General features: G+C 65.5%; 53 protein-coding genes, 3 tRNA genes and 1 pseudogene. 30 read left to right on the top strand and 27 right to left on the bottom strand.

Annotation, left to right across the window (positions count from 1 at the left end):
• Positions 1–8: 8 nt before the first annotated feature.
• The 11 genes from F1599_RS03070 to F1599_RS25735 all read left to right on the top strand — a co-directional run bounded on the left by F1599_RS03070 (position 9) and on the right by F1599_RS25735 (position 10,283).
• Positions 9–908, top strand: a complete 900-nt coding sequence (locus F1599_RS03070; RefSeq protein ID WP_104566654.1) for a tyrosine-type recombinase/integrase — start codon at positions 9–11, stop codon at positions 906–908.
• Complete coding sequence (locus tag F1599_RS03065) at positions 905–1,216, top strand: hypothetical protein (RefSeq protein ID WP_123876282.1); 312 nt, start codon at positions 905–907, stop codon at positions 1,214–1,216. The genes F1599_RS03070 and F1599_RS03065 overlap by 4 nt, the downstream gene beginning before the upstream one ends.
• A 27-nt stretch (positions 1,217–1,243) precedes the next feature.
• Positions 1,244–2,290 carry a hypothetical protein gene (locus tag F1599_RS26105; protein ID WP_197742969.1) on the top strand — a complete coding sequence of 349 codons (1,047 nt, stop codon included), beginning with the start codon at positions 1,244–1,246 and terminating at the stop codon, positions 2,288–2,290.
• 140 nt (positions 2,291–2,430) lie between these two features.
• Complete coding sequence (locus F1599_RS26415; protein ID WP_255407782.1) at positions 2,431–2,565, top strand: hypothetical protein; 135 nt, start codon at positions 2,431–2,433, stop codon at positions 2,563–2,565.
• Between the two features lie 245 nt (positions 2,566–2,810).
• Complete coding sequence (phnC, locus tag F1599_RS03055; RefSeq protein WP_020200553.1) at positions 2,811–3,629, top strand: phosphonate ABC transporter ATP-binding protein; 819 nt, start codon at positions 2,811–2,813, stop codon at positions 3,627–3,629.
• Between the two features lie 2 nt (positions 3,630–3,631).
• A complete protein-coding gene (gene phnD, locus F1599_RS03050) occupies positions 3,632–4,492 on the top strand; it encodes a phosphate/phosphite/phosphonate ABC transporter substrate-binding protein (protein ID WP_046983516.1) in 861 nt (286 codons plus the stop codon).
• 12 nt (positions 4,493–4,504) lie between these two features.
• Positions 4,505–5,302, top strand: a complete 798-nt coding sequence (gene phnE / locus F1599_RS03045; RefSeq protein ID WP_009238668.1) for a phosphonate ABC transporter, permease protein PhnE — start codon at positions 4,505–4,507, stop codon at positions 5,300–5,302.
• 24 nt (positions 5,303–5,326) lie between these two features.
• The gene (locus F1599_RS03040) at positions 5,327–6,337 is read left to right on the top strand and encodes a phosphonate dehydrogenase (protein WP_009238667.1); all 1,011 of its coding nucleotides are present in this window, start codon (positions 5,327–5,329) and stop codon (positions 6,335–6,337) included.
• Positions 6,334–7,218, top strand: coding sequence for a LysR family transcriptional regulator (locus F1599_RS03035; RefSeq protein WP_080324167.1), 885 nt, complete (start codon positions 6,334–6,336; stop codon positions 7,216–7,218). The genes F1599_RS03040 and F1599_RS03035 overlap by 4 nt, the downstream gene beginning before the upstream one ends.
• 204 nt (positions 7,219–7,422) lie before the next feature.
• Positions 7,423–8,214 (top strand): glycosyltransferase, encoded by a 792-nt coding sequence (locus F1599_RS03030; RefSeq protein ID WP_045785179.1) that lies wholly within the window; start codon positions 7,423–7,425, stop codon positions 8,212–8,214.
• Positions 8,215–8,327: 113 nt separating this feature from the next.
• A complete protein-coding gene (locus tag F1599_RS25735) occupies positions 8,328–10,283 on the top strand; it encodes a glycosyltransferase family A protein (RefSeq protein WP_157773973.1) in 1,956 nt (651 codons plus the stop codon).
• A 15-nt stretch (positions 10,284–10,298) separates the two neighbouring features.
• Here F1599_RS25735 and F1599_RS26575 read toward each other — a convergent pair.
• From F1599_RS26575 to F1599_RS03010, 3 genes and pseudogenes are all read right to left on the bottom strand, one after another.
• Positions 10,299–10,397: pseudogene (locus F1599_RS26575) on the bottom strand (DNA-binding protein); the annotation flags it as partial.
• Positions 10,398–10,877: 480 nt separating this feature from the next.
• Positions 10,878–12,257 carry an 8-oxoguanine deaminase gene (locus F1599_RS03015; RefSeq protein ID WP_149318918.1) on the bottom strand — a complete coding sequence of 460 codons (1,380 nt, stop codon included), beginning with the start codon at positions 12,255–12,257 and terminating at the stop codon, positions 10,878–10,880.
• 131 nt (positions 12,258–12,388) lie between these two features.
• A complete protein-coding gene (locus tag F1599_RS03010) occupies positions 12,389–13,303 on the bottom strand; it encodes a LysR family transcriptional regulator (RefSeq protein WP_149318919.1) in 915 nt (304 codons plus the stop codon).
• A gap of 168 nt (positions 13,304–13,471) precedes the next feature.
• On the opposite strand from F1599_RS03010, the gene F1599_RS03005 reads away from it, so the two are divergent.
• The 5 genes from F1599_RS03005 (at position 13,472) to F1599_RS02985 (ending at position 23,207) form a co-directional block, all read left to right on the top strand.
• Positions 13,472–13,547: transfer RNA gene (locus F1599_RS03005), tRNA-Lys, on the top strand.
• Between the two features lie 241 nt (positions 13,548–13,788).
• Positions 13,789–14,778, top strand: a complete 990-nt coding sequence (locus F1599_RS03000; RefSeq protein WP_370639505.1) for a Bug family tripartite tricarboxylate transporter substrate binding protein — start codon at positions 13,789–13,791, stop codon at positions 14,776–14,778.
• Between the two features lie 347 nt (positions 14,779–15,125).
• Positions 15,126–19,985 (top strand): NAD-glutamate dehydrogenase, encoded by a 4,860-nt coding sequence (locus F1599_RS02995; RefSeq protein WP_150082184.1) that lies wholly within the window; start codon positions 15,126–15,128, stop codon positions 19,983–19,985.
• Positions 19,986–20,376: 391 nt separating this feature from the next.
• Positions 20,377–22,221, top strand: a complete 1,845-nt coding sequence (locus F1599_RS02990) for an FAD-dependent oxidoreductase (RefSeq protein ID WP_150082183.1) — start codon at positions 20,377–20,379, stop codon at positions 22,219–22,221.
• Positions 22,218–23,207 carry an aldo/keto reductase gene (locus F1599_RS02985; RefSeq protein ID WP_150082182.1) on the top strand — a complete coding sequence of 330 codons (990 nt, stop codon included), beginning with the start codon at positions 22,218–22,220 and terminating at the stop codon, positions 23,205–23,207. Before F1599_RS02990 ends, F1599_RS02985 begins: the two co-directional genes overlap by 4 nt.
• Positions 23,208–23,351: 144 nt before the next feature.
• Here F1599_RS02985 and F1599_RS02980 read toward each other — a convergent pair whose 3' ends face one another.
• Positions 23,352–23,630: a hypothetical protein gene (locus tag F1599_RS02980; RefSeq protein ID WP_149319204.1), complete on the bottom strand. Its 279-nt coding sequence runs from the start codon at positions 23,628–23,630 to the stop codon at positions 23,352–23,354.
• Positions 23,631–23,743: 113 nt separating this feature from the next.
• On the opposite strand from F1599_RS02980, the gene F1599_RS02975 reads away from it, so the two are divergent.
• From F1599_RS02975 to F1599_RS02940, 8 genes are all read left to right on the top strand, one after another.
• Positions 23,744–24,124 (top strand): YkvA family protein, encoded by a 381-nt coding sequence (locus F1599_RS02975; RefSeq protein WP_187829257.1) that lies wholly within the window; start codon positions 23,744–23,746, stop codon positions 24,122–24,124.
• 141 nt (positions 24,125–24,265) lie between these two features.
• Complete coding sequence (locus F1599_RS02970) at positions 24,266–24,490, top strand: DUF2188 domain-containing protein (RefSeq protein WP_149319205.1); 225 nt, start codon at positions 24,266–24,268, stop codon at positions 24,488–24,490.
• 34 nt (positions 24,491–24,524) lie between these two features.
• Positions 24,525–24,776 (top strand): DUF2188 domain-containing protein, encoded by a 252-nt coding sequence (locus F1599_RS02965; protein WP_187829258.1) that lies wholly within the window; start codon positions 24,525–24,527, stop codon positions 24,774–24,776.
• Positions 24,777–24,840: 64 nt separating this feature from the next.
• The gene (locus tag F1599_RS02960) at positions 24,841–25,137 is read left to right on the top strand and encodes a DUF2188 domain-containing protein (RefSeq protein WP_150082181.1); all 297 of its coding nucleotides are present in this window, start codon (positions 24,841–24,843) and stop codon (positions 25,135–25,137) included.
• Positions 25,138–25,324: 187 nt separating this feature from the next.
• Entirely contained in the window at positions 25,325–25,888 is a 564-nt protein-coding gene (locus F1599_RS02955) for a sugar O-acetyltransferase (RefSeq protein WP_150082180.1), read from the top strand.
• Between the two features lie 34 nt (positions 25,889–25,922).
• Positions 25,923–26,474, top strand: a complete 552-nt coding sequence (locus F1599_RS02950; RefSeq protein WP_150082179.1) for a GNAT family N-acetyltransferase — start codon at positions 25,923–25,925, stop codon at positions 26,472–26,474.
• A 58-nt stretch (positions 26,475–26,532) separates the two neighbouring features.
• Positions 26,533–26,967, top strand: coding sequence for a DUF930 domain-containing protein (locus F1599_RS02945; RefSeq protein ID WP_150082178.1), 435 nt, complete (start codon positions 26,533–26,535; stop codon positions 26,965–26,967).
• A gap of 552 nt (positions 26,968–27,519) precedes the next feature.
• The gene (locus tag F1599_RS02940; RefSeq protein WP_149319210.1) at positions 27,520–27,753 is read left to right on the top strand and encodes a hypothetical protein; all 234 of its coding nucleotides are present in this window, start codon (positions 27,520–27,522) and stop codon (positions 27,751–27,753) included.
• Positions 27,754–28,232: 479 nt separating this feature from the next.
• On the opposite strand, the gene F1599_RS02935 is transcribed toward F1599_RS02940, so the two are convergent.
• A complete protein-coding gene (locus tag F1599_RS02935) occupies positions 28,233–28,463 on the bottom strand; it encodes a hypothetical protein (protein ID WP_149319211.1) in 231 nt (76 codons plus the stop codon).
• Between the two features lie 371 nt (positions 28,464–28,834).
• On the opposite strand from F1599_RS02935, the gene F1599_RS02930 reads away from it, so the two are divergent.
• Positions 28,835–29,059 (top strand): DUF2188 domain-containing protein, encoded by a 225-nt coding sequence (locus F1599_RS02930; protein ID WP_149319419.1) that lies wholly within the window; start codon positions 28,835–28,837, stop codon positions 29,057–29,059.
• 87 nt (positions 29,060–29,146) lie between these two features.
• Here the strand turns inward: F1599_RS02930 and F1599_RS02925 are convergent.
• The 13 genes from F1599_RS02925 to F1599_RS02865 all read right to left on the bottom strand — a co-directional run bounded on the left by F1599_RS02925 (position 29,147) and on the right by F1599_RS02865 (position 41,414).
• A tRNA-Pro gene (locus F1599_RS02925) sits at positions 29,147–29,223 on the bottom strand.
• 58 nt (positions 29,224–29,281) lie between these two features.
• Complete coding sequence (locus F1599_RS02920; RefSeq protein ID WP_150082177.1) at positions 29,282–29,725, bottom strand: MerR family transcriptional regulator; 444 nt, start codon at positions 29,723–29,725, stop codon at positions 29,282–29,284.
• 148 nt (positions 29,726–29,873) lie between these two features.
• On the bottom strand, positions 29,874–30,290 hold the full coding sequence (locus tag F1599_RS02915; protein ID WP_149319226.1) for an integration host factor subunit alpha: 417 nt from the start codon (positions 30,288–30,290) through the stop codon (positions 29,874–29,876).
• A 61-nt stretch (positions 30,291–30,351) separates the two neighbouring features.
• Positions 30,352–32,799, bottom strand: coding sequence for a phenylalanine--tRNA ligase subunit beta (gene pheT / locus F1599_RS02910; RefSeq protein ID WP_150082176.1), 2,448 nt, complete (start codon positions 32,797–32,799; stop codon positions 30,352–30,354).
• Positions 32,800–32,920: 121 nt separating this feature from the next.
• Positions 32,921–33,958, bottom strand: coding sequence for a phenylalanine--tRNA ligase subunit alpha (pheS, locus tag F1599_RS02905; RefSeq protein ID WP_190286290.1), 1,038 nt, complete (start codon positions 33,956–33,958; stop codon positions 32,921–32,923).
• A 177-nt stretch (positions 33,959–34,135) separates the two neighbouring features.
• Entirely contained in the window at positions 34,136–34,492 is a 357-nt protein-coding gene (gene rplT / locus F1599_RS02900; protein ID WP_006575465.1) for a 50S ribosomal protein L20, read from the bottom strand.
• A gap of 28 nt (positions 34,493–34,520) precedes the next feature.
• Positions 34,521–34,718 carry a 50S ribosomal protein L35 gene (gene rpmI, locus F1599_RS02895; RefSeq protein WP_006575466.1) on the bottom strand — a complete coding sequence of 66 codons (198 nt, stop codon included), beginning with the start codon at positions 34,716–34,718 and terminating at the stop codon, positions 34,521–34,523.
• A 162-nt stretch (positions 34,719–34,880) separates the two neighbouring features.
• Positions 34,881–35,402 carry a translation initiation factor IF-3 gene (gene infC, locus F1599_RS02890; protein WP_149319229.1) on the bottom strand — a complete coding sequence of 174 codons (522 nt, stop codon included), beginning with the start codon at positions 35,400–35,402 and terminating at the stop codon, positions 34,881–34,883.
• Between the two features lie 41 nt (positions 35,403–35,443).
• The gene (thrS, locus tag F1599_RS02885; protein ID WP_150082174.1) at positions 35,444–37,351 is read right to left on the bottom strand and encodes a threonine--tRNA ligase; all 1,908 of its coding nucleotides are present in this window, start codon (positions 37,349–37,351) and stop codon (positions 35,444–35,446) included.
• Positions 37,352–37,678: 327 nt separating this feature from the next.
• Positions 37,679–37,755: transfer RNA gene (locus F1599_RS02880), tRNA-Val, on the bottom strand.
• A 21-nt stretch (positions 37,756–37,776) separates the two neighbouring features.
• The gene (locus tag F1599_RS02875; RefSeq protein ID WP_150082173.1) at positions 37,777–40,005 is read right to left on the bottom strand and encodes a RelA/SpoT family protein; all 2,229 of its coding nucleotides are present in this window, start codon (positions 40,003–40,005) and stop codon (positions 37,777–37,779) included.
• A gap of 99 nt (positions 40,006–40,104) precedes the next feature.
• The gene (locus F1599_RS02870; RefSeq protein ID WP_149319232.1) at positions 40,105–40,467 is read right to left on the bottom strand and encodes a RidA family protein; all 363 of its coding nucleotides are present in this window, start codon (positions 40,465–40,467) and stop codon (positions 40,105–40,107) included.
• A 56-nt stretch (positions 40,468–40,523) separates the two neighbouring features.
• Positions 40,524–41,414: an alpha/beta fold hydrolase gene (locus F1599_RS02865; RefSeq protein WP_150082172.1), complete on the bottom strand. Its 891-nt coding sequence runs from the start codon at positions 41,412–41,414 to the stop codon at positions 40,524–40,526.
• A gap of 205 nt (positions 41,415–41,619) precedes the next feature.
• Between F1599_RS02865 and F1599_RS02860 the strand changes: the two genes are divergently transcribed.
• Positions 41,620–42,396: a 3-hydroxybutyrate dehydrogenase gene (locus tag F1599_RS02860; protein WP_149319234.1), complete on the top strand. Its 777-nt coding sequence runs from the start codon at positions 41,620–41,622 to the stop codon at positions 42,394–42,396.
• A 22-nt stretch (positions 42,397–42,418) separates the two neighbouring features.
• On the top strand, positions 42,419–42,940 hold the full coding sequence (locus F1599_RS02855; protein WP_150082171.1) for a DUF411 domain-containing protein: 522 nt from the start codon (positions 42,419–42,421) through the stop codon (positions 42,938–42,940).
• Positions 42,941–42,962: 22 nt separating this feature from the next.
• Here the strand turns inward: F1599_RS02855 and F1599_RS02850 are convergent, their stop codons facing one another.
• From F1599_RS02850 to F1599_RS02835, 3 genes are all read right to left on the bottom strand, one after another.
• Positions 42,963–45,020 carry a hypothetical protein gene (locus tag F1599_RS02850; protein WP_190286288.1) on the bottom strand — a complete coding sequence of 686 codons (2,058 nt, stop codon included), beginning with the start codon at positions 45,018–45,020 and terminating at the stop codon, positions 42,963–42,965.
• A gap of 454 nt (positions 45,021–45,474) precedes the next feature.
• On the bottom strand, positions 45,475–46,113 hold the full coding sequence (locus F1599_RS02840; protein ID WP_149319238.1) for a CoA transferase subunit B: 639 nt from the start codon (positions 46,111–46,113) through the stop codon (positions 45,475–45,477).
• 18 nt (positions 46,114–46,131) lie between these two features.
• The gene (locus tag F1599_RS02835) at positions 46,132–46,833 is read right to left on the bottom strand and encodes a CoA transferase subunit A (protein ID WP_149319239.1); all 702 of its coding nucleotides are present in this window, start codon (positions 46,831–46,833) and stop codon (positions 46,132–46,134) included.
• A 173-nt stretch (positions 46,834–47,006) separates the two neighbouring features.
• On the opposite strand from F1599_RS02835, the gene F1599_RS02830 reads away from it, so the two are divergent.
• Positions 47,007–47,552 (top strand): PAS and helix-turn-helix domain-containing protein, encoded by a 546-nt coding sequence (locus F1599_RS02830; protein ID WP_006575476.1) that lies wholly within the window; start codon positions 47,007–47,009, stop codon positions 47,550–47,552.
• A 57-nt stretch (positions 47,553–47,609) separates the two neighbouring features.
• On the opposite strand, the gene F1599_RS02825 is transcribed toward F1599_RS02830, so the two are convergent.
• The 5 genes from F1599_RS02825 to F1599_RS02805 form a co-directional block, all read right to left on the bottom strand.
• Entirely contained in the window at positions 47,610–48,023 is a 414-nt protein-coding gene (locus F1599_RS02825) for an acyl-CoA thioesterase (protein WP_149319240.1), read from the bottom strand.
• 126 nt (positions 48,024–48,149) lie between these two features.
• Positions 48,150–49,178: a DctP family TRAP transporter solute-binding subunit gene (locus F1599_RS02820; RefSeq protein WP_149319241.1), complete on the bottom strand. Its 1,029-nt coding sequence runs from the start codon at positions 49,176–49,178 to the stop codon at positions 48,150–48,152.
• An 88-nt stretch (positions 49,179–49,266) separates the two neighbouring features.
• Positions 49,267–50,571: a TRAP transporter large permease gene (locus F1599_RS02815; RefSeq protein ID WP_190286287.1), complete on the bottom strand. Its 1,305-nt coding sequence runs from the start codon at positions 50,569–50,571 to the stop codon at positions 49,267–49,269.
• Positions 50,568–51,173, bottom strand: a complete 606-nt coding sequence (locus F1599_RS02810; RefSeq protein WP_149319242.1) for a TRAP transporter small permease — start codon at positions 51,171–51,173, stop codon at positions 50,568–50,570. The genes F1599_RS02815 and F1599_RS02810 overlap by 4 nt, the downstream gene beginning before the upstream one ends.
• A gap of 408 nt (positions 51,174–51,581) precedes the next feature.
• Positions 51,582–52,367: an SDR family oxidoreductase gene (locus F1599_RS02805; RefSeq protein ID WP_006578585.1), complete on the bottom strand. Its 786-nt coding sequence runs from the start codon at positions 52,365–52,367 to the stop codon at positions 51,582–51,584.
• A gap of 420 nt (positions 52,368–52,787) precedes the next feature.
• Between F1599_RS02805 and F1599_RS02800 the strand changes: the two genes are divergently transcribed.
• Positions 52,788–54,476 (top strand): electron transfer flavoprotein-ubiquinone oxidoreductase, encoded by a 1,689-nt coding sequence (locus F1599_RS02800; protein WP_149319244.1) that lies wholly within the window; start codon positions 52,788–52,790, stop codon positions 54,474–54,476.
• Between the two features lie 159 nt (positions 54,477–54,635).
• Here F1599_RS02800 and F1599_RS02795 read toward each other — a convergent pair whose 3' ends face one another.
• The gene (locus F1599_RS02795; RefSeq protein WP_150082188.1) at positions 54,636–55,511 is read right to left on the bottom strand and encodes a flagellar brake protein; all 876 of its coding nucleotides are present in this window, start codon (positions 55,509–55,511) and stop codon (positions 54,636–54,638) included.
• A gap of 500 nt (positions 55,512–56,011) precedes the next feature.
• On the opposite strand from F1599_RS02795, the gene F1599_RS02790 reads away from it, so the two are divergent.
• A partial coding sequence (locus tag F1599_RS02790) for a FadR/GntR family transcriptional regulator (protein ID WP_150082168.1) occupies positions 56,012–56,334 on the top strand: 323 nt, incomplete at its 3' end.

Here is a 56,334-nt window from a genome sequence, read left to right as displayed (position 1 = left end):
GCCACAAGATGGCTTTGGAGAAGATCAAGGGCGACCGCGAGATCAAAGCACTCAAGCCCGGAGCGAGTCGACTCAGTGATGGAGGCGGCTTGTACCTGGTGCCATTCGCCTGGGGAAGCACGCATGTGTGGCGAATTGACTACACTTTTGAAGGCAAGCGCAAAACGCTGAGCTTGGGCACCTATCCCAAGGTCGGACTCGAAGACGCACGCCACAAAGCCCGTGAAGTTTGGTCATGTCTTGCTCAGGGTGGAGATCCCATGCAGGCACGGCACGCGGCCAAGCAAGAGCGCAAGGCGCTCAAGGAGGCAGCCCGCAGGAGCAAGGCCGGCGAGCCCCCCATCGGCAGCTTCGAAGAAGTAGCGCGCCGATGGTTTTCGGTGAAAAAGCGCCAATGGATGGATTCCTACAGTTCCAAGATCATCCGGCGCCTCGAGTTGCATGCCTTCCCCCGCTTTGGGCACATGCTGCTTGAAGACATCACACCCAAGACGGTGCTCGAGGCCTGCCGTGCTGTGGAGCGTAACGACACCCTGGAGACCGCACATCGGCTGCGCGAGCACTGTGCGCGGGTGTTCCGCTTCGCCATTGCGGAAGGCAGGGATCTGCGCGACCCATGTCAGGACATCCGTGACGCGCTGCAACAGCCCGTTGTGAAGCACCACGCAGCCATCGTCAAACCTGAGCCTCTGGGAGCTTTGCTGAGGTCGATCGATGGCTACACGGGCACATTCGTCGTGAAATGCGCTCTGAAATTGGCCCCCATGCTGATGCTGCGCCCAGGAGAGTTGAGACAAGCACGCTGGGAAGAGTTTGACCTCGACAACGGTCTGCTTTACGTGCCCTCTTCACGGTTGAAGAGAACAAAGCGTGAGAAGGCCAACGGCCACCGGATCATTCCGGCGTGATGCCGATGATTTACATGGCCGTGGAGGAATGTGGACCCATCATCGTGCCACTGGATGCGGTAGCCCTGTCTGCCATGCGAAGGATGTACTGGGTCGAGGACGATCAGACCGTCATCACCTGGCTGGATCACATCAAGCGACTTCTGCTGGCCGACGCAGGCCAGGGGTTGCTGGGCAACTTGCGCAGGACTGCGCCTTGGTTGGCTCACAACCCATTGCTCAAGATGGAGCGGCAACACAGCCGTGACATGGCCGCGCTCAAGGCGCTTTACACCAGTCTGGGCCATGACACCCAGACCACGCATTGATCAAGTGAAGGAAAGGGAAGGTTCACGATGACAACATCCATCACGTCCTACGAGAAACTCGAAGAGTTCGGGCGCGTCCCCCTGTCCGAGCACTTCTTCATGCGCGATTTCCTGCACAGCGAGATTGCCGCCTGGCACGGTTTGCGCAACATTCCTGATCACCCTGACGCGGCCATCTACGCTGGCGAGCAGCTTTGCCAACAACTGCTGGAACCGCTGCAAGCCACCTTTGGGCGCATTCATGTTCGCTCGGGTTACCGCTCGCCTGCCGTCAACGAGTTTGGCAATCAGAACAAGCTCAATTGCGCCAGCAATGCGTCCAACTACTCGGCTCATATCTGGGACTATCCGGATGCGCAAGGCAAGCGCGGTGCCACGGCTTGCATCGTGGTGCCCTGGCTGGTGGATCACATCGAGCGAGGTGGCAGTTGGACCAACATGGCCTGGTGGATCCACGATCACCTTCCCTACCACTCGCTGTACTTCTTCCCGCGCCTGGCGGCTTTCAACATCCGCTGGCATGAAGCGCCTGTCCGTCGAGTGGACAGCTACGCCGCCCCAAAGGGCTGTCTCATTCAACCCGGTACGCCGGGTGCGCCAGGCATGCATCAGGAGCACTACGTTGGGTTTCCCGACGTGGACGCGCCAATGATTGGGTCCGCCCCAGCCGTCTTCCCCACTCAAACCATCGTCCAGCCAGTCCAACACACCATGCAAACACCTGTCCCGACAAAACCTACAGCGGCTCGTCAAGGGTCAATCTTCTACCGTGCGGTGCATGCCACGACCGCTTGGCGGAAGGTGAACTCACACCACAGTCTGACGTCTGCGCTGACTGGCCCCCGAGGCGCCCGCGTGCTGTTGGCAGGCAAAGGTGCCATTGATTACGACTTGCATGGTGATGCGTTGTATGTGCTCGTGTGGGAAGCCGGTAGCCAAGAGGGGCAGGCTGTGCGACGTCATCCCACTCGAGCGGGCGAGTATCAGTTCGCCAAGGTACCCGTGGCCACACTCGAGCGCTTTGAAGCCGCAGGCCATGCGAGCCAAACTGATCTGGCATCACTTTTCGCGTGAGTTGTACAGAGGGCAACAGAGGCGCGACACCCATGCTTTGCGCATCAGTTGCATGGATGAGGCCAGGGTATGTGATCGCTCACACGCAAGGCTGGGATGGGCGCATGCTCCTCCCGGTCTTCAGTTAAGGACCCGGTGATATGAAACTCATCTCCAACATCCTCTTGTTCATCGCCTTGTACATCGCGGCCAGGATGCTTGATGCCATGCAGTACCACTTTTGGGGCTGGTCGGTCTTCTCCTTTCTTGGCTTCTGGGAGCACACGAGGAGATGACCACTATAGGCTGAGAGCTGCCCCTCGTGCTGCGCGCTTGGATCGGCGGCTATCGACCGATAGCAGGCGTCTATATTTGGCATAGATAGCACAACTTATTTCCCTCACAGGCACCCGCGACCATGTCTCAAAAATGACATCAACGAGTCATCAGGGTGTCATATCACGACATTACCATCGCTGCAATTCAGATTCGTAATCAGGTCATCATTTTTGATTACGATTTCAAATCTGCCGGAGGTGTCATGATCGAACTACAGAATGTCTCAGTCAGTTATGGTGATGCGATTGCACTGTATCCCACCACTCTCAAACTCCATCAGGGACAGTTCACCGTATTGCTCGGATCTTCCGGCGCTGGAAAATCCACGCTACTTCGCTGTATTAATTCGCTGCATGCGTCGCAGCGCGGCACCACCATTGTCGCCGGCTTAGGAAATTTGGCGAACTCGCGTGCATTGCGCATGCATCGCCGACAGACTGGCATGGTGTTTCAACAGCATCAATTGATTGGCCGACTGACGGCTTTGCAAAACGTTTCGATGGGCCGAATGGGCTACCACACGGCATTACGCAGTCTATTCCCCCTCCCGGCGAAGGATCAATCCATATGCCTGCAAAGTCTGGACCGAGTCGGCTTATTGCACAAAGCCTTAAGCCGTGTCGACGCATTGAGCGGCGGCCAGCAGCAACGCATCGGTATTGCCCGGGCTCTGGCTCAGCAACCTAAACTGGTGTTGGCTGATGAACCGGTAGCCAGCCTCGATCCTGCTACTGCAGAGCGAGTGCTAAGTCTGCTGCACCGCATTTGTAAAGAGGACGGGATTTCGGCGGTCGTCAGCCTGCATCAGGTAGACCTCGCTCAACGTTATGCCGACCGTATTATTGGCCTGTCCCATGGCCGAGTCATTTTTGATGCCGCCCCGCAGACTTTGGATCAAGCCAGTTACGACACGCTGTATGAACAAGTACCCCGTTCTTCTTTGAGCGTTCCACAAGACGCTCGAGAGGAACGGCTTATCGATACTTCATTTCCCATGCAACTTGCTACCGTAAAGGATTGATTATGAAAAAACTCGCATCCGCATTATTGTCTGTCTTGCTTGCCGCCGTCTGCAGCATTGGCCATGCATCATCCAATCCCGATCCAGAAACGCTCAAAGTTGCGCTGCTGCCGGACGAAAACGCATCGACCGTAATTAAAAACAACAAGCCGCTCGAAATCTATCTGGAAAAAGAGCTGGGAAAGAAAATTGAGCTGGTGGTTACCACTGATTACTCGTCAATGATCGAAGCCATGCGTCACGGCCGTATCGACATGGCATATTTTGGCCCCTTGTCGTATGTGCTGGCTAAGCAAAAGAGCGACATCGAGCCATTCGCAGCGATGAAGCAAAAGGGTAGCACTACCTACCAGTCCGTATTGATCGCCAATACTGGCGCCGGCATCGCCAAAATCAGTGATATCGTCAACAAGAATGTCGCTTACGGTGATAAGGCATCCACCTCCAGCCATTTGATTCCGAAGTCGATATTGGCGGAAAACGGTTTGAAAGCCGGCGAAAACTATCGCGAACACTTTGCCGGTGCGCATGACGCGGTGGCCATGGCCGTGCAAAACGGTCACGCGCAGGCTGGCGGCTTGAGTAAGCCGATTTTTGAATCCCTGGTTCAGCGCGGACTGGTCGATCCCAACAAAGTAAAAGTTCTTGCCGAATCGAAGCCATATCCGCAATACCCGTGGACCATGCGCAGCAATCTGAAGCCGGAACTGAAGGAAAAGATCCGTGCAGCCTTCTTGAATCTCAAAGATCCGGAAGTCCTGAAACCTTTCAAAGCCGATGGTTTCGGCCCGATCAGCGACAAAGACTATGACGTGGTGCGCAGCCTTGGCACACTGCTCAAGCTCGATCTGTCGAAGTTCTAAGTGAGCGACAGCATGCAAGCTGATTTTGGTTTGATTCTGGCCGAGCGCCAGCGCGTATGGAACCGCACGATACTGCAGTTTGCCGTTGTGCTGGCGATTGTGATCGGTTGCTGGTATTACGTCGGCCTATTTGATGCCGAGCGATTGAAGGATGGCATGCCAAGCCTGGTAAAAATTGCCGGCGAGATGTTCCCACCGAACTTCTCGCAGGCTGGCACCTGGGTCAAACCGGTACTGGATACCTTGGCCATGAGTATCGCCGGTACGGCAATCGCGGTATTGCTATCCATTCCCTTAGGAGTGCTCGCCGCGCGGAATACTAGCCCTCATCCACTCGTGTATCAAGCCACACGCGGCCTGTTAAACGCTTTGCGATCGATACCCGAACTGATCATGGGCATCCTGTTCGTGGCAGCCGTTGGCTTCGGCGCATTGCCGGGTGTTTTAGCCCTAGGCTTACATTCGGTTGGCATGATCGCCAAATTTTTTTCGGAATCGATCGAACATGCCGATCCGGCACCGGTAGAAGCCGCGCATGCAGCGGGCTGCACGCCATTGCAGGTGATTTTTCATGGGATCTTTCCCCAAGTGCTTCCGCAAATGGCCGATACCGCGATCTATCGATGGGAATACAACTTCCGTGCTTCGACCGTGATGGGCATGGTCGGCGCCGGTGGAATCGGGTTCGAGCTGATGGGCTCTCTGCGCATCATGCAATACCAGGATGTCTCGGCTATTTTGCTGGTTATTTTAGGCATGGTTACCCTCGTCGACGCCTTCAGCTCCTTCCTGCGTCGCAAGTTCAAATAACTCCCAAAGCTTACAAAGGTTTTTATGAAGCCCAAAGTCGTCCTCACCCACTGGGTGCACCCGGAAATCATCGAATTGTTGTCCGCTAGCGCCGATGTTATCCCCAACACCACACGGGAAACCTTGCCGCGTTCTGAGGTAATTGCGCGAGCCAAAGATGCGGATGCACTCATGGCTTTCATGCCGGACAGCATCGACAGCGCGTTTCTCGAGGAATGTCCAAAGCTGCGTGTCATCGGCGCCGCGCTTAAAGGCTATGATAACTTCGATGTCAACGCCTGCACACGCCACGGTGTATGGCTTACGATTGTGCCGGATTTGCTTACGATCCCGACCGCTGAACTGACTATCGGCCTTCTTCTCGGTTTGACAAGGCATATGCTGGAAGGCGATAGGCAAATCCGTAGCGGACACTTCCAAGGCTGGCGGCCGACACTATATGGCTCTGGTTTGACAGGAAAAACGCTTGGCATCATTGGTATGGGGGCGGTCGGCCGTGCAATCGCCCAGCGCTTGGCTGGCTTTGAAATGAATCTCTTGTATTGCGATCCGATTCCGCTCAATGCCGAACAAGAAAAGGCTTGGCACGTACAGCGCGTCACGCTCGATGAACTGCTCGAAAAATGTGATTATGTCGTGCCGATGGTTCCGATGGCCGCAGAGACACTGCATCTGATCGATGCCACCGCGTTGGCCAAGATGAAAACCGGTAGCTACCTGATCAATGCATGTCGCGGCTCGGTCGTGGATGAGAATGCGGTGATAGCAGCACTGGCGTCTGGAAAACTAGCTGGATATGCAGCCGATGTCTTCGAGATGGAAGAATGGATACGCGCTGATCGCCCGCAGGCTATCCCCAAGGCGCTGCTCGACAATACGGCACAAACGTTTTTTACGCCGCATTTGGGATCGGCGGTCAAGGAAGTTCGGCTTGAAATCGAGCGGCAGGCAGCGATGAACATCATCCAGGCACTCGCTGGTGAAAAACCGATGGGCGCGATTAATCAGCCGTATCCGGGAGTAAAGGCGGCGTGATAGATCTGGAGCGTGTGGCGACGTTCATTGCCGTCGTCAAATGCGGGGGCTTTCGCGAAGCGGCGAAGCAAACTGGATTGTCCCAGCCAACAGTAACGCAGCATATCAAGCGGCTGGAGCAGTCTTTGCAGGCCCGGCTGATTGACCGCGCAACAATGCCGCAAAGCCTGACATTGGAGGGAAAGATTTTTTTCCCCTATGCGGAACAATTGCTCCGTACTAGCCATAAGGCTACGGCAGCCCTCCACAATAAAAGCCTGGTCGTTGGTGCAAGCTCCAATATCGGCATTTATCTTTTACAACCCTATATCAAGGCGCTCCAAGATAAATTAGCAAACAAGATCGATGTGAGGATCGGCAAAAATATCGAGATTGCCGCTTTGCTGGAAACGCTTGAAGTGGATGTAGCGGTAATGGAGTGGTGGGACTCACGTCCTGGGTTCGTCTCAACAGTATGGCGGCGCGAGAGGATGGTTGTCATTGTTCGCCCCGGCCATCCTTGGGCTGCCGAGTCGACCATTCCACTTAAGTGGTTAAAATCCCAGATCTTGCTTGGAGGCGAAGCGGCTACCGGAACTGGGCGCCTACTACAACAATATGCCGGTGCCGACTCGGCAGAGTTCACAGTGGGTATGCAGTTAGGTAGCACCGAGGCGGTCAAACACGCGGTCCACGCAGGGCTAGGAATCTCGCTTGTGATGGAAAGCGCGGTCAAGCATGAACAGGCAAGCGGATGGTTACATGCAATTCCGATTGAAGAAGATGTTTACAAAGATCTTTATCTCGTACATCGCTCAGAAACTTCGTTAAGCGGTCCGGTGGCAAGCCTTGCAGATTTGATTCTCCATTCTCCGGATTTAGGCTCAATAGAATATAAATAGCAAAACGAATGTCTGCTTCTGGCCGAGAGCTGACCTTCTCTGCGCGCATCTCACTGACCGCAACCGCTGCAGAGCCGCCGGTCGCCCGGCGCCTTAAGGCTGGGTGCGTGGCGACCGGTGGCTTTCGACCCGACAGCGACGTTGACTGCGTCGGTGCCAAGCTGATCAGATAGAAGCGCGCAGAACGCGCAGAGAATATAGCCCATGACCGGGCAGCACATACCCATCGCCACACTGATCGCTTCAAAGCCCAAGAATCCAGATTTGCTGCGCCGTGCTCTGATCTCCGTCATCCAGCAGTACCGACGTCCAGACCTTTTGCTGCTCGCATTTGATCGTCGATTACCAGAGCCTGGCGCATTAGATGGTGTGATCAGTAATCCGTTTATCAATGGCGTCGTTGTCCTGCGGAACGAGCGCATGCAAGGGGCTGCTGGCACCTGGAACACCGGCTTGTCTTGGCTGCAAGAACAAGGCTTTGATGGCTACGTGGCGATACTCGATGACGACGATGAATGGGACCCCGATCACTTGAGCCAATGTGAGCGAGCAGGTGCCCGCGGTGGTGCTGACGTCGTCTTGTCTGGTCTTCGGGTGATGAAGGATGGCGTTGAGATTCCGAGAGCGCCGTTGTCTTCGGTCACAGTGGATGACTTCCTCGCCGGTAACCCCGGGTGGCAGGGCAGCAATACCTTTGTCAAGCTGGAGGCCCTGATGCGTGTCGGTGGCTTCACCGATGGTCTACCCAGCACCAATGACCGAGACTTGGCCGTGCGTTTACTCGGACTGCCTGATTTGAAAGTGGCATTCACCCACCGAATGACAGCGACCTGGCACATTGACAGCCAGGCAGATGCTTTGTCCCGCCCCGGCAGCCCTGAGAAGCGCGCAGGTCTGCTTCAGTTCCTGGCGATGCACGGTCACTTGATGTCGCCTGACGTCATGACCAGGTTCAAGGCGCGTGCCCGTGATCTGTTTGGCGTTGACATGCCATGAGCGTGAACGGGCATGAGCAGCCAGGGCTGCCAGATTGGTCAGAGCCGAGGGTACCCAAGGTACGCCTGACGCACCGAAACATTCACTTCCTCATCGCACCCGGTGACGTCGCCATGCAAGCATCGGTCATCGTGGGTCTGTCTCACCGCAACCACCCGAGTGGTTTGAACGAGGCGTTGCGGAGCGCCATGGCGCAAGACATGGCAGACGATCTGGCGTTCCTGGTGCTGGACGACAGTTCGGATGAGGGTTGGATGCAATCGCTGCATGCCGACCTCTTGTCTGACCCTCGGCTGGTAGTCGCAGCAGGGCACTTCGGTTCGCCCACCCAATCCAGGAATGGCTTGCTCGACCTGGTGGACGAGTGCTTTCCAAATGCGAAGTGGGTCGCTCGATTGGACGCCGACGATCGCTTTGCAGAACCCTCTAGCCTGCGGGCGCTGGTGCAAGCCGGCGATCAGCGTGGCACCTTGTTCGTCATTGGAAGCAATCGCCTGTCGGTCGATGGCGAGTTACTGCCCGCCGTGAACTGGGCAATGGCTGAAATCCTCCTGGATCAAAGCCGTCTCAATGGCTTCATTCAAGCGTTTTGTCGCCAGCAAGTCCCCAATGAGCTGCCGTCATGCAATTTGGTGCTTCGCACATGTTCGGGCATCAGGTACCCCAATGCCAACAGCGCCGAAGACCACTGGCTAGTTGCTGGCTTGCTGATGAATCGGCCAAACGAGGGCTGTGTGGTGACAGAGCCTGCCTACGCGGTGTACTCGCTGGATGGAGTGGTGACGCAGGCCAATCAGAAGTCAGATGCATGGGCAAAGTCCAGGCTGGCGTTGGCTCAGGCCGCGGAGGTGTGGCATCGCGCTCATATGACGTCTGACGCCTCGGTGTTGGGTTGGGGGCAAGAGGGCGTGGTCTGGCGAGATCCGTCTGGCACCTTCAAGAGTTTCTACCCGTACTCGCTGACCTATGAAGCGCTCAGTGAGATCAGGAGCCTGGCGGCATCCGTTGGGGATGCGGTCATTGCATTCGACATTTGCGATGACTCTGACCCTGGGGCACTGATTCGGCTTGACTCAGAACCTTTGCAGGAGCCGGGACGACGTTGGCCATTGGAGTTGTCTCGTCACTTCTTGCAGAAGCTTTATCGCGCAGGTGTGGTGACCAGCAATGTCAAGCGAGACAACCTGCGGATCACCGCTTCAGGCACTTTGCAGTACATCGACATTGGCCGAGACATCGTGCGTCTGACGGCTTCGCGCTTCCTAGATTGCGCCGCAAGGCTGTACGCCATTGGGGAGTTGGGATGGTCCGATCATGAATTGGCACGACGTAGGACACCTGAGCGCCAAGTGGAGGCCTTGAGTGCGCTGCCTGGCTTTGATACCTACTACGGCGAGTTGATGCGGTCATTGCACCCTGCTTGCGCGCTGGATACCGATAAAGAAGTGCCGATCCCCGAGCCGTCAGCTCACCCTGATGTGACGCTCTTGATCAAGTGCTGCCCGCAGGATGCGAGCTCTGCCCACTTGCAGGTGCAGCACCTGGTCAGTGAGTTGGGGATGCGTGCGCGTTTTGCGAAGAGGGTTCTTTTGATTGACCCTTTCGAGGGGCCTTACCTTCGGCAGTTCGCTGAGGGCGATCTGTCCGCGCTGCGTGTCGCAGCCAGTCAGTTGCATCAGTCGGGTTTTATTGACGAGGTGTGGGTTGCGCCCACCGATCCGGTTGAGAGATTCCACCTCAAGGACAACTGGTTTTCATCGAGGACCGGATACGTGATGACTGGCTCTTCCGGGCTGGCCACAACACCCTGTCTATCGGCATCAACCTTGGGCTTCATCGCGCGCCTCCGTCAGCGCGGCCTCGGCCGCTTCAAGACTGCCATACTGCGCGATGAGTGCGAAGGCCTCGCTCAAGTAATACCGCTTTGGTTCGGGGGCGGCGGGCGCGGGAGATTCGACAACGGGCTGCGAGTCGCACAAGGATGGCAACGGCGCTTCGTTGGACATGCCCTGGCGGATTGCCTGCTCATAGGTGACGATCTCATCGACTGGATAGCGGACGGCCTTTGAGAGCTTGATGTACGGCGGGCCGCGTTCTTCGCTGCGCCAGCGTTGCAGGGTCTTGATGCTGACGTTCCACCGACGTGCGAGCTCCGTTTCGGTGAAGGCGGGTTCGGTTTGCATGGCATTTCCTTTCGTCGTTCGTGCCGGGCATTACGGCGACAAACGAGAGGAAAGCCAAGTTGCATCCCCCAGATTCCCTGGCAGTTGCGGCAACTGCGAGTGCCAATCGGCCTCTCCGAACTTACAATCATGGGCATGTGCGGTTGCGCGAAATCCTTCCCCGGAATCGCGCGAGGGTCTCAAGGCTTCCGACCGGGGCTGAGAGACTGCTGATATGTGGGTTTGGTTTTCTGTTACACTCCACCACCAGCGAATATTGTAGAAAAGGCCGGGCTGCTTCGCAGCGCCGGCCTTTTTGTTTTGGCCCGAATCGTTTTGGCCCGAATCGTTTGGGCCCGAATCGTTTGGCCCCGTTTGGGCCCGCATCGGGCAGCGATTGGCAGCCCTGGACGATGGCTCCGGACGCCGCCGTCCGGCGGTACCGCCGGACGGTGAACCACACCGCAATCCCGGACGGCAGCGTGGGACATTCAACCCGATTCAACGCCGCGCCGCGGCCAGCTCCCGCGCCAGGCGGCGATGCTCCGCCAGTACCGCCGGCAGATCCGCGCTCAGCAGCACGCCGTCGCGCACCACCACCCTGCCGTTGATCACGCTGGTCGACACCGTGCCCGGCGTGCAGAACACCAGCGCGGCGACCGGATCGTGACCGGCGCCGGCATAGCCGACCGCCGACATGTCGAACGCGACGAAGTCCGCCGACATGCCCGGCGCCAGCGCGCCGATGTCGTCGCGGTTCAGCACCCGCGCCCCGCCCAGCGTGGCGATCTCCAGCGCCTCGCGCGCGCCCATCGCCGCCGGTCCATAGCCCACCCGTTGCAGCAGCATGGCCTGGCGCGCCTCGCCCAGCATGTGCGCGCCATCGTTGGAGGCGCTGCCATCGACGCCGAGGCCGACCGGCACGCCGGCATCGCGCATCGCGCGCACCGGCGCAATGCCCGAAGCCAGCCGCATGTTCGAGCAGGGACAGTGGGCGATGCCGGTGCCGGTGCGCGCGAACAGCGCGATGCCGTCGGCGTCGAGCTTGACGCAGTGCGCGTGCCAGACATCGTGGCCGACCCAGCCCAGGTCCTCGGCATACTGCGCCGGCGTCATGCCGAAGCGCTCCAGCGAATAGGCGACGTCGTTGTCGTTCTCGGCCAGATGGGTATGCAGCGAGACGCCATAGTGGCGCGCCATCGCCGCCGACTCCCGCATCAGCTCGCGCGACACCGAGAACGGCGAGCACGGCGCCAGCACCACGCGCAGCATCGCGTGGCGCGAGGCATCGTGGTACTGCTCGATCAGCCGCTGGCTGTCGCGCAGGATCGCCTCCTCCTGCTCGACCACCGCATCGGGCGGCAGCCCGCCCTTGCTGCGTCCCACGCTCATCGAGCCGCGCGCCGCATGAAAGCGCATGCCCATCTGCGCGGCGGCCTCGATCGCGTCGTCCAGCCGCGAGCCGTTGGGATACAGATAGAGATGGTCGCTGGTGGTGGTGCAGCCCGACAGCATCAGCTCGGCCATCGCGGTGCGGGTCGAGGCGGCGATCATGCGCGGCGTCAGGTTGGCCCACAGCATGTACAGCTCGCCGAGCCAGCCGAACAGTTCGGCGTCCTGCGCGGCCGGCACCGCGCGCGTCAGGCTCTGGTACATGTGATGGTGCGTGTTGACGAGGCCCGGCAGCACCACATGGCCGCGCATGTCCAGCACCTGCGCGCTGCCGTCGTCGATGCGCGCGCGCCAGGCGGCCGGCAGGTCGGCGGTCGCGCCGACCCACTGGATCGCCGGCCCTTCGGCGACCAGCGCGCCGTCGGCGATCTCGCGGCGATTCGCGTCCATCGTCACCAGGACGTCGGCGTGGGTCAGGATCAGCGTCATCTTGTGGTCTCCGGTCTCCGTGGTGGGTCAGATAGCGGGCGCCAGTCTACGGCGCGGGGCCGGACGCGCGATAGCGCCGATTTGCGCCCACGGTGTGCACATCGCGCGCACACCTGACGACCACGCCGACGCTAATGTCCCGCGCCGCCGCCGGACAGCGCCTTCAGCGCGGCCCCGATCCGCTCGGCCATCAGCGAGGCCGCCGAATCCAGCGGGCCGCGCGCCCGCGCGAACAGCGTCAGCCGCTGCAGCGGCAAGGCCGGATCGCGCAACGGCACGAACACCAGCGTGCCCGCCTCCAGTTCCTCGATGGCATCGAGCGGATTGAGCAGCGCGATGCCGGCGCCCAGCATCACGAGCCGGCGCATCAGCACGGTGGAGCCGGCCTCGACCGCCGCGCGCACCGGAATCGCCGCGCGGACGAAGGCATCGTCGAGCAGGCCGCGGATCGACATCGTCGCCACGGGCAGGATCAGCGGATAGCCGACGCATTCGGCCAGCAGCGCCGACGATTGCTCGGCCAGCGGATGGCCGGGCGCGACCACCGCGCCAATCGGCCATTCGCCGGCCGCCAGCGTGACGAAGGCCGGCGTCGGCGCCAGGTCGTAGCCGAGCCCGAGCTCGGCGTCGCCCTCGGCCAGCGCGGCGACGATCTCGGCCACCGGGAGATCCAGCACGCGCACCGCGATGCCGGGGTGGCGGCGGCGAAAGTCGTGAACCAGCGCGGGCAACAGGGAGCCCGCCAGCCCGGCGGTGGTGGCCACCGTGACGATGCCCTGCTGTCCCGCGTTGTAGGCGGCGATGCGTTCGCGCAGCGCGTCGTGCTCGCGCAGCGTCTGCCGCACGTGCGCCAGCACCATCTCGCCCAGCGGCGTCAGCCGCAACCGGCGCTGGATGCGCTCGAACAGCGGCGCGCCCAGTTCGGCTTCCAGATCGAGGATCTGCCGGTTGATGGCGGTCGGCGCGACGTGCAGCACTTCGGCCGCCTTGCGGATCGACCCGCGGCGGACCACTTCATCCAGATAGCGCAACACGCGGGCATGCATCGAACCAGGTCTCCGGAAAACGGCGGCGCGGCGGCGGGCCGCGCGGACAGCGGGGCATTGTAGCCGCGCGGACGTTGACCGCCGTCCCGGCGACCCAGCCGAGCGTCCCCGAGATCGCTTCGGTACTTGCAAACCCAAAAAGTCCACGCTAGAATAGCGGACTTCGTTGGGGCGTTAGCTCAGTTGGTAGAGCAGCGGACTCTTAATCCGTAGGTCGAGTGTTCGAGTCACTCACGCCCCACCAGCGAATTCCCGAAAGGCCGGACTGCATCGCAGCCCGGCCTTTTTGTTTGCCTGCTGTTTGCCTCTTTCCGTGCGGCTGTGACCCGACGTCTGTTACGGGTTGTTACGGATATCCCCGCCGCGCCTTTCCGGGTTGAATGCCAGTCCGGGCATATTACGAAACCAAGTTCCGCAATACGGAACCATGCCCAACCCCGACCGGCGCCCTCGCCCTTCGCGCGACGCGCCGGCCAACGCAACAGATGGAGGCATTCTTGAAATCCGCATTGACCGCCAGCGTGGCAGCCTGCCTGGCCGCATTCGGCCTGACCCACGGCGTTGCGCACGCCCAGGCCTATCCCAACAAGCCGGTGCGGCTGATCGTTCCGTTCGCCGCCGGCGGCACCACCGATATCGTCGCCCGCGCTGTTTCCGATGCGCTGGGCCGCGCGCTGGGCCAGCCCGTGGTGGTGGAGAACCGTGGCGGCGGCGGCGGCGCGATCGGCGCCGACGCGCTGGCCAAGTCGGCCCCCGACGGCTACACGATCGGCATCGCCACGGTCAGCACGATGGCGACCAATCCGGCCACCAATCCGAAGAACCCGTACGACCCGCTGAAGGACTTCGCGCCGATCACCAACCTGGTCAACGTGCCGAACGTGCTGACGGTCAACCCGAAGGTGCCGGCCAAGAACCTGAAGGAATTCATCGCGCTGCTGCGCGCCGAGCCCGGCAAGTACAGCTACGCGTCGGCCGGCAAGGGCAGCATCTCGCATCTGGACGGCGAGCTGTTCAAGCTGACCACCAAGACCGACATGGTCCACGTGCCGTACCGCGGCTCGGGTCCGGCGCTGAACGACACGCTGGCCGGCCAGGTCAGCGGTCAGTTCGACAACCTGCCGTCGTCGATGCCGCATATCCAGGCCGGCAAGCTGCGCGCGCTGGCGGTGGCGGCGCCCAAGCGCGTCGAGGGCCTGCCCGATGTGCCGACCTTCGCCGAGGAAGGCATGAAGGACAACAACAATATGGCCTGGTACGGGCTGGTCGCGCCGGCCGGCACGCCGCCCGCGATCGTCGCGCGCCTGCACGACGCCGCGGTCAAGGCCCTGCAGGACCCGGCCGCCAAGCGCCGCCTGACCGAGAGCGGCGCCTATCCGGACGGCAACACGCCGCAGCAGTTCGCCGCGCAGATCAAGCGCGAACTGGAACTGCGCAAGAAGATCGCGCAGGAGCAGAAGATCACGCTCGAGTAATTTCCGTACCTGTACGGATCGGCGGACCGCCCCAGTCGGCGGCGGTCCGCCCACGGTTGGTCTTCCCGCCGTCGCATCACGCTGGCCTCCCTCGCTGGCTTCTCCCGGATGACCTCCTCCGCTGGCCTCCCCCGGCTGACGTGACGTCCCCGGCCGGCTTCCCCCGCCATCTTCTCCGCAGCCCGCTCGCAGTGCCGGCCTGACGCCCTCCCGCCGCTCTCCCCCTTTCCCGCGACCTCTGTGTTTTTGCTCTACATTAAGAGCAGGCACCGGCACTCGCCCTGCCCGGACGCGGTGCAGCGCATCGCGCCGATGCGACCGGCGGCGGCTTTCCCTAAGGAGAGATCATGCAAGCGGACAGCGAAGAACGCGTCGAACAACGACTGGCCGACCTGGTGGAGTTCGCGCGGGCCCGGCTGCCCGAGGCCACCTTCGCCATCGCCGAACCGCTGCTGCGGCACTACTACGACGTGTCCGACGCCGAGGACCTGGCCGAACGCGATATCGCCGACCTCTACGGCGCCGCGATGGCCCACTGGCAGACCGCCCAGCGCTTCGTGCCGGGCCGCGCGCAGGTCCGCGTCTACAACCCCAATCTCGAGCAGCACGGCTGGCATTCCGACCACACCGTGATCGAGATGGTCAACGACGACATGCCCTTCCTGGTCGACTCGGTGACGATGGAGATCAACCGGCATGGCTTGACGCTGCATTCGGCCTTCCATCCGGTGTTCCGCGTCTGGCGCGGGCAGGACGGCGGCATCGCGCGCATCGCGCTCGGCGGCGACAAGGCGCCCGACCCCGAATCGCGGCTCGAATCGTTCATCCACTTCGAGGTCGATCGCTGCAGCGAACCGGCCCAGCTGGAAGCGCTGCGGGCCGGCATCACGCGCATCCTCGGCGATGTGCGCGCGGCGGTCGAGGACTGGCCCAGGATGCTGGACATCGCGCGCGCCAGCATCGCCGACCTGCAGCGGCTGCCCGGCGGCAACGAAGGCGATACGGCCGAAGCCTGCGCGCTGCTGCAGTGGATGGTCGACGACCACTTCTGTTTCCTCGGCCATCGCGACTACCAGCTGGTCGAGCAGGATGGTCGCTTCTGGCTGCGCGGCGTCGCGGGCTCGGGCGCCGGCATCCTGCGCGAGAGCCGGCGCGCGCCGACGGCCGAAGAGCTGACGCCGCTGCCGCCCGCCGCCACCAGCATCATCCAGGGCGAGGCGCCGATCTTCCTGACCAAGGCCAACTCGCGCTCGACCGTGCATCGGCCGGGCTATCTGGACTACATCGGCATCAAGCTGCTCGACGCCGAAGGCAAGCTGTTCGGCGAGCGGCGCTTTCTCGGGCTCTACACCTCGACGACCTACATGGTGTCGACCAGCGAGATCCCGCTGGTGCGCCGCAAGTGCGCCCATATCCTGGCGCGCGCAGGCTTCCTGCAGCGGGGCCATCTGTACAAGTCGCTGGTCACGATCCTCGAGCAGTATCCCCGCGACGAACTGTTCCAGGCCAGCGAGGACGAGCTGTTCGAGATCGCGCTGGGCATCCTGCGGCTGCAGGAGCATCAACGCATCCGGCTGTTCGTGCGGCGCGACCGCTTCGACCGCTTCGTCTCCTGCCTGGTGTTCGTGCCGCGCGACAAGTACAACACCGACCTGCGCCAGCGCATCCAGAAGCTGCTGATGCAGGCGTTCGGCGGCACCAGCTGCGAGTTCACGCCGCAGCTGTCCGAGTCCCCGCTGGCGCGCATTCATCTGACCGTGCGCGGCGAGCCGGGCACGATGCCGGAGGTCGATACGCGCGCGCTGGAGGAACGCATCGTCGCGGCGACACGCCGCTGGCAGGACGACCTCGCGGTGGCGCTGCTCGACAAGGCCGGCGAGGAACAGGGCAACCGGCTGCTGCGCCGCTATGGCGACTCCTTTCCGGCCGGCTATCGCGAGGACTACCCCGCGCGCACCGCGGTGCGCGATATCGAGCTGATGGAACAGGCGCGCCGGCGCGGCGGCCTGTCGATGAACCTGTACCGGCCGATCGAGGCACCGCCGCGCGCGTTCCGCTTCAAGGTCTATCGCGCCGGCGAGCCGATCGCGCTGTCGCACAGCCTGCCGATGCTCGAGCATCTGGGCGTGCGCGTGCATGAGGAGCGCCCCTACCGGATCGAGCCCGACGAGGGCGCGCCGCTGTGGATCCATGACTTCGGCCTCGAACTGGTCGGCGGCGCCGAACTGGACATGGCGCGCGCCAAGGACCTGTTCGAGGACGCCTTCGCGCGCGCCTGGGATGGCGCGATCGAGAACGACGACCTGAACCGGCTGGTGCTGCTGGCCGAGATGCCGGCACGCGAAGTCACGATCCTGCGCGCCTACGCCAAGTATCTGCGGCAGGTCGGTTCGACCTTCAGCGACGCCTATATCGAGCGCGCGCTGACCGGCAATCCGCGCATCGCGGCGCTGCTGGTGGCGCTGTTCGCCGCCCGTTTCGATCCGGCCATCGACCCAGGTTCCGAGCCGGCGCGCGAGGCGCGCTGCGCGCAGTTGCTGGAGGCGATCGGCGCCGCGCTCGACCAGGTGCCCAATCTCGACGAGGACCGCATCCTGCGGCAGTTCCTCGGCGTGATCCAGGCCACCACGCGCACCAATTGCTTCCGCCAGAGCGCCGACGGCACGCCCCGCCCGTGCCTGTCGTTCAAGCTCGATCCGGCCCGCATCGCCGGCCTGCCCGAACCGCGGCCGATGTTCGAGATCTGGGTCTACTCGCCGCGCGTCGAGGGCGTGCATCTGCGCGGCGGCCGCGTCGCGCGCGGCGGACTGCGCTGGTCCGATCGGCGCGAGGACTTCCGCACCGAGGTGCTGGGGCTGATGAAGGCGCAGATGGTCAAGAACACGGTGATCGTGCCGGTCGGCTCCAAGGGCGGCTTCGTCGTCAAGCGCCCGCCCTCGCCCACCGATCGCGATGCGTGGATGGCCGAAGGGGTGGCCTGCTATCAGACCTTCCTGCGCGGCCTGCTCGATGTCACCGACAACCTCGCCGGCGGCGCGGTGGTGCCGCCACCGCAGGTGGTGCGCCACGATGACGACGACCCCTATCTCGTGGTCGCGGCCGACAAGGGCACCGCCAGCTTCTCCGACTATGCCAATGCGATCTCCGGGGAATACGGCTTCTGGCTCGGCGATGCCTTCGCCTCGGGCGGCTCGGTCGGCTACGACCACAAGAAGATGGCGATCACCGCGCGCGGCGCCTGGGAATCGGTCAAGCGGCATTTCCGGGAGCTCGGCACCGACATCCAGTCGACCGACTTCACCGTCGTCGGCATCGGCGACATGTCGGGCGACGTGTTCGGCAACGGCATGTTGCTGTCGCCCCATATCCGGCTGCTGGCCGCGTTCGACCACCGCCATATCTTCCTGGACCCGGACCCGAACCCGGCCGTCAGCCTGGAAGAGCGGCGCCGGCTGTTCGCGCTGCCGCGCTCGAGCTGGGCCGACTACGATGCGGGCAAGATCTCGGCCGGCGGCGGCGTGCATCCGCGCAGCGCCAAGACCATCGCGCTGACGCCGCAGGTGCGCGCCGCGCTCGGCATCGACGCCACCGCGCTGACGCCGGCCGAGCTGATCCAGGCAATCCTGACCGCGCCGGTCGACCTGCTGTACAACGGAGGCATCGGCACCTACGTCAAGGCCACCGACGAGACCCACCAGCAGGTCGGCGACCGCGCCAACGACGCCGTGCGCGTCAATGGCGCGGCCCTGCGCTGCAAGGTCGTCGGCGAAGGCGGCAACCTGGGCTTCACGCAGCTTGGCCGCATCGAATACGCCCGCGCCGGCGGCCGCATCCATACCGATGCGATCGACAATTCGGCCGGCGTCGACTGCTCGGATCACGAGGTCAACATCAAGATCCTGCTCGGGCTGGTGGTCGCCGACGGCGAGATGACCGACAAGCAGCGCAACAAGCTGCTGGCCGAGATGACCGACGAAGTCGCGGCGCTGGTGCTGCACGACAACTACTACCAGACCCAGGCGCTGTCGATCGCCAACCGCCGCGCCGCCGAACTGCTCGATATCGAGGCCCGGCTGATGCGCGCGCTCGAGCGCGCGGGCCGGCTCAATCGCGCGCTCGAATTCCTGCCGCCCGACGAGGAGATCGTCGAGCGCAAGGCCGCCGGGCTCGGGCTGACCTCGCCCGAGCGCGCGGTGCTGCTTGCGTACAGCAAGATGTGGCTGTACGACGCGCTGCTCGCCTCCGACGTGCCGGAAGACCCGACGGTGGCCGGCCTGCTGTCCGACTACTTCCCGCAGCCGCTGCGCGTGCGCTACGCCGACACGATGCAGCGGCACCCGCTGCGGCGCGAGATCCTTGCCACCTATCTGACCAACACGCTGGTCAACCGCGTCGGCCCGACCTTCGTGCATCGGATGATGGAGGAGACCGACGCGCGGCCTGCCGATATCGTGCGCGCCTGCCTGACCGCCCGCGATGTGTTCGGGCTGACGGGGCTGTGGCAGGCCATCGATGCGCTCGACAACCGCGTCGCCGACGAGGTGCAGGCCGGCATGTTCGCCGGCCTCGCGCGCTTGCTCGAAGGCGCGACGCTATGGCTGCTGCGGCGCCGCCCGACCAACGGTGCGCCGGCGGGCACGCGTCCCGACTACGCCGCCGCCGCGGTCTGGCTGACGCCGCGGCTGCCGACGCTGCTGGCCGAGCACGAGGCCGCCGCGCTGACCCAGCGGCGCGAGGCGCTGACCGCGCTCGGCATCGACGACGCGCTGGCCCTGCAGGTCGCCGCCGGCGATATCGCGGTCGCCGCGCTCGATATCGCCGAGGTGGCCTCGGGCTGCGAGCGCAGCCTGGCGCAGGTCGCCGACGTGTATTTCGCGCTGGACCGGCATCTGAGCTTCGGCTGGCTGCGCGAACGCGCACAGGCGCTGCCCGCGGATACGCACTGGGATCTGCTGGCCCGCACCACCATGCTCGACGATCTGGACCGCCTCAAGCGCGCGCTGACCGTCAGCGTGCTGCAGCAGGCCGGCCCCAGCGCGCGCGAGGAAGGCGCCGACGGCCTGATCGAGCGCTGGCGCCAGGCCCGTCATGGCCCGCTGGAACGCTTCGGCCGCATGCTGGCGGACCAACGCGCCGCCGGTGCCACCGGGCTGTCGATGCTGTCGGTGGCCACGCGCGAGATCGGCATGCTCGAGCACGCGGCCTGAGGCGTCGGGCAGCGGCAGCGCCTGCAACGAGGGAATCGCACGCGGCGTCGCGCAGGCCATCGCGAATAAGATCGCAAAGACGATTACGCGGGCTTTTGCGCAGGGTATCGCGAAGACAATCGCCAAAACATTTGCGCACAAAGTCGCCGAGACAATCGCCAAGACAATCGCGAAGGCCATCGCATGCCCTTCGCACAGGCCCTCGCGCACGCACTACGCTGGCACGCGCTCTTGCGCAGCGCAACACTGCGTGTGGCAACGTACGGACGCTGGCCACCCCGGCCCATAGATTGTGCGTGTCGAACCGGCCCATGCCTCTCGCGCCCCACCCGAGCGCGCGGCAGGCCGTGCCGCGTCATCCCGCGATCGCCAGGCTGCCGGAGAACCTCCCATGGTACTGCGTCCCCCCTCGCACCAAGCGAGCTTGCGTACGACCGTCTGCGTGGTCGGCTCAGGGCCTGCCGGCATCACCTGCGCGATGGAGCTCGCGCGCCGCGGCATCGCCGTGATGCTGGTCGAAAGCGGCGGCGAAACCTTCCAGGACGAAGCGCAGGCGATGTGCGACGCCGAGCTCGCCGATGCGCGCCGCCACGCGACGATGCAGGATGCCGTGCGGCGCGCGTTCGGCGGTACGTCGTGGCTGTGGGGCGGGCGCTGCATCCCCTTCGATCCGATCGACTTCGAGCCGCGCGACTACGCGCCCGGCACCGCCTGGCCGATCCGCTACGAAGAACTGTCGCCGTACTATGCGCGCGCCTGCGAGTACACCAACTGCGGCCAACCCGCCTTCACGCTCGATCGCCTCGCCGCCGAATCGGCGAGCCGGCCCATCACCGCGCGCTTCCAGCCTGGCGACGTGATCGCCTCCGATCTGGAGCGCTGGAGCGGCGAACCCAACTTCGCGCGCCGCTATCGCGACTGGTTCGAGCGCGAGCCCAGCGTGCAGCTGCTGCTCGGCGCCACCTGTGTCGATATCGAACCCAGCGGGGACCGCGAGCATGTCGCCAGCATCGTGGTGGCCCGCGGCGCCGCACGCACGCGCATCGTAGCCGACCATTTCGTGCTGGCCTGCGGCGGGCTGGAAGCGACACGCCTGCTGCTGAACGTCAATGCGCGGCACGGCGATCGCCTCGGCAATCGCAGCGGCCTGCTGGGCCGGCACTACATGGGCCACATCTCCGGCAAGATCGCCAGCGTGCGGTTCGATTCGGAGGCGGCGCGCACCATCTACCATTTCGAGCGCGATGCGCAGGGCTTCTATGCGCGGCGGCGCTTCACCGTGCCGGCCCGCGTGCAGCGCGAGCAGCAGTTGCTGAATACCGCGATGTGGCTGGACAACCATCCCCCCGCGGACCCCGCGCACGGCAACGGCATCCTGTCGTTCGCATACCTGGCGCTGTGCACGCCGGTGATCAGCCGCTATCTGGCGCCGCCGGCGATCGCCAAGCTGGTCGCCAACGCCAGCGCGCGCAAGGACCGCGGCGCCCATGTCCGCAACGTCTGCAAGGACCTCGCCAAGATCGCGACCTTCGTGCCGCCCTTCGTCTATCGGCGCTACTTCGCGCGGCCGCGGCTGCCCGGCTTCTTCCTGCCGAGCCCGAACAATGTCTATGCGCTGCACTACCATGCCGAGCAGTTGCCCTCGCGCGAGAGCCGCGTGACGCTGGCCGAGACCGCCGACTGCCACGGCATGCGGCGGCTGCGGATCGATCTGCGCTATCAGCACGCGGACGCCGATTCGGTGGTGCGCTGCCATGCGTTGCTGGACCGGCATCTGCGCAAGACCGGTGCCGGCCGGCTCGAATACTGGATGCCGGAGGCCGAGCGCGTCGACGCGGTGCTGGCGCAGGCCGCCGACGGCTTCCACCAGATCGGCACCGCGCGCATGGCGGCGCACTGGCGCGACGGCGTGGTGGACCCCCGCTGCCGCGTGTTCGGCACCGACAATCTGTACGTCGCCAGCAGCGCGGTATTTCCGTCGTCCGGACAGGCCAATCCGACGCTGACCATCGTCGCGCTGTCGGCGCGTATCGCCGACGACATCGCGGCACAGCTCGCCAGACCGAACGCGAGCGATGCGGCAAGCGATACCGCAAACGATACCGAGAACCGAAACGACGCCCGCATGCCTAACGACATGCCGACCGACGCGACGCCCGTGGCGGATCGGAATCCCCCGTCCGTCGAACCGATCGACGAGCCCGTTGCCGTAGCGACCGCAGGAGCGCCAAGGTGAGTGAGCATTCCCAGGAATTGTCGGGCCGATTGGGTTTCGGTTGTGCTCCCATGCTGGGCCGGGTGGGCAGGAAGGAATCGCTGCGGGCGCTGGCGGTCGCGTATGACAACGGCATCCGTCATTTCGACGTCGCGCGGTCCTACGGTTTTGGGGAAGCCGAGGCGCTGCTCGGCGAGTTCCTCGCCGGCAAGCGCCAGCACGTCACCGTCACCAGCAAGTTCGGCGTGGTGCCGCCGCGCAATACGCGCGCGCTGAGCCTGGCCAAGAGCCTGGCGCGCGGCTGGATCAAGCGCATGCCCGGGGGCCGCCGCATGGTCCATGCCGCCTCGCGTGCCGCGCTGTCGCAGCGCAACTATGAGGTCGGCTATGCGCGCGCGTGCCTGGAGCAATCGCTGCGCCAGTTGCGCAGCGAGCGCATCGATTACTACCTGGTTCACGAACCGCTTTCGCCGGAGGTGCTGACCGACGAGCTGCAGCGCTTCCTGGACGAGGCCCAGCGCGACGGCAAGATCGGCCAGTGGGGCGTGACCATCGATTCGCCGGAGATCAGTGCCACACCGATGGCGCAGCAGGCGCCGGCGTGGCTGTTCGAGGCCAATCTGAACGTGCTCGACCGGCTGCATGCCGGCATGGGCGCCGGGCGGCAGCGTTTCCTGTCGCGGCCCTATGGCGGCGGGCCCGACAGCCTGGCGGCCAGCGCCGCCAGCCGGCCGGTGCGGGACGCCGTCAGCAAGCTCGGGCTGGAGGAACTGACCGAACAGGAGCTGGCGATGCATTTCGCGCTGAGCCTCGCCGGCGAGCACGGCATCGTCATCACCTCGATGTTTTCCGAGCAGCATATCCGCGAGAACCTGTCGCTGCTGGACCGGTATCGCGCGCTGGGCGAGCGCGGGCCCGCGCTGGCGCCCACCATTCTGGGCGGCGGTTCGCCGCGCCCTTGCCGCAACGGGCCCTGCACCGATATGCCGGAACACGAGCCGGCATGAGAGGGTGAATTTGCGCTTCGGCTGCGCTTGGGGTCGCTTTGGGGGCGCTTGAGCGGCGGCGCTTGGAAGTGCGCCGAGGTTGCGCCGAGGTTGCGCTGAAGTTGCGCCCGGGTTGCGCTCAGGGTCCGCAGCTCGTGACGCCTGTCACGATGCCGGCGCGAATGGATCCGTTGGCGCGGCGGGGTTGTCGGACAGATCGAATTCGTCGCGTACCTTGTCGACCACGGCGCGAATCGCGCGCTCATGGCCGCGCACATGGCCGAAGCCCTGCATATCCCAATTGCGCCCGCGCGCATCGCGCGGATGCGGTTGCGGCACGGGCACCCGCACCTTCAATCCCTCGTCGACGATCTCGTCCAGTCGCTGGATACGCCGGCTCACTTCGTCCTGCAGCGCACGTGCGGGCCGTTCGCGCTTGGCCATGATGTTCTCTCCCGTGACCTCGATCGGGCCATGCTAGCATGCGCGCTGCCGCGCCAACGTGCGCTATCCGCTCCAGCCCCCTTCTTTCTCCCGCCATCCCCGCCATCCCCGTCATGCTCGAGACCTTGCGCGCGTGGGCCGGACGACTGCGGCGCGACGTGCTGACGCTGTGGTTCGCCTGCCGCCATCCCGCGACGCCCTGGCTGACCCGCGGCCTGTGCGCGTTGATCGTCGCCTATGCGTTCAGCCCCATCGATCTGATTCCCGACTTCGTGCCGGTGCTCGGCTACCTCGACGAGATCGTCCTGCTGCCCGCGCTGATCTGGTGCGCGCTGCGCACGCTGCCTGCGCCCCTGGCCGACTCCTGCCGCGAGCAGGCCCGCCGGTGGCTCGACGAGCGGCGCGGCAGGCCCCGCAGCTACTGGGGCGCCGCGATGGTGGTGGCCCTGTGGCTGGGGGCGGCGCTGCTTGCATGGCGGTGGTGGCACGGCTGAAGCCCCGCTGTGCCACGCGCCGCCTCCGCGGCCTTTGGCGCGCGCGCCATCCCGCGTCCGCTTACTGTCGGACAGCCACCGATACCACGCGCCCCGCCCCCGCTCTAGAAAGGAAGAAAGTTCCGATCAAGAGGTGCCACCATGGCAGGACGCAATATCCATGTGACGCCGCATGGCAGCGGCTGGAATGTCAGCCGCGAAGGCGAACCCGTCGCCAGCTCGCATCACGAGACCCAGGAAGAAGCCATCGAGGTCGCCACCGACGCCGCGCGGCGCGACCGTGTCGAATTGCTGGTGCATGGGCGCGACGGGCAGATCCGCATGCGCAACAGCTTCGGCCACGATCCGGCGGCGTCCAAGGGATGACGTAGGACGAACTCGCATACTGAGCGGCATCCCGATGCACTACGATGCAAGTTCCCTCCGCTCTCGACCGAAGACCATGCCTCGCAACTTCGTATTGAAAGCCACCCATACCGGATGGGAATTGACCGTCGAAGGCCAGGCGCAATCGATCCTGCGCTACGACGGCCGCGATGACGCCCTGCAGCTCGCCATGGCCGCCGCCCGGCGGCGCGGCGTGGGCCTGCTGGTCCAGGAGGCCGACGGCGAAATCCGCCGCCTGACCGAACAGGAAAGCCTGGCGGCTTGACCCCCGGCAGCGCGGTGGCCAGGGCCGCCATGCCCCCGCCCGCTGCCGGCAATGGAACACGACCATGAACCGTACCGTCCACGTGCTGCCCGCCGACCGCGGCTGGGCGGTGACCGTCGAAGACACCGACGGCGCCACCTCGCACTACCCTTCGCAGGAAGAAGCCATCGCGGCCGGACGCGAAAAGGCCAGCAAGGACCAGGTCGAACTGGTCATTCACGGGCCGGATGGACAGGTCCAGCAGCGCACGCGCTATGACGGCGGCGATGGCCGTGGCCATGAGGGCGATGCGGGCGATGCGGGCGATGCGGGCGATGCGGGCGATGGTGGTGCCGACGGCGGTGGCGATGGCGGCGACTGACGGGCGGGCGTGCAGGCCGCAGGCGAACCTGCCTGATCGAATGCCACTCGGCCAAGTTCGCAACAACGTCCTGCTATGATCGGCCGCGCGACAACGACCCTCAGCCTACCCATGTCGAGTACCGGCACCGATAACACCGAGCACCAATCACACCGAGCACATCGACCATCGCAGCCAGAAGGAAAGAATGCTTGCCGGCGATCTCTATATCGCCGAAGACCCGGAATTGCAGGCCGCATCGCGCCGCGCGTATCGCCTGTCGCGCGAATACGAGACGCGCTATGCCGTCGACCTCGACAGCGCCCAACAGGTCCTGCATGAAATGCTCGGCGCCGTCGGTCCGGACGTCAATATCAAGCCACCGCTTTACGTCGACTACGGCAAGTACATTACGGTCGGCGCGCGTACCTTCGCCAATTACGGATTGATGGCACTGGACGTCGCGCCGATCACGATCGGCGAAGACGTGCAGATCGGGCCCAATGTGCAATTGCTGACGCCGACACACCCGGTGGATCCGGAATTGCGCCGGCAGAAATACGAAGCCGCCAAACCCATCGTGATCGGTAACAACGTCTGGCTCGGCGGCGGCGCGATCGTGCTGGCGGGCGTCACGATCGGCGAGAACAGCGTGATCGGCGCGGGTGCGGTGGTCACGCGCGATATTCCGCCGAATGTGGTCGCGGCAGGCAATCCGGCGCGCGTGATCCGCGAGATCGCGCAGCCGCCGAACGACGGCGCCGAGGCATGATGCCGTCGAACACTACTCACAGCATGCGCCAGCAATGACGCCGCTGATCCGGGCTGCGACCGGCGGCGACGCGTCATCGCTGCCGGACATCGAACGCTCCGCCGCCGAGCTGTTCAGGACCGTGCCGGCATTGGCATGGATCGCCGACGACGACGTCCTGCCGCCGGAAGTCCACCTTCGCTTCATTGCGGCGGGCACTGAATGGGTCGCGGAGGACGACACCGGCAAAGTGCGCGGCTTTATCAGCGCCGAGCGGTTCGGGCAAGCGCTGCATATCTGGGAACTCGCCGTTCATCGCGATTGCCAAGGCCAGGGCTACGGCCGCGCGCTCGTTTCGCAGGCCATTGCGCATGCACGTCGGCAACGGCTGGCGGCCGTCACGCTGACCACATTTCGCGACCTCCCGTGGAACGGGCCGTTCTACGGCCGGCTGGGATTCGACGCGATCGAAGGCGATGCCCTCGATGAACGGCTCACCGCCGTGCTCGAGCACGAACGCGAACTTGGCTTGCCGGTGCATCTGCGCTGCGCGATGCGGCTCACGCTGGATGCGACTGACGCTGGATGCGTGCCACACCGGCAATGATGCCGCCCCGCCGGCATCGCCGTAGAATCGCCGATATTCGAAACCGATGGGACTTCGTATGGCACGCTCGAACCGACTGCATCGCGCCCTGCTGGCCGCCCTCGTCGCGACGGCCGCTTACCCCGCCGCCGCCCAGGACAGCAGCCCATTGACGGACTCGCAACGACAGGCGCTCGACCGCGCCATCGGCACCTTGCGCACGCCCGCGGACCGCAATGTCGCCAGTCAATGGAGCGACGCCAGGAAAGTCGCCGAAGTCATGTGCCGCCCGCTGGCCCTGCAGGAACTGAAGCGCACCGATGCCAAGGTCGATCGCGTTTTCCTCGGCGACGACACGCCGCAAAGCCTGAGCTTGAAAGGCAATACCGTACTCGAAGGAAACGGCCAGGCACGCGGCCGCAGCGGTTGGCGCAATTTCACCTTCACCTGCCTGCTCGACGCGCAAACGGCGCGGGCCACGGCGTTCGAGGCGACGTTCGAGGGGCGGAAATAATGCTGCGGGTCCGGCGCCGCCGTGTTCGCAACGCGGCCTGTGGAAGCGAACAATAAAAAAGCCCGACGCCATGAAGGCATCGGGCAAATGCAACCGACCAGGAAATAGGCTCGGATGGGACACGGCGACCGGCGCATTGCCGCTGATTGGGGGCAGCGGCGCTGTTGCCGGCCTACGCACCTCGTCCTCGCCTCGCGATACCTTAGTAGCGGCGCGTCACACCTCACACTGAAAACGGGCTCGGTTCTGTAGACAAGCGTCGGCACTGGCAGAAGCGCAAAGCCATGAAGGCTCCATCATCGCGAAAAGGACGCGCTCAGGCCCCGCGGCGCAGCTCTTCCTTGTTGGCCCGCTGTGCTGCCATTCGTCTACCAGGGCCGCAATCCGAATTGGCTCAGAGAGCCCGAACGCGTATCGGTGCGCCCGGCGAGCGCGCCCGCTCTCCGAAGCCGAGGGCTCAGCATTCGAATGTGAAAGAAGGAAACTCGAATCCGACAGAAGCTCCTCCGACTGATGGCGTAATGGCTGCCCGGCCCTTTCCAAGGAGGAGATATGCCGTTCTGCAACGACACCCGCTATTTCACGCAAGAGGAAGACCCCGCCTACGAGCTCGTCCTCGCGCCCGGCGCGCAAGCCCCGTACTCGGGCATCTACCGATGTGAGGGCTGCGGTTCCAGCGCCATCTCAACCCGCGAACATCCCTTGCCGCCGCAGAACCACCATGTTCATGGGGCACTGCAGGGACACATTCGCTGGCGGCTGATCGCGAGAACGACGCACCCGTAACCCCGATGCCCGCTTTGGGTTGACCGTCAGGCCGGTACCGAGAACGCCCGATGAATTTCATCGGGCGTTTTGTCTTGGCGCCACGCCGAGGCGGCGTTGCGGGATGGCGGGCCCCAGGCACCGCCTTCCTCGGATGGCGCACGCCCAATGAAAAAAGCCCGATACCAATGAAGGTATCGGGCAAATGCAACCGACTAGGAAATAGGCTCGGGCGGGACGCGGCGACCGGCGCATTGCCGCTGATGGGGGCAGCGGCATTGTTGCCGGCCTACGCATCCCGCCCTTGCCTGCCGATACATTAGTTCGAGGCGGGCACCTCTCATACTGAAAACGGGCGCGGTTCTGTAGACAACGGACGAGCGCATCGCAAGCGCGAAGCCATGATCGTCCGATCCTCGCGAAGGCCTCCCGCGCCTACACAACAAAAAGCCCGCGTGGCTGCGACCACGCGGGCTTTCTTGCACTGCCTCGCCGCGCTTCTACTCGTCTTCCAGCGCCGCAATCAAGGCATCCGCGTACTGAACGGCCCGCTTCGCGGCAGCCTCGACTTCCATTTCTCCCGACATGCTGGTGACCAGTCCCTGCATTGCCATCGCGGCGAAATGCACGCGCTGACTTGTCGACGAGGCAGCGTAGTACGACATGTCGTCGAGACGTTCGACGATCTCTCTCAGATGCTTGACCAGCTCTTGCGAATGGCTTTCGTCCATACGTTCCTCCCTTCAGGGGTTGGGGAGCTGTCATGGTGCCAAGCCGATCGCGAACAAAGAAGCGGGCGGTGACGGGAATCGTCGATACTGGGGCGGAAATCGAAGGTTTGCAGTGCACGTCTTCGGGTCTGCTCCATCCATGAGGCGTGGCAGTGGCACGCCGACGCCTCCGAAGCGGTGCGCAACGACCTCGGCGGAGGACGAGCTGCAACCCTCCGACGGCCATGGACGATGACGAGCGGCGATCAATAAGCCAACAGTCGATGGCCACCTTGCCATTCGCCCGCTCGCTTCCCCGTGTCGGACGTGGCCCGATACCGGTCCCCGATGCCCTCGCGTACAACTCGAACAACATCCCAAAGGAGGCAACCATGGCAGGAAATGTCCACGTCGTGCCGGAAGCCGACGGCAAATGGGCGGTCCGGATTGAAGGCACTGACGGCACCGGCCCGACTTACGAAACCCAGCAGGAAGCCATTGCATCCGGCACCGAAGCAGCACAGCAGGCAAAGGTCGAGCTGATCATCCACGGCCGCGACGGCCAGATCCGCGAGCGAAACAGCTTCGGCAACGATCCGCGCGACATCAAGGGGTAGACATGGTCGGGACGCGGCAGGCTTGAAGGGGCTACCCCGCCAAAAGGCAAAAGCCCGCGTAATCTTCCGATTACGCGGGCTTCAATTTGGTCGGGGCGAGAGGATTTGAACCTCCGACCACCTGCACCCCATGCAGGTACGCTACCAGGCTGCGCTACGCCCCGAAAGCACAAGAGTATATCAGAAGCCCCACCGAAATGAACAGGCGGTGGAGCGCATTTTTTAGTCCTTGGCGGCGATCTGCTTCAGTTGCGCGAGCACGTGCTGGACCTCGATCAGTTCGCCGCGCAAGGCGGGAACATCCACCGTCAATACGGACGCCGCAGGTGCGATTCCCGTGCCTGCCGAGGGCAGCGGCGCGGCTTCTTCCGGCATGGCCGGTTCGGCGTGATGGCGCCCTTCGTCGAGCCGGTTGCGCGCGCCGTTGATGGTGAAGCCCTGCTCGTACAGCAGCTCGCGGATGCGGCGGATCAGCAGCACCTCGTGGTGCTGGTAGTAGCGCCGGTTGCCGCGCCGCTTGACGGGCTTGAGTTGCGTGAATTCCTGTTCCCAATAGCGCAGCACGTGCGGCTTGACGGCGCACAGTTCGCTCACTTCACCGATGGTGAAATAGCGCTTGGCGGGAATGGGCGGCAACGTGATGCGCTCGCTCGATTTATCCGACATGCAGTGGACGGACGGGTTTCAGGCCGGGCCGGCGGTGGTTGGAGGGGAATGGCGCCGATTCGGCGCGCAGCAGCAGCATACAGACTGGCCGCGGCAGCGGCAATGGACCGCGCGGGTATCGCTATCGACGGTCGGTCAGTCTGGTCGATCAGTCGCTGGGCGCCAGGCCGGCGCGTTCCTCCACCAGGCTCTTGAGCTTCTGGCTGGCGTGGAAGGTCACCACGCGGCGGGCGGTGATCGGAATGATTTCGCCGGTCTTCGGATTGCGGCCGGGGCGTTGCGGCTTGTCGCGCAACTGGAAGTTGCCGAAGCCGGACAGCTTGACGCTGTCGCCCTGCTCCAACGCTTCGCGGATCACGTCGAAGAAGGCTTCGACCATGTCCTTCGATTCACGCTTGTTGAGACCGACCTGATCGAACAGCATCTCGGCGAGCTCGGCCTTGGTCAGGGTCGGGACCTCGGTGACGCGCGGTTCCGGCGTTTCGTCCGCCTGCGTAGCCGCGTGCCGGTCGCCAGCTTCGCCCAATGCTGCTGCGGTCATCAGAGTCGCGTGTTGGTCGTTCATCTCGTCAGTCTGCCGCCCGGATGCGGGTGCCCGGGCGGCCCATTCAGGGTTCGGGCTGTGGCTAGCCGCGCAGCCGGGCGCCGAAGGCGGCGGTGGCGGCTTCGACCATGCAGCGCACGGCGCTGTCGACGGTCTCGTCCTGGAGGGTCGCCCCAGTATCTTGCAAGGTCAAGCGGAAGGCAAGGCTTTTCTCGTCCGCGCCGATGGCCGCCGAAGCGGCCTTCGGGCGGAATTCGTCGAACAGCACCAGGCTCTGCAGATAGCGGCCGAAGCCCTGCTTGTCGAGCGCGGCGCGCATCGCATCGGTCAGGTCCTGCACGCGCAACGTCTGCTTGACCACCAGCGCCAGGTCGCGCACGGCGGCCGGGAATTTCGAGATCTCGGTGTAGCCCGGCAGACCGATGTCGCGCACGGCATCCAGGTCCAGTTCGAACAGCACCGGCGCGTTGCTCAGCTCATAGGCCTGCAGCCACTGCGGATGCAATTCGCCGATGACGCCGATCGGCTTGCCCTCGAGCAGCACGGTGGCGGCGCGGCCCGGATGCAGCGCGGGATGCGAGACCGGCTCGAAGCGCGCCTGGCGCGGATGCAGCAGCGCCTCGACATCGCCCTTGATGTCGAAGAAGTCCACCGGTCGCGTCGGCACGCCCCACTGCTCCTCGAAGGCGGGGCCACAGGCGATGCCAGCCACGCGCATCGGCTGATCGTAGCCGGCCACGGTCAGGCCGCCATCGCCGGTGCCGGCATTGCGCAGGAACACGCGGCCGACCTCGAACAGGCGCACACGCGCGGCCTTGCGATTGAGGTTGTAGCGGACCTTGTCGAGCAGCCCGCCGATCAGCGTCGAGCGCATCACGGCCAGCTGGCTGGCGATCGGATTCAGCAGGCGGATCGGATTGTCGTTGGCGGCGAAATCGCGCTCCCACTTCTCCTCGACGAAGGCGAAGTTGATCACCTCCTGATAGTCGCGGGCGGCAACGGCATGGCGGACTGCATGGGTCGAACGGCGCGCCTCGCCGGTCGGACGCATCTCGCTCTCGGCCACCGGCGGCCGCGCCGGAATGCGCTCGAAGCCGTAGATGCGGGCGACTTCCTCGATCAGGTCCTCTTCGATTTCCAGATCGAAGCGATAGCTCGGCGGCGTGACCTCGAACACGGTGCCTTCGGCGCCCTCGCCCTGCGTGAACGGCAGGCCCAGGCGCTGGAACACGTCGGCGATCTCGGCGGGGTTCAGCGCGATGCCGAGCACGCGCTCGGCGCGCACGACGCGCAGCCGCACCGGCGGACGCTGCGGCAGGTTGACCGCCTGATCGTCGACGGGGCCGGCCTGGCCGCCGCAGATCTGCAGGATCAGCGCGGTAATACGCTCGATATGCTCGACCGTGGTCGCATAGTCGACGCCGCGCTCGAAGCGATGCGCGGCATCGGTCGAGAAGTTGTAGCGGCGCGCGCGGCCCTGGATCGCCTGCGGCCACCAGAAGGCGGCCTCCAGATAGATATTGGTGGTGTCCAGCGTCACGGCGGTGCTGTCGCCACCCATGATGCCGGCCAGGCTCTCGATTTCCTTGTCGTCGGCGATCACGCCGACGGTCTCGTCGACCTCGACGGTATTGCCGTTCAGCAGCTTCAGCTGCTCGCCCTTGCGGCCCCAGCGCACGTCGAGCCCGCCGTGAATCTTGTCCAGATCGAACACGTGCGAGGGACGGCCCAGCTCGAGCATCACGTAGTTCGAGATGTCGACCAGCGCCGAGATGCTGCGCTGGCCGGCGCGCTCGAGCCGCTGCACCATCCACGCCGGCGTCGCGGCACGGGCATTGACGCCGCGGATCACGCGGCCGCTGAATCGGCCGCACAGATCGGGCGCGGAAATCTTGACCGGCAGGCGGTCGTCGATCGTGACCGCCACCGGCTCCATCGCCGGCAGCGTCAGCGGCGCGCCGGTCAGCGCCGCGACTTCGCGCGCGACGCCGTGGATCGACAGGCAGTCGGCCTTGTTCGGCGTCAGCTTGATCACGAAGACCTGGTCGTCGAGGTCCAGGTAGCGGCGGATGTTCTCGCCGACCGGCGCGTCCTCGGGCAGGATCAGCAGCCCTTCATGGTCCTCGGACAGCTTCAGCTCGCGCGCCGAGCACAGCATGCCGTAGCTCTCGACGCCACGCAGCTTGCCGACCTTGATCTCGAACGGCTTGCCGCCCGCTTCGGTCGGCGGCAGCACCGCGCCCACCAGCGCGCACGGCACCAGGATGCCCGGCTTGACGTTGGGCGCGCCGCAGACGATCTGCAGCGTCTCGCCGGTGCCGGCATCGACCTGGCAGACGTTGAGGCGATCAGCGTTCGGATGGCGCTCGGTGGCCAGCACGCGGGCGACCACGATCTTGTCGAACGGCGGCGCGACCGGCCCGACCTCCTCGACTTCCAGCCCGGCCATTGTCAGGCGGTGCGAAAGCGCGTCGGTGGTCAGATTGTCGGGATTGACGAAGGTACGAAGCCAGGATTCCGAGAATTGCATGGCGCTACTGATCCGGTGGGTATGCTGTGGGCGGCGGCATGGCGCCGCCAGGGTTCGACGATGACGCTACGGCCGTTCGGGGTTGCAGGCAAGGCGCGGCGAACACACGCGCCCGAGGCCTTCACGCAAACTGGCGCAGGAAACGCACGTCGCCTTCGAAGAACAGGCGCAGGTCATTGATGCCATAGCGCAGCATCGTCAGCCGCTCCAGCCCCGAGCCGAATGCGAAGCCGATATAGCGCTCGGGGTCCAGCCCCATGTTGCGCATGACGTTCGGGTGCACCTGGCCCGAGCCGGATATCTCCAGCCAGCGGCCCGCGTTCTTGCCTTCCTCGAACGCCATGTCGATCTCGGCCGACGGCTCGGTGAAGGGGAAGTACGAGGGGCGGAAGCGCACCTGGATATCGTCGCGCTCGAAGAACTTGCGCAGGAAATCGGTATAGACGCCTTTCAGGTCGGCAAAGCTGACGTTCTCGCCGATCCACAGGCCCTCGACCTGGTTGAACATCGGCGAATGGGTCGCGTCGCTGTCGACGCGATAGGTACGGCCGGGGCAGATCACCTTGATCGGCGGCATCGCCTTGCCCCGGTACTTCTCGACGTGCATGCGCGCATAGCGGACCTGCATCGGGCTGGTATGCGTGCGCAACAGCAGCAGCTTGTCGTCGCTGTCGCGGCCGTCGACGTAGAACGTGTCCTGCATCGAACGCGCGGGGTGGTTGTCCGGGTTGTTCAATGCCGTGAAGTTCATCCAGTCGGTCTCGATCTCCGGACCGTCGGCAACGTCGAAGCCGATCGAGCCGAAGATCTGCTCGACGCGCTCCCAGGTGCGCATGACCGGATGCAGGCTGCCGCGCGCGACCGCGCGTCCGGGCAGCGTGACATCGATCGCCTCGGCCGCCAGCCGGGCGTTCATCAGCGCGTCGGCCAGCGCCTGGCGGCGCGCCTGCAGCGCGGCCTCGACCTGCTGCTTGGCCTGGTTGATGCGGGCGCCCTGCTCCTTGCGGGCTTCCGGGTCCAGTTTGCCGAGGCCCTTGAGCAGCTCGGTCAGCGCGCCGGTCTTGCCGAGAAAGCGCGCTTTCTCGTTTTCCAGCGTGGCGTTGTCGTTGGCGGCGGCGAAGGCGGCCTGCGCGTCGGCGACGATTTGGTCCGGATCCAGTGACATGGCGGTGGTCGGCGATGAATGGTGTATGGCTCCCGGCCCCGCACACGGCAGGACCGGCAAAAAAAAACGGGACTCGATTCGGAGCCCCGTTTCGGCGACCCCTTGGCGGAGGCCGCTTTCGACCTTGCGGTCGGTGCATGCGCCCGGTCGCTCGCGCGACCGGAACCGGCATCAGGCAACGGCGGCTTTCACCTGGTTGACGATGGCGGCAAAGGCAGGCTTGTCGTGAATCGCCATGTCCGACAGCACCTTGCGGTCCAGCTCAATCGAGGCCTTCTTCAGACCGTTCATGAACACGCTGTAGGTCATACCATGCTCACGCGTCGCCGCGTTGATACGTGCAATCCAGAGGGCGCGGAACACGCGCTTCTTGTTGCGACGATCGCGGTATGCGTACTGGCCAGCACGCATGACCGCCTGCTTGGCGATGCGATAGACATTATTGCGACGGCCGCGGTAACCCTTGGCAGCGTCAATGACTTTCTTGTGGCGGGCCCGTGCGGTGACCCCACGTTTGACTCGAGGCATGAAACTCTCCTTTCGTTTTCGTCAGGGGTTAGGCGTAGGGCATCATCGCGCGAACGGACTTCAGGTTCGTCTCATGGACGTCCTGAGTGCCACGCAGTTGACGCTTGTTCTTGGTGGTCTTCTTCGTCAGGATGTGACGCTTGAAGGCCTGGCCACGCTTGAACGAACCGTTCGGACGCGCAGTAAAGCGCTTGGAAGCGCTTTTCTTGGTCTTCATCTTCGGCATGAAAAACTCCAGCTCTATGACATGCATGCAGGTGGACGGCTGACGCCGACGCTTGCAAGACCCGCATCCACTTGTTTTGCACGGCGCCGCGAGCGGCCCGCGCTGTGTTCGCGCGTCGTCCGGGCGCACAACCGTCGCCCGCACGCCACGCAAAACCTTGGCTTACTTTTTCTTCTTGGGGGCCAGCACCATGACCATCTGGCGGCCTTCCATCTTCGGCATCTGCTCGACCTGGCCAAACTCCTCCAGATCGCTCTTGAGCCGCTCGAGCATGCGCGCGCCGATTTCCTGGTGGGCCATCTCGCGACCACGGAAACGCAACGTGATCTTGGTCTTGTCGCCTTCTTCCAGGAATCGCTTCAGATTGCGCAGCTTGACGTTGTAGTCGCCGTCATCCGTGCCAGGGCGGAATTTGACTTCCTTGACCTGGATGATCTTCTGCTTCAGCTTGGCCTCGTGGGCGCGCTTGGCTTCCTCGTACTTGAACTTGCCGTAGTCCATGATGCGAACCACGGGAGGAGCCGCGTTGGGCGCGATCTCCACCAGATCCAAGTCCTTGTCTTCTGCCAGCCGCAGTGCGTCCATGAATTTGACGATGCCCAGCTGTTCGTTATCAACCCCTACCAGGCGCACTTCGGGCGCGCTGATTTCGCGGTTGATGCGATGACCTTTGTCCGTAGCGATGTTCCGTTACCTCAAGAAGAAAAAAACAAGCCGTGCTCCCATCAGGCTTTGGTGGCAACGTCGTTGTTCAGACGCTCCACGAACGCGGAGACGGGCATCACACCCAGATCCACGTTGCCACGGGCACGCACGGCCACTTGATTGGCATCCCGCTCCTTGTCGCCGACCACGATCAGGTACGGCACCTTCTGCAGCGAGTGCTCGCGGATTTTATACGTAATTTTCTCGTTACGCAAATCCGCCTTGGCCCTAAACCCTTGTTTTTGCAGCAGTTGCACGACGTTTTCCGCATATTCCGCCTGCGAATCTGCAATATTCATCACCACAACCTGCTCCGGGGCCAGCCAGGCCGGCAGCGCGCCGGCGTGGTTTTCCAGCAGGATGCCCAGGAAGCGCTCGAACGAGCCCAGGATCGCCCGGTGCAGCATCACCGGGCGCTTGCGCGAGTTGTCCTCGGAGACGAACTCGGCACCCAGACGCTCGGGAAGCACCAGATCGAGCTGGAGCGTGCCGCACTGCCAGGAGCGGCCGATCGCGTCCTTGATGTGGTACTCGACCTTCGGGCCGTAGAAGGCACCCTCGCCCGGCAGTTCCTCCCACTGCACACCGCAAGCGCGCAGCGCCATCCGCAGCCCTTCCTCGGCGTGATCCCACACCTCGTCGGAACCGGCGCGCTGCTCCGGGCGCAGCGACAGCTTGACGGCCACATCCTTGAAGCCGAAGTCGTCGTAGACCGAGAAGGCCAGGTCGTTGAAGGCCTTGGCTTCGGCGACGATCTGCTCTTCCGTGCAGAAGATGTGGGCATCGTCCTGCACGAAGCCGCGCACGCGCATCAGCCCGTGCAGCGCGCCGGACGGCTCGTTGCGGTGGCAGGAGCCGAACTCGGCCAGCCGCAGCGGCAGGTCGCGGTACGAGCGCAGGCCGTGGTTGAAGATCTGCACGTGGCCCGGACAGTTCATCGGCTTGATCGCGTAGTCGCGCTTCTCCGACTCCGTGACGAACATGTTTTCCTTGTAGTTCTGCCAGTGGCCGGACTTCTCCCACAGCGAACGGTCCATCACCTGCGGCGTGCGCACTTCGCTGTAGCCGGCCTCCGTCAGCCGGCCGCGCATGTACTGCTCGACCGCCTGCCAGATCTGCCAGCCCTTCGGATGCCAGAACACCATGCCGGGCGCCTCTTCCTGCAGATGGAACAGGTCCAGCAGCTTGCCCAGCTTGCGGTGGTCGCGCTTCTCGGCCTCCTCCAGCATGTGCAGGTAGGCGTCCTGGTCTTCCTTGCGGGCCCAGGCCGTGCCGTAGATCCGCTGCAGCATCTCGTTGTTGGCGTCGCCGCGCCAGTAGGCGCCGGCCACCTTCATCAGCTTGAAGACCTTGAGCTTGCCCGTGGACGGCACGTGCGGGCCGCGGCACAGGTCGACGAACTCGCCTTCGCGATACAGGCCGATTTCCTCGCCGGCGGGAATCGACGCGATGATCTCGGCCTTGTACTTCTCGCCCATCGACTCGAACAGCTTGACCGCCTCGTCGCGATCCCACACCTCGCGCGACACCTTCTCGTCCTTCTTCGCCAGCTCGGCCATCTTCTTCTCGATGGCGGCCAGGTCTTCCGGCGTGAAGGGACGCTTGTAGGCGAAGTCGTAGTAGAAGCCGTTCTCGATCACCGGGCCGATCGTGACCTGCGCGTCGGGATAGAGCGACTTGACCGCGTAGGCCAGCAGGTGGGCCGTGGAGTGGCGGATGATGTCGACGCCCTCCGGATCCTTGTCCGTGACGATGGCCAGCGACGCGTCGCGGTCGATCAGGTAGCTGGTATCGACCAGGTTGCCGTCGACCTTGCCGGCCAGCGCGGCCTTGGCCAGGCCGGCGCCGATGCTCTGCGCGACCTGGGCAACCGTGACGGGTTCGGGGAACTCGCGGCGGGAGCCATCCGGCAGCGTGATTGCGATCATCTTGGACCTCTTACAGGGAATCCGCCGGCAAGGGTCGTTGCCTCGGGCGGATGAATATTTCTCGACTGGCCGCCCCGCACGGGACCGGGCGACCGGCAGCTTATCAGGGTGCTGGCAGGCGACAGGCGAAAAAAAACGCGGCCAAGGCCGCGTTTTTCATAATTTCACCCAATCGATCGACCCGATGTTCCGGGCGACCTGGGACGAAGACGCACCTCGACCTACTGTCGCTTGTCAGCGGTAGTAGTTCGCGGTGTCATAACCATGGCGTCTGGATGTCCTTCGGTGAAATGTCTGGGTGCTGCTGTCTTCGGTACTGCAATTCGTTGGTAGGCTCGATTGGACTCGAACCAACGACCCCCACCATGTCAAGGTGGTGCTCTAACCAGCTGAGCTACGAGCCTAGCGAAGCCGCAAGTATAGCATCACTTTCTTTGAGCCTGCAACACCCCGGACACCTCTTCGATCAATCCCAGCGCGCGCTGCAGCTGCGTGGCCTCCGCCACCTCGGCGGTGAACTGCATCCGCGCCACGCCCTTGCTGCTGAGCGTCTTGACCCCGGTGACGTTGATCTTCTCGCGCGACAGCACCTCGGAGATATCGCGCAGCAGCCCCTGGCGGTCGATCGCCTCGACGTGGATCGCGACCGGATAGACCGCGTCGCTCTTCTTGCCCCATTCGGTCTGGATGATGCGCTCGGGCGCGCGCGCCGCCAGCTGCTGGAAGGTGTGGCACTGGCGCCGGTGGATCGACACGCCGCGTCCGCGCGTGACGAAGCCGACGATGTCGTCGGGCGGCGCCGGCTTGCAGCAGCGCGACATCTGCGTCATCAGCGAATCGACGCCGACCACCAGCACGCCGCTCTTGGCGCCGCGCGCGACGCTGGTGGCGCGGCTCTTCTTGGTGACCGCCTCTTCCTCGCTGACCTGCGGCGCGCCCTCGCCTTCCGGATGGCGCAGCGCCTGCTCGACGTGGCGCAGGCTGAACTCCTCCTTGGCCACCGCCGCGTACAGCTCGTCGGGCGTCTTGAAGCCCAGCCGCGTCGCCAGCACGTCCAGGTTGACCGCGGTCTTGCCCTCGCGCTGCAGCGTCTTGTCGATCAGCACGCGGCCCTGCGCGATGGTCTCCTGCGAATCGAGCGCGTTGAACCAGGCGCGCACCTTGGCGCGCGCCCGCGAGCTGGCCAGGTAGCCGAGATCCGCGTTCAGCCAGTCGCGCGACGGCCCGCCCTGCTTGACCGCGACGATCTCGACCGTCTGGCCGTTCTTCAGCGGCGTGTTCAGCGGCACCATCGCGCCGTCGACGCGCGCGCCGCGGCAGCGATGGCCCAGGTCGGTATGCAGGTAGTAGGCGAAGTCGACCGGCGTCGCACCTTGCGGCAGCGCCACCACGCGCGCCTGCGGCGTCAGCACGTAGATATGGTCGTCGATGGCCGCATGCTTGAGCTGCTCCCACGGCGACTCGTCGTGCGCCACCGTGTGGTCGGCATCGTCCTTCCACGCCAGCAGCTGCCGCAGCCAGGCGATCTTCTCGTCGTAGCTCTCGTTGGCGGCGAACTGCCCGCTGTAGCCCTTGCCCCCGGCCTCCTTGTAGCGCCAGTGCGCGGCCACGCCGTATTCGGCGAAGTGGTGCATCTCGTGGGTGCGGATCTGCACCTCGAAGGCGCGTCCGTCGTCGCCGATCACCACCGTGTGCAGCGACTTGTAGCCGTTGGCCTTGGGGCGCGAGATGTAGTCGTCGAACTCGCGCGGAATCGGCTGCCAGACGTGGTGCACGATGCCGAGCACCGCATAGCAGTCCTTGATGTCGTCGACGATCACGCGGAAGGCGCGCACATCGTAGAGATCGGCGAAGTCCAGATCCTTGCCGCGCATCTTCTTCCAGATGCTGTAGATGTGCTTGGGGCGGCCGCTGACCTCGGCGCGGATGCCGGCCGCGGCCAGCTCGCGCTGCAGCCGTTCGATGGCCTGCGAGATATAGCCCTCGCGCTCGATGCGCTTCTCGTCGAGCAGCCGCGCGATGCGCTTGTAGGTGTCCGGCTGTTCGAAGCGGAAGGCCAGGTCCTCCAGCTCCCACTTCATCTGCCAGATGCCGAGCCGGTTGGCCAGCGGCGCGTAGATGTCCAGCGTTTCGCGCGCCACGCCCGGCAGCGGCGCGTTCTTGGTCTGCGCGAGCCAGCGCAGCGTCTGCAGCCGCGAGGCAAGGCGCACCAGCACCACGCGGATGTCCTGCGCGAAGGCCAGCAGCATCTTGCGCAGCGCCTCGACCTGCTCGTGGCGCGCCTGCGCCTCGTTGCGCGAGGACGGCGCTTCGACGGTGTCGCCGCGATTGACGGCGATCGCGCCGATGCGCAGCAGCTGGCGCACGTCCTTGACCAGGCGCGCGACCTCGTCGCCGAAGCGCTCGGCGATCTCGCCCTCGGTCTCCGGCACGAAGGCCGCCACCGGGAACAGGCAGGCGGCGGCGCGCGCGGCGTCGTCGATGCGCAGGCCGTCGAGGATGCGCAGCATCCCCTCGGCATGCGACAGCACGCTCTCGCTGGTGGGCAGCGCCACCGCCTCGCCATGCTCGCGCGCATACGCCAGCGCCTGCTCGACCAGGCCCGCGTCCGGCGTGCCGGCAATCTGCCCGGTCGCGTCGGTGGACGTCACCATGTCACCACTTCCCCTGCTGCCCCTGCCACGCCATTCAGATCAATGCGCAATTCAATGCGCGATTCAATACGCGAATCAATACGCCTTTCCGCGCGGCGCTCAACTGAGCGCCGCGGTGACCACCACCTCGATCCGGTACTTCGGATTGGCCAGCTTCGCTTCGACCGTCGCGCGCGGCGGCGTATTGCCCTGCGGCACCCATTCGTCCCAGACCTCGTTCATCGCGCCGATATCGGCGATATCGGTCAGGAAGATCTGGCACGACAGGATGCGCGTCTTGTCGCTGCCCGCCTCGGCCAGCAGCCGGTCGATATGGCCGAGCACCTCGCGGGTCTGGCCGCGGATATCGGCCTCGGGATCGACCTCGGGCACCTGGCCGGCCAGATAGACCACGCCGTTGTAGACGGCATATTCGGAAAGACGTTTGCCCACATGGGCGCGTTTCAATGCGGTCGTGCTCATCGTTCGTTGTATGGATGCAGCCTGCGCTGCTCTGGGTTATTGGCGCGGCGCGGGGCTCAGGCCCCGGCCGTGCCGACAAAGAATTCGCGCGCGATCGCGATCTGCGCCGGATCGACGAAGGTCGGCGCATGGCCCACGTCCGGCACTTCGACCGAGCGCACCTGCTTGCCACGCGCCACCATCTCGGCGACGGTCTCGCGCGTCAGCAGGTCGGACTGCGCGCCGCGCACCACCAGCACCGGCACCGCGATCGACTCGAACATGCGCCACATCGCGGCCTCCCCGGCCGTGGCCATCTCGGGCGTGGTCTCGCGGAACGGCACGGCCAGCGCCGGATCGTAGTGCAGGCCCCATTCCAGGCCCTCGGCGCCCTGCACCGGCTTCAGGATCGCGCCGTTCAATTCGCGCCACTGCTCCGGCGTATGGCGGCCGAACGAGGCGCTGATGGTCTGCAGGTACGCCAGGCCTTCCTCGAAGGTCTTGAAGCGCACCGGCAGCCCCAGGTAGGAGCCGATCCGCTCCAGCGCCGAGGCGGCGATGCGCGGACCGACGTCGTTGAGCAGCAGCTTGCGCACCGGGCTCTTCGGCAGCGCGGCCAGGCCCATGCCGATCAGTCCGCCCATCGAGGTGCCGAACCAGTCCACCTGCTCGACGTTCAGCCGCGCAATCAGCGTCACCATGTCGGACACGTACTGCGGCACGATGTAGCGGCGCGGATCGGCAAGCCAGTCGGAGCGGCCGCGGCCGGCCACATCCGGGCAGACCACGCGGTATTCGCCGCTGAACGCGCGCGCGATCTCGTCGAAATCGCGGCCGGTGCGGGTCAGGCCGTGCACGCACATCAGCACGCGCGGATTGGTGGGGTCGCCCCACTCGTGGTACGCCATGCGGTGCAGGCCAGCGGGGCTGATGCACTGCACGAAGCCGAGGCGCGGACTGGCTGACATCTTGACTCCCTGCGCGAGGAACGCGAATAAGGCGCGGCAATGGCGCACGACGAAAACCGCGACACATGAGCGTCGCGCATGACGCCGCGGCAGCGGCGCCGGCTGGGCAAAGCCCGATTGTACGCCAGCGCTACAATGCGACAGCAACGACGACCGTGCCGCGGCGGCACGGCGCATTGCACCCCATTTCTCCACGGAGGCTCATATGCTGAAGGGCAAGACGGCGCTGGTGACCGGTTCGACCAGCGGAATCGGTCTGGGCATCGCCCAGGCGCTGGCCGCGCAGGGCGCGCATCTGATCGTCAACGGTTTCGGCGACGCCGACGGCGCCAGGCGCCAGATCGAGCAGGCCGGCAGCGGCATCCGCGTCGGCTATCACGGCGCCGACATGAGCAAGGCCGACGAGATCGAGGACATGATGCGCTATGCCGACAGCGAGTTCGGCGGCGTCGACATCCTCGTTAACAACGCCGGCATCCAGCATGTGGCCAACATCGAGGACTTCCCCATCGAGCGCTGGGACGCGATCATCGCCATCAACCTGACCTCGGCCTTCCACACCACGCGGCTCGCGCTGCCCGGCATGAAGCGCAAGGACTGGGGCCGCGTGATCAACGTCGCCTCGACCCACGGCCTGGTCGCCTCGGCGCAGAAATCGGCCTATGTCGCCGCCAAGCACGGCATCGTCGGGCTGACCAAGGTCACCGCGCTGGAAACCGCGCAGACCGGCGTCACGGCCAATGCGATCTGCCCGGGCTGGGTGCTGACGCCGCTGGTGCAGAAGCAGGTGGAGGCCCGCGCCGAGCGCGAGGGCATTCCCGTCGAGCAGGCCAAGCGCGAGCTGGTGCTGGAGAAGCAGCCCTCGGGGCAGTTCGTCACGCCCGACGAGCTGGGCGCGCTGGCGGTCTTCCTGGCAAGCGATGCCGCGCGCCAGGTGCGCGGTGCGATCTGGAACATGGATGGAGGCTGGGTCGCGCAGTGATGGCGCGCCCTACGGACAAGCGATGAAGCGAAGAGACGTTCTGAAAGGCCTGATCGGCGGCGCCGCCCTGTCGGCCGGCCTGGCACCGCTGGCCCGGGCCGCTGCCCCCGCCGCCCCCGCCGCGCCGACCACAAAGGCGGCAGCGGCAAGAACCCCGATCGAGGTCTACAAGAGCCCGCTGTGCGGTTGCTGCGACGGCTGGGTCGCGCATCTGCGCGAGCATGGCTTCGCGGTCAAGGTGCACGACGTCGAGGACACCGGCGTGCACCGCACCCGGCTCGGCATGCCGGAGCGTTTCGGCTCCTGCCACACCGGCGTGGTCGAGGGTTATGCGATAGAAGGCCATGTGCCCGCCGAGCAGATCCGCAAGCTGCTGGCGGCCCGCCCCAAGGCGGTCGGCCTCGCGGTGCCCGGCATGCCGATCGGCTCGCCGGGCATGGAACAGGGACCGCGGGTCGATCCCTACTCGGTGCTGCTGGTGCGCGCCGACGGCGGCGCGTCGGTGTTCGCGCGTTATCCCGCTCGCCCGGCGGCGCAGCACTAGACCGCCTGGACAAGCACGCGGCTCAGCTGCCTGGCGCCCCGGCGGGCAATGGCGGCTGCGCCGGCCGGTCCCCTGCACGGTGGGTCGCCAGGGCTTGCTCCACGTCGTCGCGCAACGCGGTTGGCAGTGCTGTCAGGAGGCTGCCCAAAGCGGCGACGGCCGAGCCGCGCGCCTCCGCCTCCAATCCGTCCAATGCCTCGCGTAACGATGGCCACAGCGCGCGGAACTGGGTTTCCGTCGGTATGTCGCCCACGCCCAGCGCGAGAATCATTCTGCGCACGATCTCGGCGCGATAGGGCTGCAACGGCTCGCCGGGAACCGCAAAGCGCTGCTGGTCATCGGCCAGCGCGGGCAACTGCTCGAGGACCCAGCCCTTCGCCTCGGGGCTGCGATGCGTGGCAACCACCGCCAGGACCCCTGCGCGCCGCGCCAGCGGCAGGCGCTGCACGATGTCCGTCGCGAACTGCCGCAGCATCCGGCTGGCGTCCCCCTTCAGAAACCCCGCGGTGGACATCGCGTTCACCACGAAATCCATGCAGGCGAGAGGCGGCCATTTCGATGCGAGCGCGATCAGCACCTGTGCCCGCCTCTGCTGCTCGTCTGCGTCTTCCCCCATCACCCTGAAGGCAAGCCCGCCCAGCAGCGGCCCACCGAGCGCGGGCGGCAGCACCGCGGTCTGCTCCAGCAGGACCCAAAACCCTGTCCGCGAGTGAGATGCCGATATTGTTTGCATCAGCACGGTCGCGCGGTCCTCGACGGGCAGCGCATGGGCAGCTTCCGTGAAGCGCATCCACAGCGCCGCATCCTCCGAAAGCTGCAGCGCTTCCCCCCACTTCGTCAGCGGCCCGACGCGCAAGGACGCCGGCTTCAACGCATCGATGTGCTGCAGCCCCAGCAGGAAGCGATCGCGCTCGATGTCATCGTCGGGCTCGACGCCTGGCATGGTGACGAACAGATGGGAGTACTCGGTGAATAGCGCCGCCTGGGTCGCGGCGTCCAGTTCGGCGGCTTCGGCGAAGCATCGGTCGATCGACATCGCCTGCCGGACCGACCACATCGGGTGCATGACCGGGCCCGCCTGCCCGGCTGCCGCTGCCAACAGCTTCTCCGCCCTGAACCCCGCATAGAGCGCTGTCAGCTGCGCCATGCGGCGGGACCGGTCGGCCGATGGCACGTTCCCGCCGCGCAGCCAGCGGTGCAGCACCACGGCCACGAGCAGGGGCCAGTGCCCGCCTTGGAGCGCGGCCCGAGCGGTCTCGAGCATGGCATCCCAAACCACCAGACGGGACTTCGCCCCGCTCCCGGCCTCCACCACCAGATTCAGTTCATCGACCAGCTTGTTCAGCACCCATGCCTGGCAGGGTGCCGGCATGCCGTCGCTGGTGCGCAGCGCGCGGACCCGCTCGATCACGGCTAGCGCCAACCCTTCGCTCAGTTGCCCATGCCGCGCGGCGACATGAACGAGCGCCTCCAACAGGCGGCTCGCGCCCTGGGGCGGCAAGGCATCGGCCGTCGCCATCCATTGCTCGAAGCCCGCGGGCGTTGCCGGGCAGAAGGACTTCAGACACTGTCCCAGCACCAGGCCACGCATGCTTGATGGCAATTGTTCGGCCAGCGCCAGCATGCGTCGCTCCAGTTCCGGATCGCGGGGGAGCAGCGCGGCCAGCGCGACCAGCGGCCCGGCTTTCTCGGCGGCGGGCAACCGCGCGATCTGATCGATCAGTTGCACCGACAGCAACCGCGAAACGCTCCTGAAGCGCGGAATCCGCTCGACCACGCCGCGCAGCAGGATGCCGCGTTGCCGCGCCGGTTCGCCGGCGAGGCTGCCAAGCAGCCCGGCGAGCCGCTCGCTCGAATGGGTCCAGCGGATCGTGGCATACAGGCGGTCGAACCGGCGCAGTGGCGCCAGCAAGGCGCGCATGTGCCGGTCCGCGCCGGCAAGCGCGCGCCGCGACGGCGCATCGAGAAGGCCCACGATATGCATCAGGGAATCGCCGGGCAACAGGCGGATGGATGCCGTGGCGTCGGGCGCGGCGGCAGATGGAGAAGCGGACGCGGGCTGGGTGGGGATCGGCAGCATGCCCGATACGGATGGATCGGCATGCGCGGCACCCGTCCGGGTATCGGCGCCGGGCGCTGCCGGAGCAGCGGGCGAAATGGCAGAGGAAGATTGCAGGGGCATGATGGCAGGGACCGGGAGTCGGGAGTGGGAGTCGGGAGTGGGAGTCGGGAGTGGGAGTCGGGAGTGGGAGTCGGGACCGGGAGTCGGGGAGCCGGGAGCCGAGAGCCGGGAGTCGGGAGTCGTTGGGCGTGCCGGCACGCGGCACGGCCGCACTGTGATCCGGATCGCCTCCCCGCGCTTTTGGTCCCCAAGAATCCTTTCGCTTTCGGCGGCAGCGCCATGGCGTCCGCGCCGGCCCCGATGGCACGCACTCACGCGCGGCCCAAAAACAAAAAGCCCCGCCTCGATACGAGGCGGGGCTTGCTGCCCGGCTGACGCCGGTCGCGCCGACGCAGCCGCGTGGACCGAGCCTTTACAGCAGCGGCACGCCGGTCTTGCTCTGGATTTCCTCGCGGCTGACGCCCGGTGCGGTCTCGACCAGCTTCAGCCCTTCGGGCGTGACGTCCATCACGCCCAGGTCGGTGATGATCCGATCGACCACGCCCACCCCGGTCAGCGGCAGCGTGCAGGCCTCCAGGATCTTCAGGTCCTCGCTGCCGTCCTTCTTCTTGGCGGTATGTTCCATCAGCACCACCACGCGGCCGACGCCGGCCACCAGGTCCATCGCGCCGCCCATGCCCTTGACCATCTTGCCCGGGATCATCCAGTTGGCGAGGTCGCCCTTCTGGCTGACCTGCATCGCGCCAAGGATGGCCAGGTTGATATGGCCGCCGCGGATCATCGCGAACGAGTCCGCCGACGAGAAGATCGACGAGCCCGGCAGCGTGGTCACGGTCTGCTTGCCGGCATTGATCATGTCGGCGTCGACCTCTTCCTCGGTCGGGAACGGGCCGATGCCCAGCAGTCCGTTCTCCGACTGCAGCCAGACCTCGACGCCCGGCGGCACATGGTTGGCCACCAGCGTCGGCAGGCCGATGCCCAGGTTCACATAGAAGCCGTCCTGCAGCTCGCGCGCGGCGCGCGCCGCCATTTCATCACGTGTCCATGCCATGATCTGTCTCCTTGATCGTCAGGCGGCGGCACGCACGGTGCGCTGCTCGATGCGTTTCTCGGGATGGGCGTTCAGCACGAGGCGCTGCACGAAGATGCCCGGGGTGTGGATCTCGTCCGGATCGAGCTCGCCGATCTCGACGATCTGCTCGACCTCGGCGACGGTGACCTTGCCCGCCATCGCGCACATCGGGTTGAAGTTGCGCGCGGTGCGGCGGTAGATCAGGTTGCCGGCCTTGTCGGCCTTGTAGGCCTTGACCAGCGCGACGTCGGCGGTCAGGGAGCGCTCCATCACGTATTGCTCGCCGTCGAATTCGCGGATCTCCTTGCCCTCGGCCACGATGGTGCCGACGCCGGTTTTGGTGAAGAAGGCCGGGATGCCGGCGCCGCCGGCGCGCAACTTCTCGGCCAGCGTGCCCTGCGGCGTGAATTCGAGTTCGAGTTCGCCGGCCAGGTACTGGCGTTCGAATTCCTTGTTCTCGCCGACATAGGACGAGATCATCTTGCGGATCTGCCGCGTGGCCAGCAGCAGGCCCAGGCCAAAGCCGTCGACGCCGGCATTGTTCGAGATGCAGGTCAGCCCTTTCGCGCCGCTGTCGCGCAACGCCGCGATCAGGGCTTCCGGGATGCCGCACAGGCCGAAGCCGCCGACCGCGATGGTCTGTCCATCGCGGACCACGCCGGCAAGCGCCTCGGCGGCGCTGGCGTAGACCTTGTTCATATCGTCTCTCCTTCCTCGATGATGTTCCCGGACGAGGCGGCGACGCCGCTCGCGGGTAACGTTACAATCGCTACGGCCGCGCCGGGCGGGACCCGCGCGCCGGCCGTCGACAGCGCTCCAAAGGATACGCAAGCCCCGCGGCGGACGCCAGTACGTAGAAATACATAAGGACAATGCCTGCCATCGACTATCAGACCGCCTTCCAGCTGGCGCCGGTCGGCCTCGTGCTCTCGCGCGAGCGCAGGATCGAGGATTGCAACGACGAGGTCTGCCGCATCTTCGGCACGACGCGGGAGGCGCTGATCGGCCAGTCGTTCCAGGTACTGTACCCGACCGCCGACGAGTTCGAGCGTACCGGCGCGCGCATCGTGCCGATCATGAACGCGCGCGGGCTCTATTCCGACGAACGGATCATGAAGCGGGCCAACGGGGAATTGTTCTGGTGCCACGTCACCGGCCGCGCGCTGGACCGGCAGCAGCCGCTGGGGGCCGGCATCTGGAGCTTCGAGGACCTGTCGCAGAAGCGCCCGGTGACCGCGCAGCTGACGGCGCGCGAGCGCGATATCGCGGCCCAGCTGGTCGAGGGCAAGACCAGCAAGCAGATCGGCAAGTCGCTATCGATCAGCCCGCGCACCGTCGACATCTACCGGGCGCGCCTGATGAAGAAATACGGCGCGCATACGGCGGTGGACCTGGTGCAGCGGCTGGTCAATCATTGAGGTTGCTCCCCTCTCCGACAAGCGGGATGGGAGAAACCCACCCCGTAGCCGGGTCCCTCAGCTCTCCAGCAGCGTCCGGATCGCCGCCGGCAGCGGCACCGATTTCTCCGCCTCGTAGTCGCACCAGACCACCTTGGCGCCGCCATCGGCGAACACGGTGTCGGCGTTGGTGTCGTCGTCATCGCAGCGGCGGATTTCCGTGCGCGTCTCGAAGCTGCTGCGGCCCAGTTCGCCGGCGAAGACGCGGCATTCGATCTCGCCCGGATAGCGCAGCTGGCGGCGGAAATTCATATGGGCGTTGACGATCACCGGCCCCTGCCCGTTCTCGTCGCGGCCGTTGCAGCCCAGCGATTCGAACCACGAGATGCGCGCCTGCTCCAGGTAGCGGAAATAGACGGTGTTGTTGACGTGGCCCATCGCGTCCATGTCGCCCCAGCGGATCGGCATGCGCAGCGTGAAGACGTGTTTCATCGCGTGTGGTTCGGGGTTGCCGTGTGGTTCGGGATTGTGGATCGGGAATGTGGATCAGGGTTGCCGCGTCGCCCACGGCAGCCGGCCGTTCCCGCGCGCGGGGCGCGGGAACGGTTCACGCCCGCATCAGCGCTTGGCGATGGCCGCCTCGGCCTTGCCGACCAGGTCGGCGCCGATCTGCTTCTTCCACTTGTCGTAGACCTTGGCGGTCGCCTTGCGGAAGGCGTCATGCTCGGCGGGGCTCAGGTGCGTGACCTTGACGCCGTGGGCCTCCATCTCCTTCCACGCCGGCGCGCCCGGCTCGGCCAGGCCCTTGCGGGCCAGCGCCACTTCCTGCTTGCCGGCATCGATCGCCGCCTGCCGCACGATCTCGCGATCGGCCGGCGTCCAGCTTTCCCAGATCTGCTTGTTGACCACGAAGATCAACGGATCGGCGACATAGCCCCAGGTCGTCACGAACTTCTGGCCAACGGTGTACAGCTTGGCGGCGGCAAACACCGACTGCGGGTTCTCCTGGCCATCGACCGCGCCCGAGGCCATCGCCGGCTGCGCGTCGGCCCAGCTCATCTGGGTCGGATTGGCACCCAGCGCGTTGAACGTGTCGATATACAGCGGCGAGCCGACGACCCGCAGCTTCAGGCCCTTCAGGTCCTCGGGCTTGCGGATCTCGCGCTTGGAGTTCGACACCTCGCGGAAGCCGTTCTCGCCCCAGGCCAGCGGCACCACGCCGGCCTTCTCCAGCGTGGCGAACAGCTGCTTGCCGACCTCGCCCTGCGTCAGCGCGTCGAGCGCCTTGTAGTCGGGCATCAGGAACGGCAGCGAGAACAGGTTCAGCTCGCGCACCTGCGGCGACCAGTTGATGGTCGAGCCGATCGCCATGTCGATCACGCCCTGGCGGATCGCCGAGAATTCGCGGGTCTGGTCGCCGGCCACCAGCGAGGTGCCCGGATAGAGCTTGATATTGATGCGGCCGTTGGTGCGCTGGCGGACCAGGTCGGCCCAGATCTCGCCGCCCTTGCCCCAGGGAAAGGCCGGGCCGAGCACCAGCGACATCTTGTATTCGGACTTGTAGGTCTGCGCCATCGCACCGGCGGGCGCGAGCGCGGCGGCGGCGATGGTGGCGGCCATCGACAGCATCAGGACACGGCGTTTCATGAGTCAGTTCTCCTCTCGGGAATCGTTATTTGGACTGAATGGACCGAAGATCAAGCAGAAATACGGGGGCGGCAGCGAACCTCGCTACTCAATAACCGAGCTTCGCCGGCAGCCATGTCGCCAGTGGCGGGAACGCCAGCACCAGCAGCATCGCGCCGAACATCGCCAGCAGCATCCACACCACCCACGGCACGGTCTCTTCCATGCGCACCCGGGCGATCCGGCAAGATACCATCAGGTTCACCGCCAGCGGCGGCGTGAACTGGCCGAGCGCGACCTTGAGCGTCAGCACCACGCCGAACCACACCGGATCCCACTGGAAGGCATTGGCGATCGGCAGCAGCAGCGGCACGAAGATCAGGAAGATCGAGATGCCGTCAAGGAACATGCCGACCGTGATCAGCAGCAGCACGATCAGCGTCAGCACGCCGTATTCGCCGACACCGGAATTGGCGATGGCATGCGCCAGGGGATCGATCACGCCCAGCGTCGACAGCGCGTAGGCGAAGATGCCGGCCAGCGCCACCACCAGCAGGATCACCGACGAGGTCTCGGCGGCCTCGCGGAAGATCACGTACAGGTCGCGCAGGCCGATCGAGCGGTAGACCACCATGCCGACGAACAGGCCGTAGACCACCGCGACAACCGCGGCCTCGGTGGGCGTGAACCAGCCCGCGCGCATGCCGCCCAGGATCAGCACCGGCGCGAACAGTCCCCAGGCCGCCTCGCGCAGGCTTCGCCAGAACGGCGGCCGCGGCAGCGAGGCCTCGGCCGCGCCCATCCTGTGCTTGCGCGCCAGCCAGACCGCCGGCACGATCAGCGCGATGCCGGCCAGCACGCCGGGAATCATGCCGGCGGCAAACAGCGCCGGCACCGAGGCACCGGGCACCAGCACGCTGTAGACGATGAAGGCGACCGACGGCGGAATCAGGATGTCGGTGGCCGCGGCGGCGCCGACCACGGCGGCGCTGAACGAGCCCGGATAGCCGGCGCGCGACATCGCGGCGATCATCACGCCGCCGACCGCGGCGGCGTTGGCCGGCCCCGAGCCGGAAATCCCGCCGAGGAACATCGCCACCAGGATCGCCACCAGCGGCAGCATGCCGGGCCCGCGTCCGACCACGGCGATCGCCAGCGTGACCAGCCGCTGCGCGACGCCGGAGCGGTCGAAGATCGAGCCGACCAGCACGAACATCGGAATCGCCAGCAACGGGTACTTGGCCAGGCCCGCGTAGAAGTTCTGCGGCACCGCCAGCAGGCCGAACATCTGCGTGTCGAGATTGGACAGCCCGATCGCCGCCAGGCCGCCGAGGCCGAGCGCGACGCCGATCGGCACGCCGAGCAGCATCAGCACGATGAAGACGGCAAACAGCACGATGGCGATCAGCGTCATGGCTGGCGCTCCCCGCCGTCCTGCACGCGCTGCGCATGCAGAGCCTTCAGCGCCCGCAGGTTGCGGCCGGCCAGCGCCAGCGCACGCAGCGCGATGCAGGCCGACAGCAGCGGCAGCCAGACCGAGTACCACCAGCTGGGCACGCCGATGCCCGGCGAGGTCTCGCCGTAGGTGTATTCGTCCCAGGTGATACGCGCGCCGAGCACCGCCAGCGCGACGAACATGATGGCGACGGCGACCGCCGACACCACCGCCAGCCGGCGCTGGCGTGCCTCGCTGCCGCGCTCGAAGAAGAATTCGATGCGGATATGCCGGTCGCGCGCGACCGCGGCGCTGCCGCCGACCAGCGCCAGCACGATCATCAGGAAGACCGAGAATTCCTCGGTCCAGGCGAACGACTCATCGGTCAGATAGCGCACCGCGACGTTGGCGAACGTGATGATCACCAGCAGCATCATCACGACGATGCCGATCCAGTCTTCGATGCGGGGGCTGATGCGGAATTCGGCATCCGCTGCCTGGTCCACGGGTTCGGTGATCAAGGCCGAATCGACCGCGTGCTGTGGCGCGGCGTCGCGCCGTGCCTGCTCTTGCTGCTCCATCTCCCCGGCCTCCGGTCCGGTCTGCCGGGCCTGCAGGACCGCGGCAGCTGCTGCATGACGCCTTGGCGGCGTACTTTTGTGAATGCCTTGTCGTCGCCGACGCTGTCGCTGGCGTTCCCTCACGCACGGGGCATGGTCGCAGCGATCGGGCGCAGCTAATTAAAGGCTTATGGAATCGGCACCAGCGAATTATGCCCACACTGGCGATGGGCGGACACCTCCAATACCCTAGGGGATCGGCAGCGGCATGCAGGTGGCCAGGCGTCGGCCGTGGCGCCCGAGGGGACCGGATAAGCCCCGGGCTGGAAGGCCCGCCCCGCTTCTGGCGGGAGTCGGGCACAGGCGAACGCCGTCGGGCGCGCTCGCCGGATCGTGATGATTCGATATCGGCGGCGCGCGCGGCTGGCTTTATACCATACCGTCGTCGGCGGTGATCACGGCGCCGTTGATGAACTGCGACTGGTCCGAAGCCAGCAGCAGCAACAGGCCGTCGAGGTCTTCCGGCTTGCCGAGCCGCTTGCGCGGCAGCAGCTGGATCAGCTTCTGGCCGGCATCGGTGTCCCAGTGATGGTGATTGATATCGGTGTCGATATAGCCCGGGCAGATCGCGTTGACGTTGATGCCGTAGCGGGCCCACTCGAGCGCCATCGCCTTGGTCATGTGGACCACCGCGGCCTTGCTCATGCAGTAGACGCCGATCTGCGACAGCACCTTCAGCCCCGCCACCGAGGCGATATTGATGATGCGCGACTGCGGCAACGGCGTGCCGTTGCGCTCGGCGCCCTTGGACCGCGCGATCATCCGCTTGGCCACTTCCTGCGCCACGAAGAAGGCGCCGCGGGTATTGGTGTCGAAGACGAAGTCGAAGTCCTCGGCGGTGACATCGGTCAGCCGCTGCGTGGTCGACACGCCCGAGTTGTTGACGACGATGTCGATCGCCCCCGCCTCGGTCTCGGCATGCGCCACCGCGGCGCGAATGCTGTCGGGGTCGGTCACGTCGAGCCGCACCACATGCGCGCTGCCGCCGTCGGCTTCGATCGCCGCGCGCAGCTCCTTGAGCCGTTCGGCGCGGCGCGAGGCCAGCACCACCTTGGCGCCGGCGGCCGACAGGACCTGCGCGAAGCGCATGCCCAGTCCGCTCGACGCACCGGTCACCATCGCGACCTTCCCTTCGAGATTGATCGACAAACCCATATGGACCTCTGCAGTGGAACGCGCCGCGGCTGGCGCCGTCATGCGCGTTCGATGGCTGCCCCGTTGCGTGGGAAAACGGAGGCAGTATATTAAAAAACGAACGATCGTTCCAAAAAATTGCTTGCCTGTGGGTGTCGAGTCCCGGACAATGCCGGAGATTCTAAGAACTCGGGCACAAAAAGGAAACAGCGAGGCGACAGCGTGCGAGCGAAACACCGCGCGCCGATCCATCGCGATCCAGCAGAAGAGCCGATCACAAGCAGCCGGACCACGCGTCAATCCGCAGCATTCCGTCCCCCGCCTGCCGGCCCCATGCCATCCTTGCCGACCTTGCCGTCGCCCGGTTCCGGCGACACAGGCCATCCCGGATCACCGCTTCCCCATACACAAGTACGCAGCAACAAAAGAGGGTTAGAGACAATGGACCAGCAGCAGCTCGTGGAGCAGTTCGGCCCCCGCGAATCCATGGAATACGATGTCGTCATCGTCGGCGGCGGTCCCGCCGGCCTGGCGACGGCCATCCGCCTGAAACAGCTGGCGCAGGACAATGGCAGCGAAGTCAATGTCTGCGTGCTGGAGAAGGGCTCGGAGCCCGGCGCCCACATCCTGTCGGGCGCGATCATGGACCCGCGCGCGCTGAACGAACTGCTGCCGAACTGGAAGGAACTGGGCGCGCCGCTGAACCAGCCGGTCACCGAGGACCAGTTCCTGTTCCTGAACGAGACCGGCTCGCGCGGCACGCCGCCGGCGCTGCTGCCCGAGTGCTTCCATAACGAAGGCAACTACATCGTCAGCCTGTCGAACTTCGTGCGCTGGCTCGGCCAGCAGGCCGAGGCGCTGGGCGTGGAGATCTTCCCGGGCTTCCCGGCCGCCGAGGTGCTGTACAACGAGGACGGCTCGGTCAAGGGCGTGGCCACCGGCAACCTCGGCATCGGCAAGGATGGCGAGCCCACCGACAACTTCCAGCTCGGCATGGAGCTGCACGCGAAGTACACGATCTTCGCCGAAGGCTCGCGCGGCCATCTGGGCAAGCAGCTGATCGAACGTTTCCGCCTCGACGCCGGCAAGGACCCGCAGAGCTACGGCATCGGCCTGAAGGAGCTGTGGGAGATCGACCCGGCCAAGCACAAGCCCGGCCTGGTGGTCCATACCGCGGGCTGGCCGCTGGACCCGGCGACCTACGGCGGCTCCTTCCTCTATCACATGGAGGACAACAAGGTCGCGGTGGGCTTCGTCGTGGGCCTGGACTACACCAACCCGTGGCTGTCGCCGTTCGAGGAATTCCAGCGCTTCAAGACCCATCCGGAGATCCGCCAGTACTTCGAGGGCGGCAAGCGGATCGGCTACGGCGCGCGCGCGATCACGGCGGGCGGCCTGCTGTCGCTGCCCAAGACGATCTTCCCGGGCGGCGCGCTGGTGGGCTGCGACGCGGGCTATCTGAACGCCTCGCGCATCAAGGGCAGCCACGCCGCGATCAAGACCGGCATGCTGGCCGCCGAGGCCGCCTTCGAGGCGCTGCAGGCCGGCCGCCAGCACGACGAGCTGACCGCCTATCCCGCCGCGTTCGAGAACAGCTGGCTGTACAAGGAGCTGCTGCAGGCGAAGAACTTCAAGCAGTGGTTCAAGAAGGGTCGCACCACCGCCACGCTGATGACCGGCATCGAGCAATGGCTGCTGCCCAAGCTCGGCATCCGCAACCCGCCGTGGACGCTGCACCGCGAGAAGCCGGACCACGTCTACCTGAAGCCGGCCGCCGAATGCCAGCAGATCGTCTATCCGAAGCCGGACGGCAAGCTGACCTTCGATCGCCTCAGCTCGGTGTTCATCAGCAACACCAACCATGAGGAAAACCAGCCCGCTCACCTGACGCTGAAGGATGCGAGCGTGCCGGTGCAGATCAACCTGGACAAGTACGCTGGCCCCGAAAGCCGCTATTGCCCGGCGGGCGTGTACGAGTTCGTCGCCGACGAGGAACGCGGCGGGCAGCGCCTGCAGATCAACGCCCAAAACTGCGTCCACTGCAAGACCTGCGATATCAAGGACCCGACCCAGAACATCGTCTGGGTGACGCCGGAAGGCGGCGGCGGTCCGAACTACGTGGGGATGTAAGCAGCCTTCCGCGGCTGTCGTTCCCCCCTCTCCCACACGGTGGGAGAGGGGTCGGGGGAGAGGGCAAACACCCTCCGCAATCGCGAACGCCGCCATCCCGCGAGCGCCGGGCCCTCTCCCCAGCCCTCTCCCACGCGATGGGAGAGGATCCATTCCTCCCTACACCGGCATCCTCGCCGCCGCCAGCAGCTGCTCGTAGATATAGCAGTGCAATAGCGCGGCCTCCCTTTCCCCCAGCAGGTCGAACGCCACACCGAACGCCGGAAACTCGGCGTCGCCGTCGTCGCGCGCGGGATTGCGCGCCCACGCGTCGACCGTGATCTCGCTGTCGGTGCCCACCGTCCGCAGCACGAACCGCAGCTGCAGGCGCGTGCCGGGCGCGGGCAGCGGCGCGGCGGTCTGCACCAGCGCGCCGCCGGCGCTCAGATCCGACAGCACCGCCAGCCGCGGCGGGCTCGCCGTGTCGCCGTCCTGATGCATCAGCTGTGCCGCCAGCCGGGTCTGCACGCGCGGACTGCTGCGCACCGGCACCTGCTGTACCTCGGTCGGAACGGACAGCACCAGATAGCGGAACGGGCTGCGGCACACCGCGGTCACCGTGCAGTGGAAGCTGTAGATCGAGCGCCCGGTAAAGCCGCGCAGCAGCACCTCCTCGCCCGCCTGGAAGGTGGCATCCTTGCCGCCGAACTGCGGCCAGCTGACGAACAGCCCCTGGTCGATAAAGCCGATCAGCCGGCTCGCCGCGGCGCGGCCGCCATCGTCGGGCGCCTTGATCTGCAGCAGCGTGCCGACCTGCAGCCCGAGTGGGCCCGACGCGTGCGCGGGCACCGCGTCCGCCGGCGCGGCGTCGTCGGCCGGCAGCGAGACGGGCAGCGGATCGGGCCGGCATACCGAGCCGTGGCGAAAGACCAGCGCAACGTCGCGGCCGTCGGCAAGTACCTTGCCGCTGCCGAGCAGCAGGTTGCCCTGCCCGTCCAGCAGCGACCAGGGCAAGGGCTGGCCGACCGGCAGGTCGTTCGGTGTCAGAGGAATCATGGGCATCCCAATCTCAATGCCCACCGGCGTGGGCGACAGTGCGGAGGCGGCCGCCGGGCCGCGGCCGCGCCTTCCCGATTCCACAGCTATCGGCGCCACGCCCCAAAGGTTTAGCAACCCCCTACCTAAGGGGGATAGCGGAACGATTGGCGGGGCGGATGGCGGCGGCGCGGACGGCGGCACGGCTGGAACCGGCGGCCCGTCACCGCACCTTGACGCCGGCGCCGACTGCGGCGCGCAAGGCGGGACGGAGCGGGGCACGGCACGCACCGGCGGCCCGTCGCCGCACCTTGACGCCGGCGCCGACAGCGGCGCGCAAGGCGGGACGGAGCGGGCACGGCGCGCACCGGCGGCCCGTCGTCCGCGCCTTGACGTCGGCGCAAAGGCGGGCCAAAATCGCGCAAAGCTGTCTGACAGCCTTACAGATTTATGCAACGGGCCGGCTTGACGCCGATCCTCCCGTATTCACAAGCCCCGCACAAGCCGCCGGAACGCTCCGCTTGGAACCGCTGACCCGCCCCTCCTCCCTGGCTTCGCGCATCGCCGACGCGATCCGCGCCGATATCGGCGCCGGCCGCTTCGTCGCCGGCGCCCGCCTGCCGGCCGAGTCCGCGCTGGCGACGGCGTTCGGCGTCAGCCGGCCGATCGTGCGCGAGGCCATCGCGCAACTGAAGGCCGACGGCGTGCTGGTCACGCGCAAGGGGTCCGGGGCCTACGTCTCCGACACGCCCGGCGGACAGGTCTGGCGGCTGCGCGGCGATGGCGCCGGCGCGGACGGCGGCCCGGGCGCCGCGCCGACGCTGGCGGAGCTGTTCGAACTGCG

This window comes from Cupriavidus cauae (genome assembly GCF_008632125.1).
Taxonomy (GTDB): Bacteria; Pseudomonadota; Gammaproteobacteria; order Burkholderiales; family Burkholderiaceae; genus Cupriavidus; species Cupriavidus cauae.
Note: the sequence above shows the minus strand (reverse complement) of the source record. Positions and strands in the feature narration are given on the sequence as shown.

Excerpts from the sequence above, each read along its gene's own strand:
- F1599_RS03070 (WP_104566654.1), top strand. The coding sequence starts at position 9 with ATGGCTTTGGAGAAGATCAAGGGCGACCGCGAGATCAAAGCACTCAAG.
- F1599_RS26105 (WP_197742969.1), top strand. The coding sequence starts at position 1,244 with ATGACAACATCCATCACGTCCTACGAGAAACTCGAAGAGTTCGGGCGC.
- F1599_RS26415 (WP_255407782.1), top strand. The coding sequence starts at position 2,431 with ATGAAACTCATCTCCAACATCCTCTTGTTCATCGCCTTGTACATCGCG.
- phnC (WP_020200553.1), top strand. The coding sequence starts at position 2,811 with ATGATCGAACTACAGAATGTCTCAGTCAGTTATGGTGATGCGATTGCA.
- phnD (WP_046983516.1), top strand. The coding sequence starts at position 3,632 with ATGAAAAAACTCGCATCCGCATTATTGTCTGTCTTGCTTGCCGCCGTC.
- phnE (WP_009238668.1), top strand. The coding sequence starts at position 4,505 with ATGCAAGCTGATTTTGGTTTGATTCTGGCCGAGCGCCAGCGCGTATGG.
- F1599_RS03040 (WP_009238667.1), top strand. The coding sequence starts at position 5,327 with ATGAAGCCCAAAGTCGTCCTCACCCACTGGGTGCACCCGGAAATCATC.
- F1599_RS03030 (WP_045785179.1), top strand. The coding sequence starts at position 7,423 with ATGACCGGGCAGCACATACCCATCGCCACACTGATCGCTTCAAAGCCC.
- F1599_RS25735 (WP_157773973.1), top strand. The coding sequence starts at position 8,328 with ATGCAAGCATCGGTCATCGTGGGTCTGTCTCACCGCAACCACCCGAGT.
- F1599_RS03015 (WP_149318918.1), bottom strand. The coding sequence starts at position 12,257 with ATGACGCTGATCCTGACCCACGCCGACGTCCTGGTGACGATGGACGCG.
- F1599_RS03010 (WP_149318919.1), bottom strand. The coding sequence starts at position 13,303 with ATGCATGCCCGCGTGTTGCGCTATCTGGATGAAGTGGTCCGCCGCGGG.
- F1599_RS03000 (WP_370639505.1), top strand. The coding sequence starts at position 13,789 with ATGGAGGCATTCTTGAAATCCGCATTGACCGCCAGCGTGGCAGCCTGC.
- F1599_RS02995 (WP_150082184.1), top strand. The coding sequence starts at position 15,126 with ATGCAAGCGGACAGCGAAGAACGCGTCGAACAACGACTGGCCGACCTG.
- F1599_RS02990 (WP_150082183.1), top strand. The coding sequence starts at position 20,377 with ATGGTACTGCGTCCCCCCTCGCACCAAGCGAGCTTGCGTACGACCGTC.
- F1599_RS02980 (WP_149319204.1), bottom strand. The coding sequence starts at position 23,630 with ATGGCCAAGCGCGAACGGCCCGCACGTGCGCTGCAGGACGAAGTGAGC.
- F1599_RS02975 (WP_187829257.1), top strand. The coding sequence starts at position 23,744 with ATGCTCGAGACCTTGCGCGCGTGGGCCGGACGACTGCGGCGCGACGTG.
- F1599_RS02970 (WP_149319205.1), top strand. The coding sequence starts at position 24,266 with ATGGCAGGACGCAATATCCATGTGACGCCGCATGGCAGCGGCTGGAAT.
- F1599_RS02965 (WP_187829258.1), top strand. The coding sequence starts at position 24,525 with ATGCACTACGATGCAAGTTCCCTCCGCTCTCGACCGAAGACCATGCCT.
- F1599_RS02960 (WP_150082181.1), top strand. The coding sequence starts at position 24,841 with ATGAACCGTACCGTCCACGTGCTGCCCGCCGACCGCGGCTGGGCGGTG.
- F1599_RS02955 (WP_150082180.1), top strand. The coding sequence starts at position 25,325 with ATGCTTGCCGGCGATCTCTATATCGCCGAAGACCCGGAATTGCAGGCC.
- F1599_RS02950 (WP_150082179.1), top strand. The coding sequence starts at position 25,923 with ATGACGCCGCTGATCCGGGCTGCGACCGGCGGCGACGCGTCATCGCTG.
- F1599_RS02945 (WP_150082178.1), top strand. The coding sequence starts at position 26,533 with ATGGCACGCTCGAACCGACTGCATCGCGCCCTGCTGGCCGCCCTCGTC.
- F1599_RS02940 (WP_149319210.1), top strand. The coding sequence starts at position 27,520 with ATGCCGTTCTGCAACGACACCCGCTATTTCACGCAAGAGGAAGACCCC.
- F1599_RS02935 (WP_149319211.1), bottom strand. The coding sequence starts at position 28,463 with ATGGACGAAAGCCATTCGCAAGAGCTGGTCAAGCATCTGAGAGAGATC.
- F1599_RS02930 (WP_149319419.1), top strand. The coding sequence starts at position 28,835 with ATGGCAGGAAATGTCCACGTCGTGCCGGAAGCCGACGGCAAATGGGCG.
- F1599_RS02920 (WP_150082177.1), bottom strand. The coding sequence starts at position 29,725 with ATGTCGGATAAATCGAGCGAGCGCATCACGTTGCCGCCCATTCCCGCC.
- F1599_RS02915 (WP_149319226.1), bottom strand. The coding sequence starts at position 30,290 with ATGAACGACCAACACGCGACTCTGATGACCGCAGCAGCATTGGGCGAA.
- pheT (WP_150082176.1), bottom strand. The coding sequence starts at position 32,799 with ATGCAATTCTCGGAATCCTGGCTTCGTACCTTCGTCAATCCCGACAAT.
- rplT (WP_006575465.1), bottom strand. The coding sequence starts at position 34,492 with ATGCCTCGAGTCAAACGTGGGGTCACCGCACGGGCCCGCCACAAGAAA.
- rpmI (WP_006575466.1), bottom strand. The coding sequence starts at position 34,718 with ATGCCGAAGATGAAGACCAAGAAAAGCGCTTCCAAGCGCTTTACTGCG.
- thrS (WP_150082174.1), bottom strand. The coding sequence starts at position 37,351 with ATGATCGCAATCACGCTGCCGGATGGCTCCCGCCGCGAGTTCCCCGAA.
- F1599_RS02875 (WP_150082173.1), bottom strand. The coding sequence starts at position 40,005 with ATGGTGACGTCCACCGACGCGACCGGGCAGATTGCCGGCACGCCGGAC.
- F1599_RS02870 (WP_149319232.1), bottom strand. The coding sequence starts at position 40,467 with ATGAGCACGACCGCATTGAAACGCGCCCATGTGGGCAAACGTCTTTCC.
- F1599_RS02865 (WP_150082172.1), bottom strand. The coding sequence starts at position 41,414 with ATGTCAGCCAGTCCGCGCCTCGGCTTCGTGCAGTGCATCAGCCCCGCT.
- F1599_RS02860 (WP_149319234.1), top strand. The coding sequence starts at position 41,620 with ATGCTGAAGGGCAAGACGGCGCTGGTGACCGGTTCGACCAGCGGAATC.
- F1599_RS02855 (WP_150082171.1), top strand. The coding sequence starts at position 42,419 with ATGAAGCGAAGAGACGTTCTGAAAGGCCTGATCGGCGGCGCCGCCCTG.
- F1599_RS02850 (WP_190286288.1), bottom strand. The coding sequence starts at position 45,020 with ATGCTGCCGATCCCCACCCAGCCCGCGTCCGCTTCTCCATCTGCCGCC.
- F1599_RS02840 (WP_149319238.1), bottom strand. The coding sequence starts at position 46,113 with ATGGCATGGACACGTGATGAAATGGCGGCGCGCGCCGCGCGCGAGCTG.
- F1599_RS02835 (WP_149319239.1), bottom strand. The coding sequence starts at position 46,833 with ATGAACAAGGTCTACGCCAGCGCCGCCGAGGCGCTTGCCGGCGTGGTC.
- F1599_RS02830 (WP_006575476.1), top strand. The coding sequence starts at position 47,007 with ATGCCTGCCATCGACTATCAGACCGCCTTCCAGCTGGCGCCGGTCGGC.
- F1599_RS02825 (WP_149319240.1), bottom strand. The coding sequence starts at position 48,023 with ATGAAACACGTCTTCACGCTGCGCATGCCGATCCGCTGGGGCGACATG.
- F1599_RS02820 (WP_149319241.1), bottom strand. The coding sequence starts at position 49,178 with ATGAAACGCCGTGTCCTGATGCTGTCGATGGCCGCCACCATCGCCGCC.
- F1599_RS02815 (WP_190286287.1), bottom strand. The coding sequence starts at position 50,571 with ATGACGCTGATCGCCATCGTGCTGTTTGCCGTCTTCATCGTGCTGATG.
- F1599_RS02810 (WP_149319242.1), bottom strand. The coding sequence starts at position 51,173 with ATGGAGCAGCAAGAGCAGGCACGGCGCGACGCCGCGCCACAGCACGCG.
- F1599_RS02805 (WP_006578585.1), bottom strand. The coding sequence starts at position 52,367 with ATGGGTTTGTCGATCAATCTCGAAGGGAAGGTCGCGATGGTGACCGGT.
- F1599_RS02800 (WP_149319244.1), top strand. The coding sequence starts at position 52,788 with ATGGACCAGCAGCAGCTCGTGGAGCAGTTCGGCCCCCGCGAATCCATG.
- F1599_RS02795 (WP_150082188.1), bottom strand. The coding sequence starts at position 55,511 with ATGATTCCTCTGACACCGAACGACCTGCCGGTCGGCCAGCCCTTGCCC.